Below are 57,289 nucleotides of genomic sequence, written 5' to 3' on the forward strand. Positions count from 1 at the left end.
GTGGACCGGCTCGCCCGGACCAGCGCCGCCCAGCCCTCGATGAGCAGCGCGAAGTCCTCCATGTCCTGCCGCGCCTCGTCGAGCAGCCGCCCGCGCCGGGGCACGAGGGTGTCGGCGAACGCGGCGTACTTGCCGCCCAGCTTCCGGTAGGAACGATCGAGGGCGTCGAGCCGAGCCACGTTCTCCGCCGTGTCCAACCGGGTGCTCTCCCGGACGAGTTCGGCGATCCGCGGCGCGCGCACCTCGTGGTGCTCGTCGAGCAGGTCCGGCCCGGCCGCCGTCATCTCGGCGTAGACGTGGTTGAGGTACAGCATCGACAGGAAGAACTTCACGAACCGGTTCTGGTACGCGACGAAGCCGGACTCGGTCCTGCGCTCGCCCGTGTAGAAGTTCACGATGTTGCGGTTGTGAACGACCCCGGGCAGCGTGGCGTCGTACACCAGATGCAGCAGGAAGTAGTCGCTGCCGATGGTGTCGGTCGCCGGGGGCAGCGGTACCCGCTCGTGCACTCCGTGGAAGCTGACGTTGCACATGTCGACCCGCATGGGGTCGACGAGGGTCAGGTCGGCGCGGTCGCCCGTGAACGGGTCGTGGCCCGCGCCCCGGAAGGACTCGTCGACCAGCTCCCGCTTCTGCTCCGCGGACCACTCCGACGGCGCCCACAGGCTGACGACGTCGTGGTAGACCTCGCGGTCCAGGTCGCGCATCTCACCGATGTCCACGGACAGTTCACCGATGAACGACGAACCCACGAGCACCACGGGCTTGTCCGCGTGCTCCGCCGCGAGGTCGCTCCCGGTGACGCCCGCGGCCGCGTCGGCCGCGCGCTTGCCGAGGGACATCAGCTCGTGGTGGACGGGGTAGACGGGCTTGCCGCCCAGGACCTGGTAGTCGCTGTCGGAGTCCCTGCGGTGCACCGACGCGCAGCCGAGTGCGGCGGCGATGAGGAACGCCCGGTTGGTGCAGGCGCCGTACGACACGGCGTCGGGCAGCATCAGGTCGAGCAGCAGGTCCTGCTTCACGGCACCCGCCGCGGCGATCACCTCCCGCAGGAAGTCGCGCTGCTCGTCCTCGCCGAGGTGATGGACCACGATCCCGGCGGCGGCGGGCGCCGTCCGGGCGGCGCGGGCGTGCTCGGCGAAGGTCGCGGGTCCTGAGGAGTCAAGGATCAGTACGTGCACCTCGACGTCGAAGGTGCGGGCCGCGTACTCCGCCTCCTGGAGCAGGGCCACGATCATCGCGGTGCACGCCCGGTTGGTGGGCAGGGTCAGGCAGATCTTGCGCATGGCGGTTCTCCGCTTCACCACTGGGCGTTGTCGGGGTGCCAGGAACGGAGGCCGAGGAGCTTCTCGCCGAGCTCGGTGAGTTCGGCCGTGCCGTAGCGCTCGGACTCGTGCTTCGTGGCGTCGCCGACGAGCGTCGCGTTCCAGTCCGGCGTGGACAGGTTCCGCCAGGACTCGACGCGCGACTTGCGCAGCGTGTGGCTCTCCTCGAGCGCCGGCATCATGGAGAGGTACTGCACGGAGCGGACACCGTTGTCAGAGGTGTTGGGGGCGACGCCGTGCGCCAGCATGCCGTTCCAGATCAGCAGGTCGCCCGCCTTCAACTCGGGCCGTACCACCGCGAATTCGGCCCGGTCGGTGTTCGGACGGATCGGGTCGCGGTCCGTGGGCTGGTCCAGCTTCCACCGGTCGAACTGCCGGAACAGCTCCGGTGAGCACTGGAAACCGCCGAGCTCCGGCTGGGTGTCGTGGAGCGCGATGATGCCCTGCACCCGCTGCGGCAGCACCCCGCGCGTGGAGTCGACGTCCCAGTGCAGCTCGATGTCGAAGCCCTCTTCCGTGGGTGCGATCAGCGCGCGGTCACGGTTCTTGACGTTCGGCGGGTTGAGGTTGAGCCGGTCGAGGGTCACCCACAGCTCTTCGCAGTCCCACACGTCGACGAACGCGTCGTAGACCCGCTGCGTCTGGCGGCTGTCCCAGATCAGCTGGTGGTGGTACGCCTCCACGAAGCCGTAGATGTAGAGGTCCCGCTCCAGGTCGGTGCTGAACTCCCGCTCCTCGTACCAGGTGTCGGGCCGGGACCGGTCGAGTCCCTGGAACTCCCAGGTGAAGTCGAGCAGACGGCTCGCGGCCTCGCTGGATATCGCCTCCGGGACCACCACGTAGCCGTAGGTCTGCCAGGAGGCGAACTGCTCCTCGGTGAGGACGCGCAGCGGGTGCGTCTTCTTGATCTCGTTCAGCGGGAACTGCGCCAGGTACGTCTCGCCGTCGGAGCTGAAGTACGGGCGGTCCGACGCGGCTCGGTGCAGGAATTCGTACGGGGTGGACATGCGGGGTCCTCCAGGGCTGCTGGGACGCGGTGAAGGGGCACTTGTGGGCACGGCGAAAGGGCAGGAGGGGGCTGCGGCCCGGCGGTTTCGCGCATGGGGGGAGGCCTCGCGGGAGAGGCGGCGACGAGAACGGCCGAGGCGCTGCCGTCGTCGCGGTCCGGGAGCGACACTGCCCGCCGGACCGGCGGGACCGGGGCGGCACGCGGCGCGGCGGACGCGGGCGTCCGGTCGCGGGGCGTCGCGAAACGACGTGCCCGGGTCGGTCCGAGGTCGGAGTGCGTGCGGGTTCGTTTCCCGCCGACCGCATGGGACGCGGTGTGCGGGGGGGGGGTGGGCGAGAGGGGTGACGGACGGTCGGTGCGGCTGCCGTGGCGTGGGGGTGGTCGGTCCGGGGCCACGGTGGTGGCATGGCGTGCGGATCGCGTCGGCGGATCGCGGGCCGAAGGGTGCTCGGTCGTGGTCCGCCCGGCCGCGCCCTCGGCGAGGTGCGTCCGGGGCGGGCGGCGCGGTGGGAGGAGGGGCAGCGGCGTGGCAGGGCTGCGGGGCACTGTCGTGCCGGTGGCGCGGGCGCCGTGGTGCTCGGTGTCGACAGAGCCGGTGGTGCTACCTCCTCGTACTCGACGCCGCTCCCGGGGCAAGAGGCCCGCGGTGGGCGCGCGATGCCGGTCGCCCCGCTGCGCGGTGGGGGCCCGCACCGGACTCCTGGGTCCGGCGCACACCCTCCCGGAGTGGACTAGACCAGCTTCGGTTTCCACCAAAGATGGACTAGACCAAGGGCGAAGTCAACCCCCGCCCGAACCGGGTGTGTTGCCGCGCCGGTGGCCAGGCGCGCCGCCCGGAAGTGTGCCCTTAAGGGCTGCCCACAAGGGCTTTGCGGGCATGGTGGGAAGGCCTTCCGGACGGCTGCGTGGGCGGCTGCGTCGGGGTCGCGTCGGCGACTGCGGGGAGGCTTGGGGCGGCCTGCCGCCGGGCCGCCCCGGGCTTCAGGAGGCGCCGGCGAGCACCTCGGCGACGGCGATGCCGGAGACCCGCGTGGCGCCGTACGTCGTCACGTGGACCGCGCCGACCTGTTCGCCCGCGGGAACCCCCATCTCCACCACCAGGGCGTCCGGGCGGCGGCGCACCAGGCCCTGGAGCGCCTGGGACATCCACGGGTGCCGGGCCGCGTCACGGACGACGACGATCAGGTCCCGGCCGTTCGCGGGGGCCAGGGCGAGACGGTCGAGGAGGTCGTCCTGTCCGGTCAGTTCGGACTCCGAGATCCGTACGGACGTCGTGCCCGGGCGCAGCGCGCGCAGCGGCTCGCCGACGCCCCACGGGGTGGCACCGTCGACGGCGAGGCTCATGGTGGGGGAGAGCTCGACGACGTGCGGGTCGGCCGCGAGCGGGAGCTCGGCGCCGTTGCCGCTGCGATGCACGCGCACGGCGCGGCGGGCCGCGACCAGGCCGATGTCGGTGGCGTCCGCCTCGGGGTCCGTCTGCCGGGCGAGGGCGGTCGACCAGGTGGCGAACTCGCCCACGCGCGCGGCCGCTTCGGTCAGGCGCTCCTCGGGCAGCGTGCCGTCGAGCACCGCGCGCACCAGGGCGTCGGCGAGGTCGACGGTGGTGGACTCCTCGGCGCTCTCGCCGCCGACGCAGACCGCGTCCACGCCCGCGGCGACCGCGCGGACGGTGGCGCCCGTGATGCCGTACGGGCCGGTCACGGCGCCCATCTCGATGCCGTCGGTGACGACGAGGCCGGTGAAGCCGAGCTGCTCGCGCAGCAGGCCGTTGATGATGGGGGCGCTGAGCGTGGCGGGCATCTCCTCGTCGTGGGCCGGGACGAGCATGTGTGCGGTCATGACGGCGCGGACGCCCGCGTCCATCGCGGCGGCGAACGGCGGCAGGGCGGTCCGGGCGATCTCGTCGGCGTCGGCCGTGAACCGCGGCAGGCCGTGGTGGGAGTCGACGTCGGTGTCGCCGTGGCCGGGGAAGTGCTTGGCACAGGCGGCGACGCCGACGGACTGCAGGCCGCGGATCCAGGCGGCGGTCTGCCGGGCCACCACGTCCGTGCTGGCCCCGAAGGAGCGGACGCCGATGACCGGGTTCATCGCGTTGGAGTTCACGTCGGCGCTGGGCGCGAAGTCCAACGACACGCCGATCGCCCGCAGTTGGCGGCCGATGTCGCGGGCGACCTGCTCGGTGAGCTCGGGGTCGTCGATGGCGCCGAGCGCGAGGTTGCCCGGCCAGGAGGCGCCGGTGCGGGCGCCGATGCGGGTGACGTCGCCGGCCTCCTCGTCGATGGCGACGATCAGGTCCGGGTTCTCGGCGCGCAGGGCCGCGGTGAGGGCGGCGACCTGCTCGGGGCTCTCGATGTTGCGGCCGAAGAGCACGACGGACGCGAGCCCGTCGGCGATCCGGCGGCGCACCCAGTCCGGGGCGGTGGTGCCCGCGAAGCCCGGTTGGAGCACGGAGTTGGCCAGCCGGGTGAGGCGCGGGTGGCTGTCGCTTGCCATGAGGGACCTCCGGAGGAGCGGGGTGCGGGATCGGCGGATCGGCGGATCGGTCGACCGCATCGAAAGCGGTGCGAACGAGGTGGATATTGGCCTATACCAATCAACCGCGTCAAGGAGCCGTTCCATGCCGGTGTGTGCTCAAATGTGCTGCACAGGCAGGGGGTTTGAGGTGATCGCGGAGCGTGGCCGTCCGGTGTTGACCCCCGCCTCCCGTGCCCCGCGCGTCATTCATTGGCCTAGACCTTTACGCGAGAGGGTGAGTTTACGTCGATTGCCTGTCTCTCGTGCATCGGACATCCGGATTGCCCGGGTCAGCCGAAGGATGTACCCGAATGTCGTTCAGCCTGTCGATCCCGCTCCGTCGGCCGCGGCGGAGCATGAAAGGAGATCCCGGACTGAAGGCGGTGCCACGATGCTGCACGACGGACTCACCTCCCCGCGCGACGGAGTCTCCTCCCCGCACGACTCCCCGCACGACTCCCCGCACGACTCTCCGCGCACCTCCCCGTACGACGGACGTCCCTCCCCGCACCACGGATCCCCGCACGGCGCGCTTCCCGCCCTGCTCGGTGAACTGGCCCGGCTCGCCGAGCTGCCCCTGGAGCGCGGCGAGACCCTGCCCGCCCGGGCTTACACCAGCGAGGACTTCCACGAGTTGGAGAAGGACCGCGTTTTCTGCAGCGATTGGATCTGCGTCGGCCATGTCTCACAGGTCGCCGCGCCGGGTGACTATCTGCGCACGGACGACCTCGGGCGGCCCCTGGTCATCACCCGCGACGAGAACGGCGACCTACACGCTCTGTCGAGGGTGTGCCGCCACCGCTTCATGGACGTCCTGCCGCCCGAGACGACCCCTGACCAGGGCTCGCTCAAACGCCTCACGTGTCCGTACCACACCTGGACGTACCGCCTGAACGGCGAGTTCGCGGGGCAGCTCGCGGGCGCGCCCCTGATGAACAAGGTCGAGTTCGACCGCGCCGCCTGCCGCCTTCCCCGGTACCGCCTGGAGGTCTGGCACGGCCTGTTGATGGTCAGCGCGGACCCGGACGCGGCCCCGCTCGCCCCGCAGCTGAGCGCGCTCGAAGCCACGGTGGCGCCGTACGGGATCGAGGACCTGGACGTCGGGTTCACGGCCCGCTGGGACGGCGTCCCCGCGAACTGGAAGGTTGCGTTCGAGAACGGTTCTGAGAACTACCACCACATGGGTGCGCACGCCGACACCCTGGAGCGGATCCTCCCCGGCAAGGACACCGTGGTCGACGAGTGCGAGGGGCGCGGGTTCAGCATGTACACCCCGTTCGCCCCCGACATGGAGATCCCGCAGGGACCGGACGGCATGGACCTGGTCGGCACCCTCATCCCCGGGCTCGGCATGCGCCAGCTCTCCGGCATGACGGTCGCGGGCGTCTTCCCGAACATGGTGATGGCCCTGATGCCCGACAGCGTGGCGTTCGCACGCTGGATCCCGAGGGGCCCGGGCGCCCATGACGCGGTCTTCACCGTCCTGGTCCCCGCGGAGGCCAAGCAGCGGCCCGGCTACGACGCCTATGTGGAGGCGTCCCGACAGCAGATCGAGGTCATCCAGGCGGAGGACGTGGTGGCGGTGCGCGGTGTGCAGCGCGGCCTGGCCACCGATCCGGCGCCGTCGGGGGGCCGCTTCTCACATCTGGAGCGTCCGCTGTGGCAGTTCCAGCGGTATCTGGCGGAGCGCCTGGCGGGGGTGGGTGCCGTGACGTCCTGAGCCGGAGGTGAGGTGCCGGCCGGGTGACCGTGGAGATCGTCATGGGGTGACCATGGGGATGGGTCCGGCGCCGCGGGGATCGGTCCGGGGCCCCGGGGATCGGTCCGGGCCCGCCGCGGAGATCAATATGAACGCAATCCCCGAGCCCTCGTACGCCACTTCACCGGTGCCTAGCATCGAGCCCTCCGCGCGAGGGCCGCGCCTGGAGGCCCGGGGAAGGACGACTCATGGGCAACTGGCTGACCGCACGACGACCACGCCGTGCACGCACGTCCCACCGGAGGGGGCACGCCGCCGTCCTCGCCGGTGGCATGGCCGTGGTCCTCGCGGCGGGCCTCGCGGGACCCGCGCCCGCCACCACGGCCGACCCCGGAGGTCCCCGCCCCACGGACTGCCCGGAGAGCGTGGGCACGAAGGCCGCCTGCTACACCGGCAGGGACGGCAACGGCGCGTACTACACCATCGCCGTCCCCCGAAACTGGAACGGCTCACTGGTCCTGCACGCCCACGGCGGCCCCGACCTCGGCGCCCGGTCCGACCCACAGCGCAGCGTGGACGACCTCGACCGCTGGTCGGTGATGGTGGCCGAGGGGTACGCCTGGGCGGGCTCGTCCTACCGCCGGGGCGGCTACGGCACGCGCATGGCGGCCGCGGGCACCGAGAACCTGCGCAAGCTGTTCGTGCGCGAGTTCAAGAAGCCGCGGAAGACCTACCTGCACGGCCAGTCCTGGGGAGGTGATGTCGCCGCCAAGGCCGTCGAGACCTACGGCTCGCGCGGCGGACGGCCCTACGACGGCGCGCTGCTCACCAACGGCGTCCTCGGCGGCGGCTCGCGCGGCTACGACTACCGCGTGGACCTGCGCGTCGTCTACCAGTACTACTGCCAGAACCACCCCCGGCCGTCCGAGCCCCAGTACCCGCTGTGGAGCGGCCTGCCGAAGGACTCCACGATGACCGGCGCCGACCTGGAGGCCCGGCTCCAGGAGTGCACCGGTCTGGGCGCGGCGCCCGCCGGCCGCACGGCCCGACAGGAGCGCAACCTCGACGACATCCTCGCCGTCACCCGGATCCCGGAACGCTCCCTGGCATCCCATCTGAAGTTCGCGACCTTCACCTTCCGCGACATCGTCGACAAGCGCCTCGGCGGCCGCAACCCCTTCAGCAACAAGGGCGTGCGCTACACCGGCTCCCACGACGACAAGGCCCTCAACGCCGGGGTGCGGCGGTTCTCGGCCGATCCCGACGCGGCCCGCGACCTCTCCTACGACAGCGACCTCACGGGCAAGGTCACGATCCCCGTGCTGACGCTGCACGCGATCGACGACCCGACGGCCTTCGTCGAGCACGAGGCGGCCTACCGCGCCTCGCTGCGCGGAGCGGGCCGGGACCGGCATCTGGTGCAGACGTTCACGCGGGAGGACGAGCACAGCGGGCTGAGCGCGGCCGAGTACGCCAACTCCCTTGCCGCACTGGACACCTGGGTGCGCAAGGGCAGGAAGCCCACCCCGGCGTCCGTGGCCGCGTCCTGCCCGGCCTTCGACGCGACGTACGGCACGGGCTGCTTCTACGATCCCCGCTTCGTGCCGCGGGAGTACGCGTCACGGGTGCGGGCGCGCCCCGGCGGTCACTCCTGGCCCGCGATGACGGCGGCGCGGGAGCGGAGTTGGGGGCGGATCCCGGGCGTGGGCATCGCTCCCTGACCGCGGGGCCGGTGACGACTGCGTGCCCGGTGGGGCGGGGGAGGCCGCGCCCCCGCCCCACCGGTTCCACGGGCCGCGCTTTGTCCTCCCGCGAGAAAAAGTTGCGTTCCCTGTCGCGCAAGGGGTTCCGGGTTCGATGAAAGCTGACTAGCGTCCCGCCCCAAGTCACCCGCACGCGCCCGGAGCCCCGGTGGCGCCGGATGCCCCCCCCGCGCACAGGTGGCCGGAACGCCAGGTCCCTTCGCCTCATCACCTGCCGGGAGCAGCAATGAGCGCACGGTCGTACCGAAGATTCCGTACTCGCTTGAGCTTATTGGCCGTCGGATCCCTCCTCGCCGGACTCACCGGGGCCACGGGAGTCACCGGAGCCGCCTGGGCGGCCCCCGCCCAGGCCCCGGCCGCCCCCGCCGCCGACGACGACCCGAGCCCCTTCGTCGAACTCCCGCCCCAGGAGCCAGGGGTCACCCAGCGCGTCTACGACATGCAGCAGCCCCTGAACAAGCTGTGCGAGCTCAAGCCCGGCCAGACCCCGAACGTCGACGAGTTGAAGCCGGTCGTCGACTGGAAGGAGGCCGCGGACTTCGGCGGCCTCGCCGACAACTTCGTCTCGCACACCATCGCCAACCTGAACGTCCCGCAGGACGGCACCTACACCTTCCGCCTCACCAGCGACGACGGCTCCCGGCTGCTGATCGACAACAAGCGGGTCATCGACCACGACGGCCAGCACGGGCCGAGCCCCAAGGACGGCACGGTCGAGCTGACGGCCGGGTACCACGCCCTGCTCATCGAGCACTTCGAGGCGGGCGGCGAACAGCAGGTCACGCTCTCCTGGAAGCCGCCGGGCGCCGGTGACTTCGCCGTCGTGCCGAACTCGGTCCTGAGCACCGACAAGGGCGTCGTGCGCGTCACGGCGCCGGGACGCAAGGAGTGCGCGGGCTCCACCGAGACGCCGGGCGACGGCCTGCCGCTGAACGGCGTCCACCCCGACTACCGGCTCACCGACCTCAGGCCGAAGGGCTTCGAGCCGCAGGTCTCCGCGATGGACTGGCTGCCCGACGGCCGCCTCGCCGTGGCCACGTGGGGCGGCACCGACAACACCAAGGGCGAGGTCTACCTCCTCGACCACGTCACCGGCAGCACCGGGCCCGAGAAGGTGACCACCAAGAAGGTCGCCGAGGGCCTCAAGGAGCCGATGGGCCTCAAGTACGTCGACGGCTCCCTCTACGTCTCCCAGAAACACGAGCTGACCCGGCTGAAGGACGACGACGGCGACGACGTCACGGACGCCTACGAGACCGTCGCCACCTGGCCGTTCGGCAAGAACTTCCACGAGTTCGCCTTCGGCCTGCTCTACCGGGACGGCTTCTTCTATCTGAACCTGTCCGTCGCCATCAACCTCGGCGGCGCCACGACCGATCCGCAGCCCGCGAAGAACCGCGGCACCACCATCAAGGTCAACCGCGCGACCGGCGAGGTCTCCTACGTGGCGGGCGGCCTGCGCACCCCCAACGGCATCGGCTGGGGACCCGACGGCGAGCTGTTCGCCACCGACAACCAGGGCGGCTGGCTGCCGTCGTCGAAGCTCCTGCACGTCAAGCAGGGCCGTTTCTTCAACCATCACATGAACCCCGACGGGCCGTTCGACGACAAGCCCGTCACACGGCCCGTGCTGTGGCTGCCGCAGAACGAGATCGGCAACTCGCCGAGCACCCCGATCCTCCTCAAGGAGGGCACCTTCGCGGGGCAGCTGCTGTTCGGCGACGTGACGTACGGCGGCGTGCAGCGGGCGTCCCTGGAGAAGGTCGGCGGCGAGTACCAGGGAGCGGTCTTCCGCTTCACACAGGGCCTGGAGGCCGGGGTCAACCGGATCAGCACGGGCCCCGACGGCGCCCTGTACGCGGGTGGTCTGGGCGCCGGGGGCAACTGGGGCCAGCCGGGCAAGCTCAAGCACGGCCTGCAGAAGCTGACGCCCCAGGGCGACGACGCCTTCGACATCAAGGCCATGCGGGCCACACGGACCGGCTTCGAGATGGAGTACACCAAGCCGGTGTCCCAGGCGACGGCCGAGAAGCTCGCCGCCCGCTACCAGGTCGCGCAGTGGCGCTACGTACCGACCGCTGCCTACGGCGGCCCCAAGGTGGACGAGGAGACCCTGCCGGTGCGCGCGGCGACGCTGTCGTCCGACCGCAAGAAGGTCACCCTGGAGATCCCGGGCCTGAAGTCCGACCGGGTCGTCCATGTGCGTTCGCCCCGCCCCTTCACCGCCGAGGGCGGCAAGAGCCTGTGGTCCACCGAGGCGTGGTACACCCTGAACCGCATCCCCGGCGTGAAGCCCGCCCCGCAGTCCCTGTACGAGGCGGAGGAGGCCCGGCTCGACGGCGGCGCCAGGACGAACAACAACCACGGCGCGTACTCCGGCAGCGGCTTCGTCGACGGCTACGGCACCAAGGGCGCCGCCACCACCTTCGACGTCCGGGCGAAGAAGGCGGGCACCTACGACGTCGGCCTGCGCTACGCCAACGGCCCGTATCCGGAGGCGGGGACGAAGACCTTGAGCGTCCACGTCAACGGCGAGAAGGTGCGGCAGGTGAAGCTCCACTCCACCGGCACCTGGGACAAGTGGTCCACGCGGACCGAGCGCCTGAAGCTGCGGGCGGGCGCCAACACCATCACGTACCGCCATGACGAGGGAGACACCGGCCACCTGAACCTCGATCTCCTGTCCGTCCACCCGCAGGGCGCCAGGACCACCCTCTTCGACGGCGCCGACCGCTCGCCCTGGCAGCACACCGACGGCCGCACCCCGCAGTGGCCGCTCGTCGGGGACCGCGCGATGGAGGTCTGCTGCGGCGACATCCGCACCAAGCAGGCGTTCCAGGACTTCAAGCTGCACGTCGAGTTCTGGCTGCCGAAGCTGCCGCCGGACGTGACCGGCCAGGACCGGGCGAACAGCGGCGTCTACCTCCAGGAGCGCTACGAGATCCAGATCCTCGACTCCTACGGCGACGACTCCCCGGCCGACGACGAGGCCGGAGCGATCTACAAGAAGAAGGCCCCCGACACCAACGCGGCGAAACCACCCGAGAGGTGGCAGACCTACGACATCACCTTCCGCGCCGCCCGCTTCGACGACAGCGGCAAGAAGACGGAGGACGCGCGCGTCACCCTGGTGTGGAACGGCGTGAAGGTCCACGACAACGTGGCGATCGACGGGCCGACGGGAGCGGGGGACCCCGAGGGCCCGACGGCCGGCGCCATCCGGTTGCAGGACCACGCGAACGCGGTGCGGTACCGGAACATCTCGGTACAGCCGCTGTAGGCCTCGCGGTCCACGCGAGCCCGGTGGCGCGTTCGGCCGTCACGGCCGAACGCGCCACCGGGCTAACCGGTGTGAGGACGCTCGCCGTCGAAGCTCCAGGCGTCGACGTCCCGGTAGCGGATGGGACCCGGACCGCGGCCGAAGTTGCTGGCGACCAGGTGGAGACGCTCCGCCTGCCAAGGACGGCCGGTGAAACCGCTCAGCCCCGCTGCGGCCTCGACCGCGCACGAAGGCGTGTCGCGGCGGGCCCGGGCCAGCGTCAGATGGGGCCGCAGCGGCCGCTCCGCGAAGCTGATGCCGCACTCCTTGACCACGGCACGCACGTCGGCGGCGAGCAGCCGCAACTCGTCGAGGTCGCCCCCGATGCCGCTCCACAGCACCCGCTCGTCGAAGTGCCCGCCCCCGCGCAGCGCCAGGGTGAGCGGGCGGCGGGCCGCCGCGAGGTCCGCAAGCGGCGGCCGCAGCACCGGAATCGCCGTGGGCGGGACCTCCCCGAGGAACGCCAGGGTGATGTGCCAGTCCTCGATGCGGTTCCAGCGCATCCGCGGGTGCGCGCGGTAGGCGGGACCGAGTTCCCTGGCCAGTTCCTGCTTCGCGTCGTCGGGCGGGGAGAGCGCGATGAACACACGCACGGTCTCGGGTTGAATCTCTGGGTTCACAGGGAGTTCGTACCGCACCTGGGTGACACGGCCGCTGTCGGCCCTGCCCCGACGCCTGAGCGAGCCGCGTCCCACCCCGCTCCGGTGCCGACGCGGGCGTAAGGTCCGGTGCCATGCAGCCCCCACTCCACCCGCCGTCATGACCGGCCGCCGCAGCGCAGGACTGCTCCTCCACCGCTGCCCGGGCCCGGCGCCCGAGGTGCTCGTCGGCCACATGGGCGGACCGTTCTGGGCGCGCCGTGACCGGGCGGCCTGGTCGATTCCCAAAGGTGAGTACGGCGACGACGAGGAGCCGTTGGCCGCGGCGGTGCGCGAGTTCGAGGAGGAGCTGGGCCTGCCCGCCCCCGCCGGGCCCTATCTGCCGCTCGGCGAGGTGCGGCAGGCGGGCGGCAAGACCGTGACCGTCTGGGCCGTCGAGGCCGACCTCGATCCGGAGGCGGTGGTCCCGGGCACGTTCCGGATGGAGTGGCCGCGCGGGTCGGGCCGCGTCCAGGAGTTCCCGGAGCTCGACCGGGTGGCGTGGCTGCCGCTTGACCGGGCGGAGGAGAAGCTCGTGGCGGGGCAGCGGGTGTTCTTGGAGAGGCTGGCCGCGCTGCTGATGGTGTGACCTGAGCACCGATGAATCTCGTGATCCGCAGCGGTCCTTGTCTCCAGTGGGCGTGCCGGTAGCCAGTCACGCCGCACATCACCGTCGAACGAGTAGCCGCGAAGCAACGAGTAGCCGCGAAGCGAGGAGTGCCGTGATCATCATTGCCGGGAAGTTGTGGGTGGACACTGCTGACCGTGACGTGTATCTGGCCGGATGCTCGAAGGTCGTCGAGCAGGCCCGTGCCACCGCCGGTTGCCTTGATTTCGCCCTGACGGCCGACCTGATCGAGCCGGACCGCATCAATGTGTACGAGCGCTGGGAGACGGACGAGGCTCTCGCCCGCTTCCGTGGCGCGGGTCCGGAACCCGAGCAGTCGGCTCGGATCCGTGACGCGGAGGTGAGCAAGTACCGGATCTCCGGCGTCGAGGCGCCGTAGGTCCTGGGTCTGTCCGTCACGATCGGCCTAGGCGGGGTCGCGCGTGTCCCCGGCGTGGGCGAGGGCGCTGGGCGTGCGGCGGCCGACGATCGCCGGGGCCTCCTGGACGAGCGCGTCGTCGGTGAGCGCCTCGACCATGAACAGGGCGAAGTCCACCCGGCGGGTCAGATCGCTGGCCAGTACCGGGTCGCCGACGTGTCGGCTCCACACGGGCAGGCCCTGACTCTCGCCCTCCTCCAGGGAGCTGCCGCGCACCACGGTCCAGCGGGTGTCGCTGGCGAACACCCGGCGGCACGCCTCCACCTGGTCGTCGATCTCGACGGCACGCACGAGCTTGCCGAGGAAGGTGGCGACCCGGACGCCCAGCGTGAACTTCCGGGAGTACCGGTCCTTGCCGTCGCGCGTGATGTGCCAGCCGCAGGAGAAGACCAGGCGCGCACCCGGCCGCGCGTGGTCGAGGACCGCCTGCGCCGTCCCCGACGCGTACTGCCGCACACCCCAGGGCACGAGGACCGTCAGGACCCCGTCGCACCCGGCGACCGCCCGCCGGATCACCTCCGGGTCGTTCGTGGGCCCGGGGACGACGGTGATGCGGCCCTCCAGCGCGGCCAGCTTCGGCACGCTGCGCTCCCGGCACACGCCGACCACCTCGTAGCCACGCTCCAGCGCGTGCCGGACCATGTACTGCCCGAGCTTCCCCGAAGCCCCGATGACGCAGATCTTCCGCACGTGATCCGTACCCATGGCCCAGCCCCTCGCCGGAATGCGTACCTTATGTTGTAAGGCAAGCTAGCCTTATGCTGTAAGGCAGTCAAGGGAAGCGATCGGGAGGTACGCATGCCTGAGCCGGGCAAGGGGCGGCGCGGGACTCGGGCGCGCCTGCCGCTGAGCCGCGAGCGCGTGATCCGTACGGCGGTGGCGATCGCGGACGAGAAGGGCTCGGCGGCGCTCACCATGCGGGCCATCGCCGCACCGCTGGGCGTCGAGGCGATGTCGCTCTACCACCACGTCGCGGGGCGGGAGGACGTCCTCGACGGCATGGTGGACGCGGTGTTCGGCGAGATCGACCTGCCCCCGGACGGCATGGACTGGAAGAGTGCCATGCGCCACCGCGCGGAGTCCGCCCGCACCGCGCTCCGGCGCCACCCCTGGGCCGTCGCCCTGATGGACTCCCGGTCCCGGCCCGGCCCCGCGACCCTGCGCCACCACGACGCCGTCATCGGCGCGTTGCGCGCCGGAGGGTTCTCCGTCGCCATGACGGCGCACGCCTTCTCCCTGATCGACAGCTACCTGTACGGCTTCGTGATCCAGGAGTTGAGCCTGCCGTTCAGCGGCTCGGCGGAACTGGGCGAGGTCGCGGGCGCCATCCTCGACGAGATGGCCGCCGACGCCTACCCTCACCTCACCGAGCTGGCCACCGAGCACGCCCTCAAGCCCGGATACGACTACGCCGACGAGTTCGCCTTCGGCCTCACCCTCATCCTGGACGCCCTGCACCCCGACGAGAGCGCGAGAACCTAGCTTCGCGAGCGCCGGCCTCCGGACCTTTCACCGGCTCTGGGAGGCGTACGGCGGGCGGCGATAGTCTGCGCCGCATGATCAACTCGTATGTGGATGCTGCGGATGTCGAGGTCGCGACAGCCGGGGCGAGCGCCGGTGCGGACGTGGTGCGCACCCTGTACGGCCGGCGGCTCTCCCGGATCGACAAGGGCGAGGGGGACTTCGCGACCGCCGCCGACGTGCAGGCGGAGCAGGCGATCCTCGACCTCATCCGCGCCGCGCGGCCCGAGGACGCGGTGCTCGGCGAGGAGGGCGGGCAGCACGGCGCCGCCGACGCCGCGCGCCGGTGGCTGGTGGACCCCCTGTGCGGCACGTTGAACTACGCCGTCGGCAACATGCTCGTCGCCGTCAATGTGGCGTTGCGCGACGGAGCGGCGGCCGTGGCCGACCCGTTCAGCGGCGAGGTGTTCTGCACCGACGGCACGTCGGCCTGGGTGCGGCAGGACGGTGTCGACACCCCGCTGGCGCCCACGCCCGCCACCCGGTTGGTGGACGTCAACCTGGACCCGCCGTTCCCGAGCGCCCCCGGGTTCCGGGCCGTCGACCTGCTGGCCCGCCCCGACTTCGGCGGGCGGTTCCGGCCGCGGGTCGTGTCCACGACGCTGGCACTGGCGTGGGTCGCGGCGGGCAAGCGGGCCGCGTACGTCACCGACGGCGGCGACCTGTCGGGGAGCGTGCACTTCGCGGCCGGTATCGCCCTGTGCCGGGCCGCGGGCTGCGTCGTCACCGGGGTCGACGGCGGTCCGGTCGGGCAAGGGGGCCGCGGCCTCGTGGCGGCGGCGGACGCCGAGACCCATGGGCTGCTGATGTCGATGATCCGCGGCTGAGGCGGACGCCGGACGTCTCGGCGCCGCCCGGCGATCGTCGCCTCGATGCCGGTGAGCGCGGCGGCGCTGCTTGCGAACGGGTGCTGACGCGATCGGGGTGGCTGTGCGGCTGCCGCACGCCGCCCGTCAAGGAGGGCCCGGGCCTGTCCTCGACGAGCGGCACGCGGGCCGATCTCAGCTACCGCCCGCTGCCGCTCGGACGGCCCGGCCTCACTTCAGATGCCGGTTGAAGAACTGGCCCGCGGCGTCCCCCGCGAACCGCGGGACGCCGGTGTGCCCGCCCATGTTGGCGTTGAGGGTCTTCTCCTTGGAACCGAAGGCGTCGAACAGGTCAAGGGCCGCCTGCCGGTCGTTGCCTTCGTCGTCCCACTGCAGCAGGACGTGCAGCGGAATGGTGACCCGGCGGGCCTCCTCGAACATGGCGCGGGGGATGAAACTTCCCGCGAACAGAACGGCGGCCGAGAGGCGCGGCTCGACCACCGCGAGGCGGGTCCCGATGGAGATCACTCCGCCCGAGTACCCGACCGGGCCGCCGATCTCGGGCAGCGAGAGGAGGGCGTCGAGGGCGGCCTGCCATTCGGGTACCGCCCGCTCGACCAGGGGGAGGATGAGCGCGTCGATGATCTCGTCGCCGACCGGCTCGCCGGCCCGCATCGCCCGGCGCAGGTCGGCGACGGCCTGTTCGGCGGCGGGCCAACGGGGCCGGTCGCCGCTTCCGGGAAGCTCGATGGTGGCCGTGGCGAAGCCGTCGGCCGCGCAGTGCAGGGCCCGGGCCGCCAGTCGGGGGTACACCGTGCGCAGCCCGAGCGGAGGAGGGCTGAGCAGGATCAGCGGCGCCGGTGCGGATGTGGACGCGGATCCCGGTGTCCACAGGATGCCGGGGATCTCGCCGAGGGTGAATTCGCGTTCGAGGACGCCGTCGTCGAGGCGCTGCTCGGAGGTGAAGTGCACGGTCGTGCCTTTCGGGAGGCTCAGAAACGGCGCTCCCGGACGACCTGTCGCCCGACCGTGACCCCGGAGGGGAGCACCCATGTCGATTCTGCGTTCACGGGTACCACCTCCTCGTTCTCTCGCACGGCCTCCCGGAAGGTAGCAGCGGTCGCCGTGGCCCGCCAACGGGTTTTCGGCGGCGACTGTACGGCGAGCCAGGACTCCCTGTGCCTGGCGACGGCCAGACGCAGGACCGGCTGGATCAGGGTGGTCCGATACGGAGGTGCGCGTCGTAGGCTCGTGCGCCATGGGTGAACCCTCGTGCGTCCTGGGGATGAGTCCGCGCGTCCTGGGCGGGCGCCGCACGCACCGCCTGGGCCTGATGGCCCTGGTCGTGTTGATCGTCGGCGCGCTGCTGGGCGCGGGCATGGCACCAAAAGCCCCGGACAGGGCGGACGGGCACGGTGATTCACCTCGCGTGACGCGCAAGGGAGAGGGAGCCGCGGTCCGGACAGCCGACGGCATCCCCCGCCTCACCGACGACCGCGGCCGCACTCTCACCCTCCGCGGCTGGAACGTCGAGGACAAGCAGCACACCGGTGATGACGCCCTCAGCGCCATCACCGAACGGCACTTCGCCGATCTGCGCGCCCGCGGCTTCAACTTCGCCCGCCTCCTTGTCTTCTGGGACGACCTGGAGCCGCGGCGCGGCCAGTACAGCGAGTCGTACCTGCGCAAGATCCGGCGGATCCTCGGCTGGGCGCACCGGCACGGGATCCACGTCGTCATCGACGCCCACCAGGACGTGTTCGGGCCCGCGTTCGGCCACCGCGGCATCCCGGAGTGGGCGACCCGCACCGACGGTCTGCCCTTCACCCCGCACCCCGACGACTGGTTCTCCGAGTACTTCGAGCCCGCCGTCCAGCGCGCCTTCACCCACCTCTACGAGGACGCGGACCTGCGGCGCGCCCAGGAACGCATGTGGCGCCTGCTGGCCGACCGCTTCGGCACGCACCCCGCGGTCCTCGGCTACGACTTGATCAACGAGCCGATGGGGGAGCTGCGTGCGGGCGAGGACCTGGCGAGTGCCGCCCGCCGCATCGAGGCCACGCACCTCACCCCGATGTACAACCGCCTCGCCGACGCGATCCGCACCCGGGACCGCTCGAACTGGCTGTTCGTCGAGCCGACCCCGATCGTCGGCGAAGGCGTGCCCACCGGCCTCGGCCGCGTCCACGACCAACGGGTGGTGTACGCCCCGCACTTCTACAACACCGCCATGGAGGCGGGCGCCGACTACGACCCCGCCGCGGGCTGGATCACGGCGTACGAGAACGCCGTCACCGCCTACCCCCGCGAGCAGTCGATCCCGGTCGTCGTGGGGGAGTGGGGCCCGCTCAACAGCGGCCTGCCGAACATGCGCCGCTTCCACGACGAAGCGCTCGCCTCCTTCACCCGCTACTCGTCGGGGTGGGCGGCCTACGTCTGGTGCTACGGCGGCGGCTACTGCGCCCTCGACCCCGAAGGACGCTTCCGTACGAACAAGGAGCGCACCGCCACGCCGTACGCCCCCGCGGTCGCGGGCACCGTGCGGGCCGAGGGCCACGACACGGAACGCGGCACGTACCGCCTCGCCTATCGGGCGGCCGAGCGGCCGGGCGTCAGTGTGCTGTCCCTGCCGCCGAGCACCACCGGCTGGCGGATCACGGTGTCGGGCCGCGAGGCGTGGGTCAGCGCGCGGAACGTGCCGCCCGGGCGGGCGCGGCAGGTGTGGGTGGGGGCGCCCGGCGGTACCGACGTGGTCGTGACGGTACGGCCGGGCTGAGAAGGGCGCGGCGGGAGCGGGCTCCCGGCGGTGACGCCTTCCCCCGCGCGGTGGCGCCCGCTCTCATTCTCCCGCGCGGTGGCGCCCGCTCTCAGTGGCGGTGGTGGTCGCGCCGGACGTGGATCGACCCCGGCAGGTTCAACGACGACGAACGCCGTCCGTCGGAGTTGATGGTGTGGTGCCCGCGCCTTCCGCCCACCGTGATCGACCACTTGCGGCCGTTGATGTGCACGCGGACGCCCGGCAGGACCCGGAACGACTTGCGGAACGTGATGGACATGGTCGACTCCTCGAACTCCCATGACCGGCCGGGGACTTGGCCCCGGGCCGGTGCATACCCCGTCCCGAACACCCTCGCGCACGCCCCCCGGCCCGAGTGACTCCCGGCCCATCCCGTAGCCAGGCCGTGACAATCAGTACTGTCCGTCGACGGGAATCCAGCCGGACCAGGTCTCGGGCTGGTAGAACTTGCCGTTGCCGCCGTCGTAGCGCATGACCCGCAGGCGCACTTTCCCGTTCTCGCTGTAGTCCTTGTTGCAGGTCGCCCAGGTGTCCGCGCCGAGCTTGTTGATGCAGACCGCGGCGGGCCGTCCGTAGTCGGTGTAGACCCCGATGGCCGCGGACATGCCGTCCTTCTCCGTGTCGCGGGCCCAGACGATGTCGCCGCTGTGCTGGAAGCAGCCCCGGGCGCCGTAGGCGGCGGTCGTTCCGAGGCACGCGGCGGACGCGGCGGCGGCCCGCGGTGCACCGGCCGCGGCCGGGGCGGCGGTGCCGGGCTCCGGGGTGACCCCGTCGAGGATCTCCACATCCGCCGGCATCTGCACTTCCTGGAGGCCGCCCGGCGACTCCTCGGCCAGTGCCGGCGCCGCGGTGACGACCGAGACGGCTAGCGCCGACGCGCCCGCGAGAACGCTCAACCTCACACGCCAGTTCGCACCCATGAACCGCTACCCCCGACCCCTGACCCCGGATCGGGGTCACTGCTTCAATTGTGAACGAGATGTGAGGTTAATGGATCTTCGTAGGCGGGGGAAGGGGATTCTGGTGTGCGAGAAGCCGCGCACTCGCGGCGGTCGGTCGGGACCGCGAGGTGACCTGCCGCCCCGCACTCACCGCGTGACGGGCGCCCCGGTGGCCGGCTCGCCCTCGATGGTCTCGGAGAACGACACGTCGAGAGCGCACTTCTCCGGGATCTCGGCCGCGGAGACCGCGCACTCCGTGACGTCCCGCCCCTCGGTCCTCGGCCCGCCCGCCTGGGCCTTGCCCGTCTCGACGCGGCCCTTGAAGTCGTCCGCGGCGGCGGGCTTCTCGGGGGCGGACGGGCTCGTGGGTCGACCGGTGTCCGCGGCGTCCGACGAGGACGAACAGGCCGCTGCGCCGGCCGTGGCGCACAGGACGAGTGCGGCCGAGGCCACGACGGTACGAACACGCATCAAGATCCCCCTACGCGGACGCTCAGGCATCCGGGTCGTCAGTTGATCCACCATGCCACACCTGTGCGCAATCCCGGTCTGTGAGACTGGTGTTGAGGCGCGTTCGCCGTGAGTCCGGCGTGTTTCCTGTGGCGGAGCGCACCAGATCAGTAATACCTGAAATGCCGACGCGCCCCTATACTTCCTGCATGGGATCGACGATCATCAGACGTGCCGTCGCGCAGGACGCGGAGCGCCTCACAGCGCTGGTCCAGGGGGCCGACGCCTACCGGGGGACGTACGCCTCCATCATCTCCGACTACCGCGTCACCGCCGACTACATCGCCCGGCACCAGGTCTTCGTGGCCGTCGACACGGACGGGCAGGTGCTCGGCTTCTACGCCCTGGTCCTTGATCCCGCGGAGCTGGACCTGATCTTCGTGGCGGACGCGGCCCAGGGGAGGGGGATCGGCCGCCTCCTGGTCGCCCACATGACCGAGCAGGCGGGGCACGCCGGACTGAGTGACGTCCGTGTGGTCTCGCACCCCCCGGCCGAGAAGTTCTACCGACGCCTGGGCGCCGAGCGGGTGGGCACGGTGGCCCCGTCGCCGCCGAAGGTCGCCTGGGAGCGCCCGGAGCTGCGGTTCGTCATCGGTCGACGAGACGCGGCGGCGGCTCCCGTGTGACCGAGCCCGCCGGGTGAACGTGCTGGTCGGGCGAGTTGTTAGGGTCCCGGCATGAAGCGGCTGAAGATCGAGATATCCGTCCCCGAGAGCCACGCGGAGGCCGTGATCGAGGCTCTCCACGCGGCGGGTGCGGGACGCGTCGGCGAGTACGCGCGGTGTTCCAGCGTGTGGAAGGTGACCGGCAACTGGCAGGCGCTGCCCGGCTCGCGGCCGTACGACGGCGATGTGGGCGTCGTCCAGCACAGCGAGGAGTGCCGGATCGAATCGGTCTGCGAGCTGGACCGGGCCGCCGCCGTCCAGCAGGCAGTCCGCGAGGCGCATCCGTACGAGGAAGCGGTCATCCACTTCCTGCCCCTCTACGAGCCGTAGGCCGCTCTAGGGCCTGTCCGATGGGTCGGTGATCCGCCCCAGGAGCGCGGGCAGCGCTGTCCCGATCGGTTCGCGTACGACCTCGTCGGCCTGGTCGTCGTACGGAGTCGGCTCGGCGTTGACGATGATCAGGCGGGCGCCGTGCTCGGCGGCGCGGCCCGCGAGAGCCGCGGCGGGCTGCACCTGGAGGGTGGTGCCGACCGCGATGAACACGTCGCAGGCCTCGGCGATGGCCACGGCCTGGCCGAGGACCGCCGGGTCCAGGCGCTCGCCGAACATCACCGTCGCGGACTTGAGGATGCCGCCGCACTCCAGACACGGCGGATCGCTCTCGCCCGCCTCGACACGAGCCAGCGCGTCCGTCATCGGGCCGCGCGCCCCGCACGCCGTGCACATCACCGTGCGGGCGGTGCCGTGCAGCTCCAGGACCTTGCGGTCGGGCATCCCGGCCAGCTGGTGAAGCCCGTCCACGTTCTGCGTGATGACGCGCACCGGCACCCCGGAGCGCTCCAGGGCGGTCACAGCGTGGTGCGCCACGTTGGGCTCCGCCTGGAGGGTCCGATTGGCGCGCCGCATCTGCCACGAACGCCGCCTGATCTCCGGGTCACCCATGTAGTACTCGTACGTCACGAGCTTCTCGGCCTCGGGGTCGCGCCGCCACAGGCCCTGAGGCCCGCGGTAGTCCGGGATGCCGGAGTCCGTGGAGATGCCGGCTCCGCTGAGAAGAGCGATGAGGGGCTTGCTCATGGCGTCGAGCCTAGGCCGGTGATCCCGGTCCGGGCCACGGGATTTGCGGGGACGGGGGTGTGTCCCGGTGTACGGCGACATCCTGCGCCTGATGCGGCCGCCCGATCCGGTGACCACGCGGCCAGGGCGGGTCAGTTCCTGAGGGCGGCCCGCGCCGCCGCGACGGCCTGCTCGGCGTAGCCCCGGCCGAACAGCACAGCGTGCACCAGGAGAGGGAAGAGCTGGTGCACGCCGACGCGCTCGCGCCAGCCGTCGGCGAGCGGTGCCGCCTGCTGATAGCCGTCCCGTACGTCGTCGAGGTGCGGGCAGCCGAACAGGTCGAGCATGGCGAGGTCGGTCTCCCGGTGGCCGCCGTGCGCGGCCGGGTCGATCAGCCAGGCCTGCCCGTCGGCGCCCCACAGGACGTTGCCGTGCCACAGGTCGCCGTGCAGCCGGGCGGGCGGCTCGGCGGGCCCGGCGAGTTCGGGCAGCCGCGCGCAGACCCGCTCGACCACGTCCGCCTCGGCGGGGCGCACCGTGCCGTCGTTGACGGCGCGCCGCAGGTAGGGGAGCACGCGGTGCTCGGCGTACCAGCGCGGCCAGTCGTCGCCGGTGACGTTCCGCATGGGGGCGAGTCCGATGTACGCGTCCTCGGTGCCGTCGGGCGGCGGCGCGCCGAACGCGGACGCGCCGCAGGCGTGCAGGGCCGCCAGGTCGCGGCCCAAGCGGATGGCCGCTCGGGCGGAGGGCGTGCCCGGCGGGACGCGGTCGGTCACCAGCCAGCGCCGGTCGTGCCCGCGCACGGACGGGATCCGCACCGTGCCGGACGCGGCAAGCCAGCGCAGCCCGGCCGCCTCGGCCCGCACCGCGCCCGGCGCGTCGGCACGCTTGACGACGACCGACTGCCCGCCGTCGAGGGTGACTTCGGTGAGCGCGCCGGAGAGCGGATGCTGTCCGGTCGCGGCGCGTCCGGTGAGGCGGGCGGCCGCGGCCGCCGGGCTCTCGGCCGGGTGGTCGGGCTCGGCTCGGGGTGTCACCTCGTCGGTTCCCTTCTGGTGCGGGCGAGTCGGGGGCGGAGTGGGCCGGGGGGCCGGGCCGTGGTTCCGGCGGGGTCCGGCCCCTCTGACCTACGCGGCCGGGTGAGGAGCTGTCAGTGGCTCCAGCATGGTCTCCAGTTCCTTGCGGGCGATCTGCTTGCGGAACTCTCCTTCGTAGGTGGGATCGCCGGAGTCATGCATCGTCTGGGTGATACGGACCGCGGACGCCTGGCGTTCCCACGTGTGGTGGAGACAGGTGTCGGAGTAGTCGTCGAGCAGGCTCGGGTCATTCTTCTGTACCTGCCGGACGATCGCGCGGGCGAGGACGTCGGCGTCGTGGAGGGCAAGGCTCATGCCTTCCGCGCTCATCGGGGAGATGAGGTGGGCGGCGTCCCCGAGCAGGTGGAGCCGACCGTGGCTCATGGGGCTGAACACCACTCCGCGCAGCGGCACGACCTGCTTGCTCGTGATCGGGCCCCGGTGTTCCACGGGCCCGCCGAAGCGCTTCTCCAGTTCGCTCCAGACCCGCTCGTCGGGCCACTGCTCGACGGTGTCGGACAGCGGGCACTGGAGGTAGAGACGGCTCGTGTTCGGCCCGCGCGTGATCTGCGCGGCGAAACCGCGCGTGTGCACGGCCAGCAGGGCCGGCGGGTCCGCAGGCACCTCCGCCAGCACCGTCAGCCAGGCGTAGCCGAACTCATGGCTGGAGCAGGTGAGGACGTCCTCGGGGACGGCCGTTCGGCTGACGCCGCGGTAACCGTCGGCACCGGCGACGAAGTCGCACGTGACCGTCCGCGTCGAGCCGTCCGGCTCCCGGTAGCGAACCAGCGGCTGCTCGGTGCCGATGTCCCGCAGCGACACGTCCTCGGCCCCGAAGCGCAGGTCGCCGCCGTCGCGCAGGAAGATCCTGATCAGATTGCGGACGAGGACCTGCTGCGGACAGAACACCCCGTCGCTGTCGTCCTCGTCGTCATCGCCCCTCTTCCACCACCGCTGTGCTCCGTCGACCAGCAGGGGCACACCCGCGTCGGAGTCACCCTGGCTGTGGCCCTCCACGGCCTCGCCCAGCCCCCACTCGTCCAGCACACCCACACCGCCGGCATCGAGGGCCCCGGCGCGCTGCCGCTGCTCCACGTGGGTACGACTGTGCTTTTCGAGTACGACGCACCCGATCCCCTTCCGCAGGAGAAAATTGCCCAGGGCGAGGCCGGCGACCCCGCCCCCTACGATCACAACGGTCGTGTCCTTGCCGGTTCCGGTCATGGTTGCTCGAACTCCTCGCAGAAAAGGGGGCCGCACGCACCAGCGCGTGGACGGCCGTGCCGCCCTGGTGGCGCGGCGCACTGCCACCACTCTGGAACCCGACGCCCGCGCCACCAACCGGCACATGGACACGCGATACCGAAAACCCGCCAACAGTGCGGTTCGACGTGCGGCGCCCCCTCGGCGGCGACCGCTACGGCACCGCGGAGCTGCCGCGCAGGTCCGTCCGGTAGCTGCCCGGGGTCTGGCCCACGACCTCGTTGAAGGCGTCGATGAAGCTGGACGGGTTCGACCACCCGCACGCCATCGCCGTATCGGTGACGGACATGCCCTCGGCCAGGTGGGCCAGCGCGTGGTGGATGCGCAAGATGGTGCGCCAGCGGTGGAAGCTCATGCCGAGCTCGCTGTGGAACAGCCGGCTCAGGGTCCGCTCGCTGGCTCCCGCGACGCGTCCGAGTTCGGCCAGGGTCGCGGGCCTGGCGGGGTCGGTGTGCAGGAGGCCGGTGACCGCACGGAGCCGGTCATCGGCCCCTTCGGGCAGGTGCAGGGACTGCTCCGGGGTGTCGGACAGCTCGTCGATGACCACGGTGAGGAGGCGCCGGTGGGCGCCGGAACGCTTCTCGGGCCGGTCGCCGGTCAGGGTCAGGACGGCCTCCCGCAGCAGCGGGCTGACGGCGAACACGCTGGGGTGGTCGAGGAGTTCGCCGCACAGCTCGAGCGGCACGGTCAGCAGCCGCGCGTCGGTGCGGCCGTAGAAGCGATGGGAGTGGGCGAAGCCGGGCGGTGTCCACGTCACGCGGTTGGCGGGGGCCACCCAGGTGCCGCGCTCCGTCGTGGTGGCCAGCGTCCCGGCTGCCGCGTAGACGAGTTGGCCCGCCGTGTGCGTGTGCGGGGCCATCGAGTAGCCGTGCGGCATCCACCCCGCTCCGCTGGGCATGTGCTGCGGAGCTGAGGACCCCGGCGAGGGTTGGCGGCTTTTCGGCATCAGGCGTCAGCGTAGCGGCGGTTGTGCGCGAGGGCGCGGAGTCACGACGCGGCCGGGATCCAGGCGCGGCGGGCTGCCCAGACGGTGCGCTCGGTGCGTACGGAGAGGTCGTCGCGGCGCAGGATGCTGTACGGGCTTGCGGTGTCGAGCAGTTCGTCGAGTGCGGCGAGGTCCTTGGGGCCGAGCGCCGGTGCGGCGGCGCCGCGGACGCGCTGGAGACTGCCGTGGGCGTAGCGGCCGATGGCTTCGCCGCGGTCGCCCGGGATGTCGACGGCGATGGTGCGCTCGTCCTCGACGGTGAACCCGGCGGCGGAGAGCATCGGCCCCCAGTCGGCGCCGCGGTGCGGGACGTGCTCGGCGTGGAAGCCGTCGGTCGCCCGGTGGCAGCGTTCTTCGAGGCCGGGCCGGTGCTCGGGGGCGTCGGCCGGCAGGAAGCGGGGGAAGCCGTCCAGCTCGACGACGGCGAACAGGCCACCCGGGGCGAGCAGGTCGTGGACGCGGGCCAGGGCCCGGTCGGGGCGGGCCATGTGGTGCATCGAGGCCGAGGCCCACACCAGGTCCGGCGTCCCGAGGTCGGGCCAGTCGGCGGCGTCGAGGTCGGCCTGCACGGTGCGCACGCGCTCCGCCACGCCACGGGCGCAGGCCTTCTCGCGCAGGTGCTGCAGATGCCCGGCCGCGGTGTCGACGGCGGTGACATGCGCCTCGGGGAAGCGCTCCAGGAGTGCGAAGGTGCCCGCCCCCGTGCCGCAGCCCAGATCCACGATCCGGCGCGGCGCGGCCCGCAGCGGCAGCCAGGCCGTGATGAACGCGATGTGCTCGGCGAGTACCTCGGCGTCCAGGTCGAGGATCTCCGCCTGGCCGTCGTCGTGCGCCGGGTGGTGGCCGCCTTCGCCGTGAGGGGGGTGCTGAGGGGTCCGGGTCATGGCGACACCGTAGGACGCTCATGCGTCCACGGCACGGCTTCTTGCCGTCTGCGCAAGGAAGTCGCCGCTCCTGCTGCCCGTCACGCAAGATCCCGCGTGGGCTCCGGCGCCGTCACTCGTCGGAGGTCCGAGTGGCGCCTTCGGCCTCGGCGGTGTCGCGCTGGTGGCCGCGGCGGGCGTCGCGGTCGAAGATGCCCATGATCTCGCACGGCCCGCCCTCGGCGCCGATCGCGTGCGGCATCATCGTGGGGAACTCGGCCGCCTGGTTGGTCTCGACGCGGAACCGGCGATTGCCGAGCAGGAGGACGGCGGTGCCGGACAGGACCACGAGCCATTCGCGGCCGGGGTGGGCGCGCATGCGGGCGGGGTTGTCGGGCGGAGGGTCGGTCATCCGCTGACGCATCACGCTCATGCCGGGGTCGCCCTTGATGGGCCAGCGCATCAGACCGTGGGCGGCGTCGATCATCGGGCTGACGACGACGTCGTCGGCGGCGTTCTCCACCAGCTGGTCCAGGGTGGTGTCCAGGGCGCGGGCGAGCGTGACGAGCTGGTCCAGGGCGAGGCGTCGGTGGCCGTTCTCGATGCGGCTGAGCGAGGACTGGCTGAGGTTGGCGCGGGTGGCCAGTTCCTCCAGGGACCAGCCCTGGGCGACCCGCAGGGCGCGGATCCGTTTGCGTACGAGGCCGTCCAGCTGACCGTCTTCTTGCGTCATGGGCAACAGCGTATGCCTTGGCCGCAATGCGGGCCTACCGTCGGCCGCAGATGGCCCGGATCGGCGGGCCACGCACGTTCACCCCCTCACTGCGGCGACCGGCCCTGCTCCGGCGCTGATCCCGCATGCCCTCGGAAGGAAGACATGAGCACGCACCAGCCTCCCCAGGCGGCGGCACCGGCGAGCGGCACAGGCACGCCCGACGCGCGTCAGCTGCGCACGATCCTGATCGCCGTCTCCGTCGCGCTGATGGCCGTCATCGCGTCGGTGTCCGGCCTGAACGTCGCCCAGACCCAGATGGCGGTGGAGTTCGGCGCGTCGCAGAACACCGTTCTGTGGATCATCAACATCTACACCCTGTCCCTGGCCGCGCTGCTGCTGCCGCTCGGCGCCATCGGTGACCGGGTGGGCCGCAAGCCCATGCTGATCACCGGACTGACCGTCTTCGGCGCCGCCAGTGTCGTCGCGGGGCTGGCTCCGTCGGCCGGGGTGATGATTGCCGCGCGTGTGGCCGCGGGCGTGAGCGCTGCGATGATCATGCCGATCACGCTGGCCGTCATCACGAGCACGTTCCCCGCGGAGCAGCGCGGCAAGGCGATCGGCGTGTGGACCGGCGTCGCCGGGGGCGGCGGTGTCCTGGGGATGTTCCTGTCCGCGCTCCTGGTCGATGTCGCCGACTGGCGGCGGCTGTTCGTCCTGCCCGTGGTCCTGGTCGTCGTCGCTCTGGTGATGACGCTGAAGTCCGTGCCCAACTCCCGCCAGGACGCGGCTCATTCCTTCGACACCACGGGCGCCTCGCTGTCCGCCGCCGCCGTGATCGGCCTGATCTTCGTTCTGCAGGAGGGCCCCGAGCGCGGCTGGACCGCCCCGGTGACGCTGACCAGCCTGGCCGTCGGTGCCCTGGCCGCTGCCGGATTCGTGGCCTGGGAGCTGCGCCGCCGTGAAGCAGCGCTGCTTGACGTACGGCTGTTCCGTGAGCGCGGCCTGGCCGGGGGCTCGATCACGCTCCTGGTGGTCTTCGGGGTCCAGGCGGGTATCGCCGTGGTCCTCTTCCCGTTCTTCCAGGCCGTCCTCGGCTGGTCCGGGCTGCTGTCCACCGTGGCGATGATGCCCATGGCCGTCATGATGATGCTGGCGTCCGGCCTGGCCCCCAGGGTGGCCGCACGTGTCGGCGCCCGCTCCACCATGGCCGTGGGCGTCGCCCTGGCCATGCTCGGCCTGGTCCTGATGGCCGTGTTCGTCTCCGTCGACGGCGGATACCTGTCCGTCCTGGCCGGCCTGCTCGCCATGGGCGTCGGCATGGGCCTTTCGATGACCCCCTCGACCGAGGCCATCACCAACTCCCTGCCCCGCGCCGAGCAGGGCGTCGCCTCCGCACTGAACGACGTCACCCGCGAGTTCGGCACCGCCCTCGGTGTGGCCCTGCTCGGCGCCCTGCTGTCGGCGGGCTACCGCGGCGCCATCGACGACAGGCTCGACGGCATCCCCGAGGAGGCCGCGGACACCGCACGCGAAGGCGTCGCCAACGCCGTCGAGACGGCACCCGGCAGCGGCGCGCACTCCCAGGACCTCGTCCACGCCGCGCAGCAGTCCTTCGTCGACGGCTGGCAGCAGGCCATGTGGGCGGGCGTCGCCGTCATGGGTGTGCTGCTCGTCCACATCGGGCTGCGCGGCCCGAAGGGCCCGGCCCCCGCGACGTCGGACGACCCGGAGACCGCGGCGGCCGACGTCGTCGGGTGACCATGCGTCAACTACCTTCCCTGGCGGCCCGGTTGTGGCAGGCGGCCACTCTCGGCGCCGCCGCCGACCGCAGCCGGCCACTCACCCCGTCGGAACCAGCGGAACGATCGGGGCTCCCGGAACGATCGGTGCTCCCGGAACGATCGGGGCTCCCCGCACGATCAGGGTTCCCGGCACCATCGGGACTCTCGCCCCCGTCTAAGCGGTCTGGGTGAAGTCCTGTGCGGTACGCGCCCCGTAAGGGGCGCGGGGAACTGCGCGGCCGGCCCCCACCGGCCCGCAGGTGACGCACCGCACTTCCAGCGGAGCGCCTAGCGGCTGTCCCCGGCTGTGGCCGCCACCCGCGCGGTCGGCACCACGACCGGGGCGCCGTCGGACGGCGCGAAGAGGATCTCCGTGTCGATGCCGTACAACTCCCGGACCAGGTCCGCGTCGATGGTCGCGCGGGGCGGTCCCGACGCCACGACGCGGCCGTCGCGCATCGCGACGACGGTGTCCGCGTAGCGGGCCGCGGCGGCGAGGTCGTGCACGACCATGACGACGGTGCGGCCGCCCGCGGCGATGTCGCGCACCAGGTCGAGGACCTCCACGGCGTGGCCGATGTCGAGCGCGCTGGTCGGCTCGTCGAGCAGGACCACCGGGGTCTCCTGGGCCAGGACCATGGCCAGCCAGCAGCGTTGGCGCTGGCCGCCGGAGAGCTCGTCGAGGCGGCGCTCGGCGAGCGGGGTGGTGCCGGTGGCGTCCAGGGCCTTGGTCACGGCGTGTTCGTCCTCGCGGGACCACTGCCGGAACAGGCCCTGGTGCGGGTGGCGGCCGTAGCGTACGAGGCCCGCGACCGTGACGGCCTCGGGTGCCTGCGGGGACTGGGGGAGCAGGGCGATGCGGTGCGCCGCCTCGCGCTGGCGCAGCCGCCACACATCCGCACCGTCGGCGAGCACCCGCCCCGCATCCGGTGCGTGCAGCCGGGCCATCGTCCGCAACAGGGTCGACTTGCCGCAGCCGTTGGGGCCGACCACGGCCACCACCTGTCCGGATCCGATCGTGAGGTCGACCTGGTCGACCACGGTGCGGCCGGCGTATCCGGCGGTGACTCGCTCGACGCGCAGTTCCACTGTGTGCCTCGCCCTTTCCGGGGGATGAGGCAACCCCTTGCCTCGCAACTGTAAGGTAAGGCTAACCTTAGTCTCTGCGCCGTGGGGTGGCGCGGCCGGATGGCCGCGCGCGCCTCGGCCCAGTCATGTCCCATTGAACACGGAGCCTTCGATGAACCTGCCCCGCAGATCCCTTCCCCTCGTGCCGCGCCGCGCGGCGCAGGCAGTCGCAGCCCTCGGGGCGGCCGCGCTGCTCCTGACCGGATGCGGTTCCGACTCCGGCTCGGACAAGAAGGACTCCAAGGGCGCCTCGGCGGGCGAGGCCTCCGGCACCCGCACGGTGAAGGACGCCACGGGCCGCACCGTCAAGGTCCCCGCGCACCCCAAGCGCATCGTCACCCTGACCCAGGAGGACCTGGACGCGGTGCTCGCCCTCGGCATCGAGCCGGTCGGCATCACCAACGGCCAGGGCCTCGACAAGCCCCCGGCGTACCTGGCCGACAAGGTCAAGGACGTCGACGTCGTCGGCAATCTGCTCCAGCCCGTGATGGACAAGGTCGTCGCCGCCAAGCCCGACCTCATCCTGGCCGGTGACATGCAGGACGAGCAGGTCCTCAAGCAGCTCCGCGAGATCACCCCGGCCACCCTGGTCACGATGGCGCCCACCGACGAGTGGAAGCTCTCCTTCCGTGGCATCGGCAACGCCGTGAACAAGCTGGACAAGGCCAACAAGGTCATCGCCGACCACGAGTCCGCCGCGAAGGCCGCGGGCGCGAAGCTCGGCGCCAACAAGGGTGCCGAGGTGTCCATCGTCCGCTGGAACCCGGACGGCCCCAGCTGGATGGAGAAGAAGCAGTTCGCCAGCGGCGTCGCCCTGGAGATGGGCCTGAAGCGGCCCAAGACGCAGAACAAGGACGGCAACGCCCACACTCCGTCGCTGAGCCTGGAGAAGATCGACCAGATCGACGGCGACTGGCTGTTCCTCTCGACCCTGACGTCCGACGGCGAGAAGGCCCTGAAGGACGTTCAGTCCAAGCCCGCGTACAAGGAGCTGGGCGCCGTCAAGAAGAAGCACGTCGTGACCGTGAACGGGTCGGTCTGGTCCACCCGCGGCGGGCCGCTGGCCAGCGGTGTCGTGCTCAAGGACATCACCAAGGCGCTGTCCAAGTCCTGACGCCGGGACCGGGACCGGCCACCGGCCGGTCCCGATCCGCGCGTCACCGGCCGGGGGTCTCCCCGGCGGCACGGGCGAAGTCCACGGCCGTCCATGCCATCGCCGTCGCTCCGTCGACGAGTGCCCGTTCCCCCGCCGGGGAGATCGCCGCCTGCGCGAACTCCGGCTCGTGCGGCCCGCAGACGCCGCCGCTGATGTCGAGCACGGGGTGGATGGACGGCACGACGTGGGACACGTTGCCCATGTCGGTGCAGGCGAACGGCGGGCGCTCCACCGGCTCGGGGCGCCCGAGCGCCCGTGCGTTGCGCGTCCAGAGCTCGATCAGCGCGGGGTCGCCCCGGAAGTCCAGATAGTCCGGCTCGGGTCGCTCCAGCGTGACCTCGCAGCCCGTCGCGAGCGCCCCGGCGCGGAAGCAGTCCTCCACGCGGGCGCGCAGCTCGGCGAGGTCCTCGGCGGCCAGCGCCCGCAGTTCGTACGAGGCCGTCGCGCGGGCCGGGACCGCGTTGGGGCTCGTGCCCGCCTCCGTGGTGATGCCGTGCACCCGCCACTGCGGCGGCAGATGCTGGCGCAGCAGGCCGAGCGCGACCTGCGCGACGGTCAGGGCGTCGGCGGCGTTGCGGCCCTCGTGCGGATTGAGGCTGGGGTGCGCGGCGCGACCGGTGTACGTGACCGACAGCGTGCCGAGCGCGAACGACCGGAAGTCGGACATCTCGAACGGGCACGGGTGCACCATCATCGCCGCGTCCACCCCGTCGAACGCCCCGGCGTCGATCATCAGGGCCTTGCCCGCCCCGCGCTCCTCCGCCGGCGTACCGAGCACCCGTATCCGCAGGCCGAGTTCGTCGGCGAACGGGGCGAGCGCGAGGGCCGCGCCGACCCCGGCGGCGGCGATCAGGTTGTGGCCGCAGGCGTGGCCGAGGCCTGGCAGGGCGTCGTACTCGCAGACGAGCGCCACCGTCCGCGGACCCGGGCCGAGCGTCGCGGAGAATGCGGTGTCCAGGCCGTACGCGGGGGAGTCGACCGTGAATCCGGCTGCCGCCAGGGCCTCGGCGCACCAGGCGGCGGCGCGGTGCTCGGTGAAGGCCGTCTCCGGGTGGCCGTGGATGCGGCGGCTCAGGGCGATCAGGTCGTCGCGGTGTCCTTCGACGCCTTGCCGCACGGCGGACTTGAGGTCGTCGGGAGCGGTGGTGGCGCCTTGCGTCGCTGCGGCTTCGCCGTGGGTGGGGTGCGGCATCGGTCCTCTTCGGGTGCGGAGGCGGACGGAACGGTTCGCGTCATCGCCCCCGAAAACATAGCTTAGGCTTACCTAACTTCGCGCTGGTGGTCCGGTGCGCTCGATCCCCGAGGAGTTGTACGCATGCATCCGCGTCCGGACGACGTGTTCCCGCTGCTGACGCCGCAGGCCGGCATCCACTACGCGCGGCAACTGGACCCCGGCGGCGCCGCGTTCCACACCGCGGACCTCATGGAGATCCACGGCGCCCTGGACGAGGACCGGCTCGAGCGCGCCGTGCGCCGGACCGTCGCGGAGGCCGACACGCTCCGCCTGCGCGTGACCGAGGCGGACGGCGAGCCGCAGCAGTGGGTGCGGGAGGCGGCGTACGCGGCGCACCTGCCCGTGCACCGGCTCGACCTGCGCGCCGAGGACGGGCCCGAGGAAGTCGCCGACGCCTGGATCCGCGCCGACCTGGCCCGCCCCGCCGACGCGGGGGACGCGGCGGACGCCGGGGACGGCCACGGCCTGATGACCCAGGCCCTCATCCGGATCGCCGACGACCGCACCTGGTGGTACCAGCGCGTGCACCACATCGCCGTCGACGCCTACGCCCTCCAGCTCGTCGGCCGCCGCGTCGCCGAGCTGTACACCGCGTACACGGCCGACCCCGAAGCGCCCGCGCCCGCCTGCCGTTTCGCGCCCCTGCGGGAACTCGTCGAGGACGAGGCCCAGTACCTGGCGAGCGACCGCCTCGCCACCGACCGGGCCTTCTGGGCAGAGCGCATGGCGAACGCCCCCGCCCCCGTGACCCTCTCCGGCCGCCCCGCGACCGGCGCCACCGGCGAACTCCGCAAGGCGACGGCCGAACTGCCGGGCCTCGACCGGATCTCCGCCGCCGCCACCGCGGCCAAGGCCACCTGGGCGGAGCTGGTCGTGGCCGCCGCGGCCGCCCACCTGCACCGGATCACCGGCGCCCCCGAGGTCGTGCTCGGCCTGCCCGTCACCAACCGCCGCGGCCCCGCCGCCCTGCGCACCCCCGCCATGACGGTCAACGTCCTGCCGCTGCGCCTCGCCGTGCGCCCCCAGGACAGCGCCGCCGAACTGCTGCGCCGCGTCGTCCTGGAGATCCGCGCCGTGCGCCGCCACCAGCGCTACCCGCAGGCGGACCTGCGCCGGGACCTCGGCCTCGGCTCCGCCGCCACGCCCCTCACCGGCCCCATGGTCAACATCAAGCCGTTCAACGGCGACACCCTCGACTTCGCGGGCCTGCCCGGCACCGTGCGCAACCTCGCCGCAGGCCCCGTGGAGGACCTCGCGATCGGCGCGTGGCCCAGCCGCGACGGCGGCCTCGCCCTCAGCCTCGACGCCGCCGCCGACCGCTACGACACGGACGAACTCGCCCGCCACCAGGCCGCGTTCCAGCACCTCCTGCGCGCCCTCACCGACCAGCTCCTCGCCGACCCGCACCGCCCCCTCGCCGGCCTCGACCTGATGCCCGCCGACGACGTCCGCCGCGTGACGTCGGGCCGGACCGAGGAGCCCGCCACGACGACCGTGCCCGCCGCGTTCGCCGCGCAGGCCACCCGCACCCCCGACGCCGTCGCCGTGCGCTGCGGCGACCGGGCCCTGACCTTCGCCGAACTGGACGCCGCCGCCAACCGGCTCTCCCACGAACTGGCCGCCCGCGGCGTCACCGCCGAGACGCCCGTCGCCCTCGCCCTGCCGCGCGGCACCGACATGGTCGTCGCCCTGCTCGCCGTCCTCAAGGCGGGCGGCGTCTGCCAGCCCCTGGACCTCGGCCACCCCGCAGCCCGCACCCGCGCCGTCCTCGAGGACGCCCGGCCCGCGTGCGTCCTCGGCACGACCGGCACCCTCGCCGCACTGCCGCCGCACACCGTGCCCGAACTCGCCCTGGACGACGCCGAAGTGCGGGCCGCGCTCGCGGAGAGACCCGCCCTCGTCCCCGCGGCCGCGCCCGCCCCGGACAGCGCCGCCTACGTCATCCACACCTCAGGATCCACCGGCCGCCCCAAGGGCGTCGTCGTCACCCACGCCTCCCTGGCCAACCTCCTCGCGGGCCACGGCACCGACCACATCGCCCCGGCCGTCGCCCGCACCGGCCGCGGCCGCCTGCGCGTCGCGCACAGCGCCTCGTTCGCCTTCGACGCGTCCTGGGACCCCGTCCTGTGGATGGTCCACGGCCACGAACTGCACCTGCTCGACGACGTGACGTACCGCGACCCTGCGGCCCTCACCGCCTACGTCGACGCCCACCGCGTCGACTACCTCGACGTCACGCCCTCCTACGCGGAGGCGCTGATCGCCGACGGCCTGCTCGACGAGGGCAGGCACCACCCCGCCGTCCTCGTCGTCGGCGGCGAGACCGTCCCTGAGCCGCTGTGGCGACGCCTGTCCGCCGTCCCCGGCATGCATCCGCTCAACCTGTACGGGCCGACGGAGACCACCGTCGACGCCTACTACTGGACCGGAGCCGATGCCGACGGGCGGCCCGTGCGCGCAAGCCGCGCCTACGTCCTCGACTCCAGCCTGCGCCCCGCCCCCGACGGCGTGGCCGGTGAACTGTACGTCGCGGGCGCCTGCCTGGCCCGCGGCTACCTCGGACGGCCCGACCTGACGGCCGAGCGCTTCGTGGCGGACCCCTTCGGCGCGCCGGGCGGCCGCATGTACCGCACCGGGGACCTGGTGCGGCGGCGGGCCGACGGCACCCTGGAGTTCCTGGGGCGCACCGACGACCAGGTGAAGATCCGCGGTTTCCGGATCGAACTCGGTGAGATCCAGAGCGTCCTGGCCGCGCACCCCGACGTGGCGCAGGCCGCCGTCATCGCCCGGGACGGTGTCACGGGCAAGCGGCTGCTCGCGTACGCGGTGCCGCGCGCCGGTACGGGGGCGGACCCCCTGGTCGGCGTGGAATCCGTCGCCGGAGTGGATCCCGTCGCCGGTGCGGACTCCGCCACCGGAGGGGACCCCGTCGCCGGTGCGGACTCCGCCACCCGCGTCGACCCCGCCGCCCTGCGCGACCACCTGGCCGCCGTCCTCCCCGAGCACATGGTCCCCACGACCGTGACCCTCCTCGACGCGCTGCCGCGCACCGCCAACGACAAGCTCGACCACCGCGCCCTGCCCGAGCCGGAGACCCCCGCGGCGGGTACGGCCGACGCTCCGGCGGGCGCCGCCGATCCGCACACCGAGGTCATCCGGGTGCTCTTCGCGGACCTCCTCGGCATCGGCGACCCGGTCGCCCCAGACGCCGGGTTCCTCGACCTCGGCGGCCACTCGCTGCTCGCGGCCCGGCTCGCCGCCCGCATCAGGGAGACCTTCCACGCCGACGTCTCCCTCGCCGACGTCTTCCGCACCCCCACGCCCGCCGGGCTCGCGGCGCTCGTCCGGGCCCAGGAAGCCGAGAGCGCCGCGGGCGTTCCGGACCCGGACCCGGACACGGTCATCGCGCTTCCCCGCACCGGCGACCTGCCCCTGTCGCCCGCCCAGCAGCGGCTCTGGTTCCTGCACCGCCTCGAGGGTCCGAGCGCCACGTACAACATCCCGCTCGCCCTCAGCCTCGAAGGGCCCGTCGACCGGGACGCCCTCACGCTGGCCCTGCACGACCTGAGCGCGCGGCACGAGACGCTGCGGACCGTGTACCCGGTCGCGGACGGCGCCGCCGACGACCTGCCCTGCCAGCGGATCCTCGACCCGGACGACCCCGCGGCCCGACCGGTCCTGCACCTCGCCGCACCCGGCGACGACCTCGGCGGCGCCGTCCGCCACTGCTTCGACCTCGCCGCCGAACCCCCGCTGCGCGCGACGCTGTTCACCACGGGACCCGACCGGCACACGCTCCTGCTGCTCCTGCACCACATCGCCGGTGACGGCGCCTCCACCACGCCCCTCGCCCGGGACCTCGCCACGGCCTACGCGGCCCGGCTCGCGGGCGACGCCCCGCGGTTCGACCCGCTGCCCCTGCAGTACGCCGACCACGCAGCCCACCAGCAGCGCCTCCTCGGCCCCGCCCAGGCGCCGACGGCCCTCGCCGAACGGCACCTGGCGTACTGGAAGCAGGCCCTCGCCGGACTGCCCGACCAGCTGGAGCTGCCCGCCGACCGGCCCCGCCCGGCCGTCGCCTCGCACCGGGGCGACACCGTGCCCTTCCACCTCGACGAGGCCGCGCACACCGCCCTGACCCGGCTCGCCCGCGCCACCGGCGCCAGCGTGTTCATGACCGTGCAGGCCGGACTCGCCGCCTTGCTCACCCGGCACGGTTGCGGCACCGACATCCCCCTCGGCACGCCCGTCGCGGGCCGCGCCGACGACGCCACCGCCGACCTCGTCGGGTTCTTCACCAACACCGTCGTGCTGCGCACCGACACGTCGGGCGACCCGACGTTCCGCGACCTGCTGGAGCGGGTGCGCACCACCACCCTCGGCGCCCACGAACACGACGCGCTGCCCTTCGACCACCTCGTCGACGCGCTCAACCCGGCCCGCTCGCTGGCCCGCCACCCCCTCTTCCAGACCATGCTCGCCTGGCAGTCCGTCCCCGACACGGCCTTCGCGCTCGCCCCCGGCCTCAGCGCCCGCATGACCGCCGTGCCGTCCGGCACCGCCAAGTTCGACCTCACCCTCAACGCCGGGGAACGGCCCGGCGGCGGCATCGGCGGGTTCCTGGAATTCCGCACCGACCTCTTCGACCGCGCCACCGCCCAGGCGCTCGCCGACCGCCTCGCCCGGCTGCTCACCGCCGCCGCCGACGCCCCCGACACCCCGCTCGCCCTCCTTCCGCTGCTCAGCCCCGAGGAGCTGCGCCGCGCCCTGGTCGACGGCAACGCCCAGGCCCTGCCCGGCGGCCACGCCGAGCCCGCCACCCTCGCCGAGCGCTACGAGGAAGCCGCCCGCAGCCACCCCCACCGCATCGCCGTCAGCCACGACGGACAGCAGCTCACCTACGCCGAGCTCTCCGCCCGCGCCCACCGCCTGGCCCGGCTGCTCGCCGCCCGCTCCATCGGCCCCGGCTCGATCGTGGCCCTGGCCCTGCCCCGCTCGGCCGAACTCGTCACCGGGCTCCTCGCGGTGTCCCTGTCCGGCGCCGCGTACCTGCCGCTCGACCCGGACTACCCGGCGGAGCGCCTCGCGTACATGCTCGCCGACGCCCGGCCCGCCGCCGTCGTCACCGACACGGCCACCGTGCCCCGGCTGCCCGCCCACGACCTGCCGGTCCTCACCGTCGACGGCGACACCACCACCTCGTACGCGGACACACCGCTGCGCGACGAGGACCGCACCAGGCCCCTCGCCCCCGAGGACCCGGCGTACGTCATCTACACGTCAGGATCCACCGGCCGCCCCAAGGGTGTCGTGGTCTCGCACCACAACGTCACCCGGCTCCTGACCGCCACCGACCACTGGTTCGGCTTCGGCCCCGACGACGCCTGGACGCTGTTCCACTCCTACGCCTTCGACTTCTCCGTGTGGGAGCTGTGGGGCGCCCTCCTGTACGGCGGCAAGGTCGTCGTCGTACCGCACCTCACCAGCCGCGACCCGGGCGCCTTCCTGCGCCTGCTCGCCGAGGAACGCGTCACCGTCCTCAACCAGACACCGTCCGCCTTCTACCAGCTGGCCGCCGCCGACCGCGACGCGCCCGGCACCGGACTCGCCCTGCGCTACGTCGTGTTCGGCGGCGAGGCGCTGGAGCTCGGACGGCTCGCCGACTGGTACGACCGGCACGCCGAGGACGCGCCGACGCTGGTCAACATGTACGGCATCACCGAGACCACCGTGCACGTCACCCACTTCCCGCTCGACCGCGCCACGGCCGCCGCCGCGACCTCGTCCACCATCGGCGTCAACATCCCCGACCTGCGCGTGTACGTCCTGGACGACCGCCTCCAGCCGGTGCCGCCCGGCGTCACCGGGGAGATGTACGTCGCGGGCGAAGGCGTGGCCCTCGGCTACCTGGGACGGCCCGACCTGACGGCCACCCGGTTCGTGGCCGACCCCTACGCGCACCTCTTCGGCGCGCGCGGCAGCCGCATGTACCGCTCCGGCGACCTCGCCCGGCGCCGCGCCGACGGCACCCTGGAGTACTTCGGGCGCGCCGACCACCAGGTGAAGATCCGCGGCTTCCGCATCGAACTCGGGGAGATCGAGGCGGCCCTCGCCGCCCACCCGGACGTCGCGGACGCGGCCGTCGTCGTCCGCGAGGACACCCCCGGCGACAAGCGCCTCGTCGGCTACGCCGTGCCCGCCCCGGGAGCCTCCGGCACGGCGGTCGAGCTGCGCGAACACTGCGCCCGGCACCTGCCCGTCCACATGGTCCCCTCGGCCGTCGTGCTCCTGGACCGGCTGCCGCTGACCGGCAACGGCAAGCTCGACCGCAAGGCCCTGCCCGCGCCCGGCGCGCCCGCGGCCACCGGCGGCGGCCGGGCCCCGCGCACCCCGCGCGAGGAACAGCTCTGCGTGATCTTCGCCGACGTGCTCGGCCTCGAACGGGTCGGCGCCGAGGACAACTTCTTCGACCTCGGCGGGCACTCGCTGCTCGCCGTGCGCCTCGCCGCCCGCGTCCAGGCGGCGTTCGGCACCGACGTCTCCATCGGCACCGTGTTCCAGTCGCCCACCGTCGCCGCACTCGACGCCGTGCTCGACGCCGACCGCGAGGACGACCCCCTGGACGTCCTGCTGCCGCTGCGCCCGGCCGGGGACCGCGCCCCGCTGTACTGCGTGCACCCCGCGGGCGGGCTCAGCTGGTGCTACGCGGGCCTCATCCGGCACCTGCCGCCGGACGTGCCCGTCTACGGCCTCCAGGCCCAGGGCGTCGGCCCCGCGACGGCCGCCGAACCGCTGCCCGCCACCCTGGAGGAACTCGCCGCGCACTACGCGTCGCGCGTCCGCGAGGTCCAGCCCCACGGCCCCTACCGGCTCCTCGGCTGGTCCACCGGCGGCATCATCGCGCACGCGGTCGCGGCCCACCTCCAGGCCGCGGGCGAGGAGGTGCAGCTCCTCGCGATCCTCGACGCCTACCCGGCCGAGGGCTTCCGCGACCTGCCCGAGTCCGACCACGCCGAAGCCCTCGAATCGCTCCTGACGATGGGCGGTTACGGTCCCGACAGCCTGGAGGGCAAGGCACTGACGACGGCCAACGTCGTCGACGTGCTCCACCGCGAGAACAGCCCCCTCGCCGCGCTCTCCACCGCCACCATCGAAGCCCTCGCCGACACCTACCTCAACACCAACGACCTGGTACGGCGCTACGACCACCGCCGGTTCGACGGGGACGTCCTGTTCTTCCGGGCCACCGTCGACACCATCGACGACGCCCTGACGCCCGACACCTGGACGCCCTACGTGAGCGGACGCATCGACAACACCGATGTCGCCTGCTCCCACAAGGACATGACCCTGCCCGAGCCGATCGCGCACATCGCCCGCGTGGTCGCCGACCGCCTCACCGAGCTGGAGAAGTGACCCCCATGACCGGCGACGCCCCCGCCAACCCCTTCGACGCGGACGGCCCCACGAGCGCCTTCGTCGTCCTCGTCAACGAACGGCACCAGCACTCCCTGTGGCCGCTGTTCGCGAGCGTTCCCGACGGCTGGACGGTCGTGTACGGCCCCTGCCCGCGCGCCACCGCGCTGGAGTGGGTCACCGCGCGTGACGCCGGGGTGCTCGCCCGGTGAAGGACACCTCCACCGACCCGGTGCGGAACTCCGCGGCACCCCCGGCGAAGGACCGCTCCGTCCGCGCACGCCTGCTCTCGCCGAGAGCCGCCGTCGTGATCGTCTACGTGGCCGCGATGTGCATGAACGGCCTGGACTCCACGATCGTCAACCCGGCCCTCTTCACCATCGCCGAGGACTTCGGCCGTCCCGTCTCCGCCGCCAACGCCGTCGAGACGGCCTTCCTCGTCGCCCTCGCCCTGACCCTGCCCGTCGCCGGCTGGCTCGGCGACCGCTGCGGCACCAAGCGCGTGTTCCTCGGCTCGCTCGCGGTCTTCACCGCCGCCTCCGCGCTGTGCGGCCTCGCTCAGGACCTGCCGACGCTCATCGCGGCCCGCGCGGTGCAGGGCCTCGCGGGCGGCCTGCTCACCCCGGTCGGCATGACCCTGCTGTTCCGGACCTACGCCCCGCACGAACGCGGCAAGCTGGCCAAGGCGCTCATCGTCCCCACCGCCCTCATGCCCGCGCTCGGCCCGCCGCTCGGGGGCCTGCTCACCGAACACGCCTCCTGGCACTGGCTGTTCTTCGTGAACGTGCCCGTCGGCCTCGCCGCGCTCCTCATCGGCGTCCTCGGCCTGCGCGAGCACGTCGAGGGCACCGAAGGCCCCTTCGACCGCACCGGCTTCTGGCTGGCGACGCCCGGCCTCGGCCTGCTGACATACGCCCTCGGGTACGGCCCCGCGCACGGCTGGAGCAGCCCGCCCGTGGCCGCCGCCGGAGTCCTCGGCGCGGCTCTCGTCGTCGCCGCGGTCCGCCACCTGAGGCGTACCCCCGAACCCTTGCTGCGGCTCGGCCTGTTCACCGACCGGAGCTACGGGACGGCCTCGGTGCTCGCCGTCCTCACCGCCGCGGGACTCATGGGCCTGCTCTTCGTCTTCCCGCTGCTCTACCAGGCGGCCCTGGGTGCCTCCGCGCTCGACGCCGGGCTCAGCGTGTTCCCCGAGGCACTCGGCCTGATGCTGGCCTCCCAACTCGTGGACCGGCTCCTGCCGCGCCTCGGCCCCCGCCGCCTCACCGTGCCCGCGCTGCTCCTCGCCACCGTCGTCTTCGCCCTCCTCGGCGTGCCCGGCGTCGCCGACGACGCATGGGCGGTACGGCTCCTGATGTTCCTGGTCGGCCTCGTCCTCGGCACCGCCGTACTCACCGTGCAGCTCGCCGGGTTCGAGTCGATCGCCCCGCCCGACATGGGCCAGGCCATGGGCCTCTTCCAGATCGTGCGGACCCTCGGCGGAGCCGTCGGCATCGCGCTGTGCGCCGCCGTGATCGGAGGCGGTGGCCACGGCGGCACCCCGGACGCCGGGCCGTTCCGGGCGGCGGTGTGGGGGACGGCGGCGCTGGTCGCGGTGGGCGCGCTGGTGGCCCTGCGCCTCCCGGCGGAGGCGCCGCAGCCGCCGCCGTACGAGGACGCGGCGGACGAGGCTGTCACCGCGGCTCAGTGAGAAGCCGTCCTTGAACCTCGCTCTGATCCTCCGTCACGGGCAGGCACTCGGCGAGCAGGTCGACGACGTCGCGCCAGGCTCGCCGCGCGTGCTGTGGGTGGTGGCCGACGCCGGGGACGGTGGGGTGGTCGACCGGCGGGTGGTGGAAGGCGTGCAGGGCGCCGCCGTAGACCGTGAGGCGCCAGTCGACGCCCGCGGCCTGCATCTCGGCGGTGAACGCGTTCCGCTGCGCGGGCGACATGATCGGGTCTTCCGACCCGACCCCGGCCCACACCGGGCAGCGAATGCGCGCCGCCTCGCCCGGTCGGCCCGTGATCGTCGCGTTGACCGTCCCGATCGCGCGCAGGTTGACGCCGTCGCGCCCGAGCTCCAGCGCGATGGCGCCCCCGGTGCCGTAGCCGACGGCGACGATCCGGTCGGGGTCGGTCCGCGGTTCGGCGCGCAGCACGTCGAGCGCCGCGTGGCCGATGCCCCGCATCCGGTCGGGATCGGAGAGCAGCGGCACGCAACGGGCCAGCATCTCCTCGGGGTCGCTCACATAGCGCCCGCCGTGGAGGTCGAAGGCCAGCGCCACATATCCCAGCTCGGCGAGAGCATCGGCCCGGCGGCGCTCGACGTCGCTGAGTCCCATGCCCTCCGGCCCGAGCAGCACCGCGGGCCGGCGGTCGGTACCGGCCGGGAGCGCGAGGTGCCCGACCATCGTCAGACCGTCGGCCGGGTACGCGACCGTACGCGTCGTCATCGTCGTCATGAGACTGGACTGTAGTGATCGTCGAGCCCGGTCCGGCCGTTGTTCTGCCGCCGGCAGAGCAGCGGTTGTGACGGCGCGTCAGCGGTGGTGCCGGACCCGGGCGATCTCCTCCGAGGTGATCATCTCGGGACACCGTGATCCGTACTGTCGAGCGGTGTGATCGCCCGTTCGTGAGTTCTTCTGTTCCCCTGCCGGATGTGACGCGATGCTCGCAAGGACGGCGGACGACCGGCGCCGTCCGAGCGAGCACCGGGTGGGGGATGTGGCATGACGCGGGAAGAGGAACAGCGGCGCGCGGGCCTGGACGGTCAGGCCGTACTGCTGGTGGCCGGTCTTGCCGATCTGGCGGTGAGCACGGTGGGTTCGGCGCTGGGCGCGGTGCGGGGGGCGCTGCGCCGCTCCGACACCGCGGAGCTGGCGGCACAGGCCGAGCACGACCTCCTGGCGCGGGGGCGCCTCGCGCTGGACCGGTACGCGGCCCCGCCCCCGGCCCACCTGGAGATCCTCGCCCGGCGCGCCCTCGCCCGACAGGCCGCCGATGACGAGTGACCGGTCGGGGGCGGACGCGCTCAAGGCCCGCGTCGACGACACCTTGCACCGCTTCGTCGCCGAGGAGGCGGACCGGTTCGCGGAGATCGATCCACTTCTGGGGCCGGTGGCCGGGCAGGTGGAGGCTGCGGTGGCGGACGGCAAGCGGCTGCGGTCGGCGTTCTGCTACTGGGGCTGGCGCGCGGTGGGGCAGCCGGACAGCGACGCGCTCGTACGGGCCGCGGCCTCCATGGAACTCGTGCACGCGGCGGCGGTCGTGCACGACGACCTCATCGACGACAGCCCACTGCGGCACGGGCGGCCCACCGTCCACAGGGCCCTGCGCGCCGCCGTGCGCGGGCGCCCGCGCGCCGACGCCGCGGCCCGGTCTCTGGCGATGCTGGTGGGAGACCTGCTGATGGCGCTTGCCGGGCAGCTCTTCGCCACCAGCGGGCTGCCCGCCGCGTATCTGTCCCGGGCCCGCCCGCTGTGGGCGGTGATGGCCCGTGAGCTGGTCGCGGGCGAGTGCCTGGAGATCCTCCGTACCGGAACCGACCCGGACACCACGGCCTCGCTGAAGGTGATCCGCTACAAGACCGCCAAGTACACCGTCGAGCAGCCCTTGCTCATCGGCGGCGCCCTGGCCGGGGCGGGGACGCGGCTGCGCGAGGGCTACCGGGCGTACGGACTGCCGCTGGGGGAGGCGTTCCAGCTGCGGGACGATCTGCTCGGCCTGTTCGGGGACCCGGACGTGACGGGCAAGGCCAACGCCGACGACGTGCACGGCCACCGGCCCACGGCCCTGCTGGCGGAGACCTGGCGCCTCGCCGGCGACGACGAGCGGGAGCGGCTCCGCTCCCTGTTCGGCCGGCGCGACCGGGGCGGGGAAGGCCTTCGGGCGGTGCGCGAGCTCATGCTCGGGCTCGGGGCGCCCGCCCGCATCGAAGACATGATCAGTGCCCGCGTGGCGGAAGCACTCGACGCCCTGCACGAGTTGGACGTGCCCTCGCACGCCACCGCCGCCCTGACCGCCCTGGCCGGTTCGGCGGCGCTCCGCCGCTCCTGAACCGCCCTCTCTGCGACTGCCCTGACGCCGCCTCCCCATGGAAGCCGAGGAACCTGCCATGACCCGCACCGAGGCATCGATGAACACCCTGCGACAGGCCGGTGACGAACTCGCCGACGCCACCGTCGCCGCACTCTTCGAACGCGGTGAGGTGGGCACCTTCAACACCCTGATGCGCTACGTCTCCACTGCCGGCGCCCCCCTGCCGGACGGGCTCCCCGACGTCGCACGCGAATACCTCGAGGCCACCCGGGTCCCTCCGACGTGGGTGGACTGGGGGGAGATGGAGAAGGCGCGCCTGTTCTTCATCGACAACAACGTGCACATCGCCACCGCGCTGTCCTTCGCCGCCATGCCCGCCTGCTACGTCGTCCCGCACGTGGCGAAGCTCCTCTCGGCCACGCACGGACTGAAGTATCCCTCCAAACGGATGGCGGAGACCGGGCAGTTCACCGTCTACCTGATGCGGCCCGACGCCTTCGAGAGCGGCAGCCGCTTCATCCCGGCCGCCCAGAAGGTCCGCCTCCTGCACGCGTCCATCCGCCACCACCTCGTACGCGAGAACCGGTGGGACACCGACGCGCTCGGCACGCCGATCTGCCAGGAGGACATGATCGGCGGGCAGATGTTCTTCTCGATGCTCGTCCTGGACAGCCTGCACCGCCTGGGCATCCACATGTCGACCGAGGGCGCGGAGGCGTACTACTACGCCTGGCGCGTGGTCGGTGCGATGCTCGGCGTCGACCAGGACGCCGTCCCCAAGTCCCTCGACGAGGCCCGCCAGTTCCTCGACCTGTACATGGTCCGGCACATGGGGCCTTCCGACGAGGGCGCGCACCTGACCCGGCAGCTCATCGACCTCTACGAGGACGTGGTGCCCGGCACCCTCCTCGACCCGATCGTCTCCGCCCTCATCCGGTACCTCGTCGGGGACACCTGCGCCGACTGGCTCGCGGTGCCCCGCACCCCTTGGGACACCCTCGTCAAGGCCGTGCCCCACCTCCTGGGCGTCCTGGAGACCATCGAGGACCACTCCCCGCTCGGCGCCTGGGCACTGGACCGGCTGGGCCATCTCACCAGTGTCTTCGAACTGTCCTCGCTCACGCGCGGACGCGTCATGCACTACGCCATTCCCGAGCATCTCAAGACGGACTTCGGCGTGTCCCACGCGGTGCCCCGCACCCACCGGTGGACCCCGCCCGCTGCAACGGTGTGAGCCGTGCCGATCCGCCCGTCCCGGACCACTGCGCCCCCCGGAGGGTTCCGGCACGGGGCCGGGCGGTGCGGGGCCGTCCGGCGTTCCTAGACTCGGCCCATGGAGATCACCAACGCCACCGCCCTCGCCCGTGACCTCGCCCCCACCGGAGTGCTCCGCGCCTCCATCAACCTGGGCAACCCCGTGCTCGCCCAGGGCACCCCGGACGCACCGCGCGGGGTCACCGTCGAACTCGCCCGTGAGCTGGGCCGCCGCATCGGCCTGCCCGTGGAGTTCCGCTGCTTCGACGCGGCCCGCAAGTCCTACGAGGCCATGGCCACCGGTCAGGCCGACCTGTGCTTTCTCGCCGTCGACCCGGCCCGCGAGGCGGAGGTCGCGTTCACGGCCCCGTACGTGCACATCGAGGGGATGTACGCCGTCCCGGCCGATTCCACGCTGCGGACGCCGGACGACGTGGACCACGAGGGCGTCCGCATCGGGGTGAAGCAGGGCTCCGCCTACGACCTGTTCCTGACGCGCACGCTGCGCCACGCCACGGTGGTCCGGGGCGCCGAGGGAGTCGACGTCTTCCACACCGAGAAGCTGGAGGCCGCGGCGGGCATCCGGCAGCCGCTGACCGCGCACGTCGCCGGACAACCCCAACTGCGTCTGGTCGAGCCCGCGTTCATGACCATCCGGCAGGCCGTCGGGACGACCAGGGAACGGCGTCCGGAGACGGTGCGGTTCCTGAGCGGGACCGTGGCCGAGCTGACGGCGTCCGGGTTCGTCGCCGAGGCGCTGGGCCGGTCCGGGCAGGATCCGGCGCTGGCCGCCCCTGTGGCCTGACCGACCCGCCGCCTGCTCAGCGCTCCGACAGGAGAGCCGCCAGGCCCGACGCCAGACCGCCCCGCCAGCACGCGTAGTCGTGGCCGCCGTTGAACTCCTCGTACGACACGTCGTAGCCCTGCTCCGTCAGGACGTCGCGGAGCCTGCGGTTCTCCTCGATCAGCATCCACTCCTGGAGGCCGACTTCGAGGCGCAGACGGACCGGTCTGCGCGTGGTGGACGCGTACTCCCGGGTCAGCCACTCGGTGCCCCGCTCGTCGTCGGGCCACCAGAACGACCCCGACTGGGACAGCGCGAGGCCGAACCGGTCAGGGCGGTGGTGCGCCGCGAACGCCGCGGTGAGGCCGCCCGCGCTCTGCCCGGCCACGACCGTGCGCTCCGGCCGTGTGTCCGCGCCGTACCGCTCGGCCGCCCACGGCAGCAGTTCGTCCGCCAGCCAGTCGACGAACGGCCCGCTGCACGACAGGTCCTCCATGCGGCGGCCCATGGTGTCGACGAGCAGCGCGACGGTCGGCGGCAGCGCGCCGTCGGCGTGCAGGTTGTCGAGGACGTCGCCGACGCCCAGGACGGGGCCCCACATCTCGCCGTCCAGGAGCACCGCCACGGCGTACGGGCCGCCCTGCGGGGTGTGCCCGGGCGGCAGGTGCACGGTGATCCGCCGCCCCCGTACGTCGGCGTCGACGCTCCGTCCCCGGGGCACGCCGGGCCTGCGACCGGTGTGCGGTTCCGCGGGGGCGTCCTGGAGAGAGAGGACGGAGGCGGGGGAGCGGCCGTCGCGGGACGGCAGCACGGGGGCGGGGTTCAAGGGGTCGGGAACCGCCGCGTCCAGGACGGCCGTCCAGGACGCCCGGTCGGTGCGCAGGACGTCGGCGCGTGCGCCGCGGTGCGGCAGGAACTGGTACGAGGCGCGGTGGTCGGCGCGCAGCCGGTGGCTGATCGCCCACACCGAGGTGCCCTCCACCCGGTCCATCAGATGCGCGGTCAGATCGCCGGCGTGCCGGGCCCGGTCGGTGACGGTGTGCAGCAGTGCGAGGACGTCTGACACGGGTGCGTCGGTGTCGTCGCGCCACACGAACGTGACCAGGCGGTGCGCGTGGTCACCCTCGGGGTCGGGCTCGACGAGCGGGGTGCCGAGCGCCTCGGCGCGGAGCCAGAACTCCGCTTCCGCGCCGACGACCTGGGCGCGGACGGCCTGGCGCAGGGAACGCAGGAGGGGGCTGCGGGTGTCGGTCACGTGGGGGTACCTCTCATGGGTGGAGCGGGGCGGGAAGGCGGGGCGTGGCCGCCGGGGGCCGTGGTGTCGGGCGCGGTGCCGTCTCAGACCCGGGTCGCCGCGGAGCGGCCGAGGAGGACCCAGAGGAGGAACGGTCCGCCCAGGACGGTCGTCACGATGCCCACAGGCAGTTCGGAGCCGGAGAACGCGATCCGCCCGAGCGTGTCGGCGGCGACCACGAGGACGGCCCCGGTGAGCATCGAGCCGATCAACGGCACCCGCAGCGGCCCGGCGAGCCGCGACGCGATCACCGGCGAGGCCAGCGCCACGAAGCCGACGGGACCGCAGACGCCGACGGCCAGACCGGCCAGCGCCACCGCGAGCAGCAGACAGACGACGCGGGTACGGGCGGGGGCCGAACCCAGGGACGCGGCGGTGTCGTCGTCGAACCGCAGCACCGCCAGATGCCGGGCGACGGCAAGCGCCACCGGGATCAGCACCGCGAGGCCGATGAGCACCGGCACGGCGACGGAGTAGCCGCGGCCGTTCAGACTCCCGGAGGTCCACACGTACAGCGAACTCGCCGAGTTGAGGGAGCGCCGGGACAGCACGACCTGGGTCACGGCGGAGGCGAGCGCCGACATCGCGAGGCCCACGACGAGGACCCGGTAGCCGCGCTGACCCACGCCACCGGACACGGCGGTCACCACGATCACGGCGACGAGCGCGCCGAGCGGCCCCGCCCACCAGGCGCCGAACGAGCCGGACGCGCTGAGGGTGGCGGAGAGCAGCACGGCCGCGGTGGCGCCGTCGTTGACGCCGAGGAGTTCGGGGGTGGCGAGGCGATTGCGGGCCAGGGTCTGGGTGAGGCAGCCCGCGAGGCCGAGGGCCGCGCCCGCGACGAGCCCGGCGACGATCCGGCCGAGCCGGAACTTCTGCACGAGCAGCACGTCGAAGCGGTCGCCCTGGCCGAGGACGGCGTGGAAGGTGCGGGAGATGCCCATGTCGCTCTGCCCGGCGTACGCGGAGAGGACGACGGCGCAGACGAGCGCGGCGGCGAGGCCGAGGGCGGCGACGGCGGGGCGACGCGCCACGAGGAACGACATCGGGCCGGTGCGCAGGGCCATGAGGCCGTCGGTGCGTTCGGGGCGGAGGGGGCGGGTGGGCCGTGCGGGCTTGCGCGGGCCGTCGGTTCGGCCCGCACCGCCCGAGCGCACGGCACGGAAGGCCAACGCACGCAGCGGCTTCCGGATTCGCCGCGCGCCGCCACGCGTCTCCTCCGCCGCCGGGTCCGTCATCCCCATCGTCGCGAGCTGCTTGGAACGCACGATGCCGATGAGCACGGGCGCGCCGATGAGCGCGACGATGACGGACACGGGCGCCTCGAAGGGCCGGGACACCACGCGGGCGGCGATGTCGGCGGTGGTGAGGACACCGGCGCCGACGAGCCCCGCGAGGACCAGGCGCACCGCGAGCCGGGGTCCGGCCAGGGAGCGGGCGACGAACCCGGCGAGCAGGCCGAGGAAGGAGATGGGGCCCGCGAGCGCCACGGCCGCGGCGGTGAGCAGCGTCACGGCGACGGCGACGACGGTACGGGTGACCGAAGGGCGGTGGCCGAGGCCGCGGGCCAGGTCGTCGCCGAGGGCCAGCGCCGAGAGGGGCCGGACGACCAGTGCGGTGACGAGCAGTCCGACGCCGAGGACCGGGGCGAGGCGGGCGAGTTCGCCGTACCCCTCGACACCGGCGAGCGAGCCGAGCACCCAGAACCGGAAACGGTCGTACGTCTCGGCGGAGTTGACGACGATGACGCTGGTGAGCCCGCCGAAGGTGGCGCCGAGCGCCGACCCGGCGAGCACGAGCCGCATCGGGGAGCCGCCGCCGCGCCCGGCGATGAGCAGCACCAGGGCGCTGGCGACCACGGCGCCGACGAACGCGCAGACCAGGTAGGCGTATCCGGAGTCGAACCCGAGGAGCGCGATACCGGCGACGACGCCGAGGGAGGCGCCCGCGTTCACCCCGAGCAGTCCCGTCTCGGCGAGGGGGTTGCGGGTGACGGCCTGCAGGAGGCACCCGGCCACGCCGAGCGCGGTGCCGACGAGGACGGCGGTGAGGGTGCGGGGCAGCCGCAGGTCGCCGATGACGAGGGCGAGCCGCGAGTCGTCGCGGGCGCCGCCGCGGTTCAGGAGGTAGTCCAGGGCGCCGCTCACGCCGACCTCACCGGCCCCGATGGACAGCGAGAGGGCGCACAGCATCAGGAGGAGGACGGCGAGGCCCGCGAGCCAGAGGCGGATCCGGCGCTGCGTGCGGTCCGGACGTGTGCGGTCCGGCGAGGACGGTCGGTCGGCGGCCGGGCGCGCCTTCTCGTGCTTCTCGTGCGCGGCGTCCGGCCCCGTCTCCCGTACGACCCCCTCCACCGCCGACCGCGCGTCCCCGGCGGTGGCCGAAACCTGACCTTGTGCGGGTGTATCGGCCAACTGCCCCGGTGAGGGGTCCTCTTCGGCTGCGGGATGTGACGTACCCGTGTGCTGCGACTGCATGAAGTGAGGTTAGCCTAACCAAACAAGCCACCCGAGGCGGGGCAGCGTCCCGCGCTCGACTCATCTAAGGTTAGGCTTACCTAAGAACAGCGGGGGGAGTTGATCATGCCTGTACCCATATCCGGCGACCGCACGGAACTGGCCGACCGGACCGCCCTGGTCACCGGGGCCGGACAGGGAATCGGCGCGGCCGTGGCCCGGCTGCTTGCCGCCGAGGGCGCCCACGTCCTGGCCACCGACCGCACCGTGGACGGCCTGGAAGAGCTGGCCGCCGATCCGGTGGGCGACCCGCCCCCGGGCGCCGCCACCGCCGCGGGCACCATCACCGCGCAGGTCATGGACGTCACGGACGCCGCGGCCGTCGAAGCCGCCGTGAACGCCGTCGAACGCGACCGCGGCCCGCTCGACATCCTGGTCAACGTGGCCGGAATCCTTCGCCCGGGTCCGGCCGTCCGGCTCAGCGACGAGGACTGGGCGGACACCTTCGCCGTGAACACCACCGGCGTCTTCCACACCTCCCGCGCCGTCGGCGCCCGCATGGCCGCGCGCGGCAGCGGCAGTATCGTCACCGTCGGCTCCAACGCGGCCGGAGTGCCCCGTACCGGCATGGCCGCCTACGCCGCCTCCAAGGCCGCCGCGGCCATGTACACCAAGTGCCTGGGCCTCGAACTCGCCCGCAGCGGCGTGCGCTGCAACATCGTCGCCCCCGGATCCACCGACACCGCGATGCAACGCGCCCTGTGGACCGACGACGCGGCCCCGCAGCGGGTGGTCGACGGCGACCCCGCGACCTTCCGCACCGGCATCCCGCTGGGCCGCATCGCCGCGCCCCGCGACATCGCGGAGGCGGTCCTCTTCCTCGCCTCCGACCGGGCGCGGCACATCACGATGCAAGAGCTCTACGTCGACGGCGGCGCCACCCTGCGCTGACGCGCCGCCGCCCCCTCGCATCCGCACGTCCGCCGCCATCGGCAGGACACAGGTATTTCTCACCCACCCCCCGCACCCGCGGCCGTACCTCCCACCGGAGGCACGGGCCCGGGAGAAACGGAGCCCTCCGTGTCGACGGCACCCGATGTCGCCACACACGTCCCCGCCCTGGCCGACCCGGCCCACCCCGCCGTAGGAGCCGCCACCGCGCTCCTCGCCGACTACCGGCCGGGCGCCCGCTTCCTCGGTACTCCCACCCGCACCCTGCTCGGGCAGGGCGCGCACAGTGAAGTGCCGCACGACGAGAGACCGTTGGCGGCGCGGGTCGCCCAGACGCTCGGGCAGGCCCGCGCGGACGGGGCCGAGTCGCCCGTCGTCGTCGGGGCGGTGCCGTTCGACCAGAGCGCCCCGGCCGCCCTCGCGGTGCCCGCGGCCCTGCGCACCGCGCCGCCGCTGGCCGCCGACCCGCTGATCGCGCTGCCCGCCGAGGCACCCGCCCGCGCGGACTGGCGCATCCGCCAGGTACCGGCCCCCGAGGTGTACGGCGCGTCCGTGGCCGCCGCCGTCGACCGCATGTGGCGCGGCGAGTTCAGCAAGGTCGTCCTCGCCCGCACCCTCGAACTCGACTGCGCCGAGCCCCTCGACGTCCCCGCCATGCTCCAGCGCCTGGCCCGGCGCGACGCCGGCGGCTACACCTTCGCGCTGCCGACAGGACCGGCCCGCACGCTCATCGGTGCGAGCCCCGAGCTGCTGGTGTCCCGGCGCGGGCGGCGCGTCATCGCCAACCCCCTCGCCGGCTCCATACCGCGCAGCGACGACCTCGCCGAGGACGTGCGCCGCGCGGCCGCGCTCCTGCAGTCGGCCAAGGACCTGCACGAGCACGCCGTCGTCGTCGACGCCGTCCACCAGGCCCTCGCGCCCTTCTGCGCGGACATGACCGTGCCCGCGAAGCCCACCCTGATCCGTACCGCCGCCATGTGGCACCTGTCGACGACCGTCACCGGCACCCTCGCGGGCCCGGGCGCCTCCGCCCTCGAACTGGCCTGCGCGCTGCACCCGACGCCCGCCGTCTGCGGCACGCCCACCGACACGGCCCGCGAGGTCATCCGCGACAGCGAGCCCTTCGACCGCGGCTTCTTCACCGGCATGGTCGGCTGGGGCGACGCGGCGGGCGACGGCGAATGGGTCGTCACCATCCGCTGCGCGGAGGCCGAGCGCGACTCCCTGCGGCTCTTCGCGGGCGCGGGCGTCGTCGCCGCGTCCGAGCCGGAGGCCGAGACGGCCGAGACCGCCGCCAAGTTCCGCACCTTCCTCGCCGCCGTGGGGGCCGAGCTGTGACCGTCGCGTCCGACGCCGCACGGGAGGCCCAGGCGCCCACCTGGCCGCGGGAGTTCGCCGAGCGCTACCGCGCCGCGGGCTGGTGGCGCGGCGAGACCTTCGGGGGCGTGCTGCGGGCACGGGCCGCCGCGCACCCCGACCGGATCGCCGTCGTCGATCCCGCCACCGACCGCCGCTGGACCTACGGCGAGCTCGACACCCGCGCCGACCGGCTCGCCGCCGGACTGCTCGCCCGCGGCATCACGGCGGGCGACCGTGTGGTGGTGCAGCTGCCCAACATCGCCGAGTTCTTCGAAGTGATCTTCGCGCTGTTCCGCGTCGGTGCGCTGCCGGTGTTCGCGCTGCCCGCGCACCGTGAGACGGAGATCGCCTACTTCTGCCGCTTCACCGAGGCCGCCGCCTACGTCATCGCCGCCGAACACGGCGGCTACGACTACCGGACGCTCGCCGCGAAGGTCCGCGCCGAGGTGCCCACGCTGCGGCACGTGTGGGTGGCCCAGGGCGAGGCGGGCGAGTTCGAGGCCCTCGCCGACGTGCCCGTCGAACCCGCCGAGCCGCTGGACCCGGCCGGGCCCGCCCCGCACGACCTCGCCTTCCTTCAGCTGTCGGGCGGCTCCACCGGCGTGCCCAAGCTCATCCCGCGCACCCACGACGACTACATCTACTCGCTGTGGGGCTCCAACGAGCTGTGCGGCGTCGATGAGCACAGCGTCTACCTGTGTGCGCTGCCCGCCGCCCACAACTTCCCGCTGTCCTCACCGGGAACCCTCGGCGCGCTCTACGCCGGTGCCCGCGTGGTGCTCTGCCCACAGCCCGCGCCCGAGACCGCCTTCCCGCTGATCGAGCGCGAGGGCGTCACCCTCACCGGCCTCGTGCCCCCGCTCGCGCTGGTGTGGACGGAGGCCGCCGCGACCACGAACCACGACCTCACCAGCCTCGACGTCCTGCTCGTGGGCGGCGCCAAGTTCAGCGAGGAGGCGGCCCGGCGGGTGCGCCCCGCGCTCGGCTGCACCCTCCAGCAGGTCTTCGGCATGGCCGAGGGGCTCGTCAACTACACGCGCCTGGACGACCCCGAGGAGACCATCGTCACCACGCAGGGCCGCCCCATCTCCCCGGACGACGAGATCAGGGTCGTCGACGACGAGGACAACGACCTGCCCGTCGGCGCCACCGGCCATCTGCTGACCCGCGGGCCCTACACCATCCGCGGCTACTGGAACGCGCCCGAGCACAACGCGCGTTCCTTCACCGCCGACGGCTTCTACCGCACCGGCGACATCGTCCGGCTCACCGACACGGGCCACCTGGTCGTCGAGGGCCGCGCCAAGGACCAGATCAACCGGGGCGGCGAGAAGATCGCCGCCGAGGAGATCGAGAACCACCTCCTCGCCCACCCCGCCGTCCACGACGCCAACGTCGTCGGCGAACCCGACCCGTACCTCGGCGAACGCACCTGCGCCTACGTGATCCTGAAGGCGGGCGCCGAGCCCCTCAAGCCCGTTGCCGTCAAACGCTTCGTGCGCGAGCGCGGCCTCGCGGCGTACAAGGTGCCCGACCGCGTGGAGTTCGTGGACGCGTTCCCGCAGACCGGAGTCGGGAAGATCTCCAAGAAGGACCTCAGGGCGGGTGCCGCGGACACCGGCCCCACCGACCCCGCCGGGCCTCGCCCCGGCACCCTCTGACCAGCCGAAACGGAAAACCCAGCATCATGGCCCTGCCCGCCATCACCCCCTACCCCCTGCCGACCGCCGCCGAGCTGCCGGCCAACCGCGTCGACTGGAAGGTCGACCCGGCCCGCGCCGTGCTCCTCGTGCACGACCTGCAGAACTACTTCCTGTCCGCGTACGACACCGAGGCCGCGCCCGTGCCCGGCCTCCTGGCCAACGTACGCGGCCTCAAGGAGCGCGCGGCCGCCCTCGGCGTGCCCGTGCTCTACACCGCCCAGCCCGGCGGGCAGACCCCCGAGCAGCGCGGCCTCCAGCAGGACTTCTGGGGCTCGGGACTCCCGGACGACCCGCACGCCGCCGCCATCGCCGCCGCCGTCGCGCCCGCACCCGGGGACAAGGTCCTCACGAAGTGGAAGTACAGCGGGTTCGTCCGCACCGACCTGGAGGACCAGCTGCGCGCCCTTGGCCGCGACCAGCTGGTCATCACGGGGATCTACGCCCACATCGGCGTCCTGATGACGGCCTGCGACGCGTGGATGCGGGACATCCAGGCGTTCGTCGTCGCCGACGCCGTCGCGGACTTCTCCGCCGACGACCACGCGATGGCGCTGCGCTGGGCCGCCGGGCGCTGCGCCGTGGTGACCACCACCGACTCCGTCCTCGAAGGGATCTGACCGCCGTGACCCCGACCCTGACCCTGGATCAGCTCCGCCGGGACATCGCCGACGTACTCGGCGAGGAGCCCGCCGACATCCCCCTCGACGAGAACCTCGTCGACTACGGCCTCGACTCGGTGCGCCTGATGACCCTGGTCGGCCGCTGGCGCGAGACGTACGGCGTGGACGCGGCGCTCACCGACCTGGCCGAGCGGCCCGCCATCGAGGAGTGGGCAACGCTGCTCAAACTCCCCGCCTGACGCCGGGACCGGCCCCGGATGCGGCGGCCGGCGCGCGGCGGAGCCGCCAAGTGCCCGCCGCCGCACGGCGGTTGTTAGCGTGCGTGCATGAAGGCGTTTCCTGAGAATGTGCGCGACGAAACCCTCTCGCGGGGTCTCGCGGCCTACGGCATCACCCCCACCGCTGTGACCTACGCGCCCGTCGGCTTCGGCGACTACCACTGGTACGTCACCGGCGACGACGGGCGCGACTGGTTCGTCACCGTCTCCGACCTGGAGCACAAGGCGCACTGCGGGGCGGACGCCGCGACGGCGCTCACCGGTCTGCGCCGGGCCATGGACACGGCGCTGACGCTGCGCACACGCGAGGACCTGCGGTTCGTCGTCGCGCCCGTCGCGGCCGCAGACGGCGGCTCGGTCGTCCCGCTGGACACGCGGTACGCCCTCACGGTCTTCCCCCAAGTCACCGGTCGCGCCGGTGACTTCGGCGACCCGCTGGGCGACACGGACCGCGACCGCGTACTCGCCCTGCTCGCCCGGCTGCACGACCGGACGCCGCCGGACACCACCCCCGCCACCACCCTGGAGCCCGCCGGACTGACCGGCGTCCACGCGGCCCTTGACGACCTCACCGGCACCTGGTCCGGCGGCCCCTACGCCAAACCGGCCCGCCGCCTGCTCGCCGCCCACGCCGCACCCCTGCGCGCCGCCCTGGCCCACTTCGACGCCCTCGCCGACTGCGTGCGCCGCAGCGGCGCCCCCCTCGTCGTCACCCACGGCGAGCCGCACCCCGGCAACCTCATCCAGGGCGACGGCGGTTACCGGCTCGTGGACTGGGACACGGTCGGACTCGCCCTGCCCGAACGGGACTTGTCGCTCCTCGCGGACGAACCGGCGGCGCTCGCCCACTACACCGGGCTGACCGGCCGGGCCCCCGACAGGGCCGCGCTCGCGCTCTACCGGCTGCGGTGGAGCCTGCTGGACGTGGCCGAGTTCACCGAGTGGTTCCGGGGTCCGCACGAGGGGACCGACGACGCACAGGTGGCCTGGGACGGCTTCGCGGGGACGCTGGAGCAGCTGGCCGATCGGAGCCGCGACGCGGTGATCGATTCGAACTGAACAGACAACAATGATGAATTGCCATAAACTGGGGCAAGGGTGGGCGTCACTGGATGTAGTGGCGACGTCTATATGAGGAGGCACCGATGCTTGCTCAGCACACACCGCTTCTTGTCGCTCCGACGGACACCACGGCGCTAGGCACGGCCATGGTGGAGCCTGAGGCGGTCCTGAGCGACGCGCCGACGTACGCGCCCGAGGCTGCGGGATTCCTGCTCCTCCTCGCGCTCGTATCGCCGAAGGAGCCGAAGGAGCCGAAGGGCAAGTGAGTCCTGATCGGTCGCAGACGGCGTACGCCGCGTCCGCGGCTGACCTGGCTGTCCGTGCCCTCGATGCCCTCCGTGGCATCGGGGGCACCGCCATGGTCGCCGAGCACGTCGAGCGGGCGGACGACCCCAAGGCGGCCCTGGCCGCCATCCGGGTCGTCGGCGCCGACGCCTTCGCCCCCTACCTCCTGGCCGACGCGGTCTTCCACCCCCAGGACGCGGCCGCCGTCACCCAGTCCTTCGCCCTCTTCCCACCCCCGGTGACCACTCCCGACCCGCCGCCCGCGGGAGCCGCCGAGCCCTGGCTCGTCGCCTGGCGCGACTGGGCCATGGCCACGCTGCTCGCCCGCCTCACCGACGCGGAGCCGGGCGGCGCCCTCGCGCCACGGCCCACCGGCGCCCCCGTGCTCACGGAGGCGGACCAGCCGCAGGGCGGCGGCGACACGGACGGCCAGGATCCGGGAGCCGACGCCCCCGACGACAGCGGCCGCACCGACACCGACTGGCAGCGCTGGTCCGTCCGCATGGGCCAGCTCTCCCCGCTCGCCCTGCCCGGACTCGAAGGCCCCGTGCACACCGCGGCCCGCGCCGCCCCGCTCGCCCTCGCGCGCGGCGCCACCCGCGCCGTGCTGCGCCGCGACTTCCCCACCGCCGCGCGCATCACGCGCTGGCTCGCCCTGCTCGCCGCCGAGGGCACCCGCGTCCCGCTCGACCCCGTGCCCCTGCTCGAACACCTGCGTCTGCACGGCGGCGGCCCGCGGCTCGCGCTCGACGTCGCCATCGCCCGACGGCTGCTCGCACTGGAGACCGCATGACGGCGTCCGTGACGCGGACCGCGCACCAGGTGAGCGCGCGGGCCCTGACCTGGCTGCACACCCACCGCGAACTCGGCGCCCTGCCCGCCGACACCACCGCCGACCTCGGCGACCCCGACAGCGTCTACAAACCCCTCGGCGAGAGCGCACTCGCCGCCTCGCTCGTGCTGCGCGAGTCCGCCGCCGGTGGCACCGAGCTGCGCCTGGCCCGCGAGCTGATGGACTTCTGCTGGCGGCAGTTCGGCGACGGCGACATGCTGTACGAACGGCTCCTGCGGTACTCGATGATGACCGACCCGCTGGAGACGTACGCCCCCTTCGCCCGCTGCGGCATCCGCCACGAACCCCTGGAACGGCTGCTCGCCCACACCAGCGCACTGCGCTCGGTGCGCGGCGCCGAGGTCCTGCCCAACCGCAGGCTCGCCGTCGCCAACGCCGCCCGCGTCGCGGGCCTCGACCGGGGCGCGCACGCCTACGACTGGTCGGCCCTGGCCCGCGCCACCTGGCTCGGCGCCACCCCCGAGCCCTGGCTCATCGACTGGATGACCGGCTACTGCGTCACCCACACCGTCTTCCACCTCACCGACTGGGGCGGCCACCCCGCGGGCCTGCCCGACGACCTCACCGCGTACGTGGCCACCTGGCTGCCCGTCTGGATCGACATCTGGGCCGAGATCGAGCAGTGGGACCTGGTCGCCGAGCTGATGATCGTCGGCTGCTGCCTGCCCGAGCCGTACTGCGCGCCCGCCGACTGGGAGCGGCTCGCCCGCGTCCAGCACGCCGACGGCCTGGTGCCCCGCGACGGCGACCCGGTCGCCGACGACCCCGGCCGCCGCTTCGAGGACCACCAGCACACCGCCGTCGTCGCCGCCATCGCCGGCACCCTCGCGGTCTCCCGCACCCTGGGCGGGGCGGCGGAGCAGCGGTGAGCCCGGGGGAGCCCGCCTGGTCGGTGAACCTGCTCGCCGCCCTGCGCGCCGCCGCGCCCGGCGCGAGCGCGGTGGCGCTCGCCGTCCGTCGCGGCCCCGACCACGCCGTCCTCGCCACCGGCTCCACCGCGCTGCGCGGCGGCGCGGCGGCCGCCCCCGACACCCGCTTCGAGATCGGCTCCCTCACCAAGACGTTCACCGCCCTGCTCCTGGCCGAGATGGTCGCCCGCGGCGAGGTCGCCTACGACGACCCCATCACCCGCTTCCTGCCCCGCGCC

General features: G+C 73.1%; 49 protein-coding genes (2 of these 49 cut by a window edge). 29 read left to right on the forward strand and 20 right to left on the reverse strand.

Annotated features, from left to right (window positions below):
* The 3 genes from OO63_RS02520 to OO63_RS02530 all read right to left on the reverse strand — a co-directional run.
* On the reverse strand, positions 1-1,286 hold the 5' portion of the coding sequence (locus OO63_RS02520) for a DUF6271 family protein (protein WP_030356852.1). 25 nt of this gene lie to the left of the window's left edge; the window shows 1,286 of its 1,311 coding nt (coding positions 1-1,286); its start codon is at positions 1,284-1,286; the stop codon falls past the left edge of the window.
* 14 nt (positions 1,287-1,300) lie between these two features.
* Positions 1,301-2,332, reverse strand: coding sequence for a YbiU family protein (locus OO63_RS02525; protein ID WP_030356851.1), 1,032 nt, complete (start codon positions 2,330-2,332; stop codon positions 1,301-1,303).
* 983 nt (positions 2,333-3,315) lie between these two features.
* The gene (locus OO63_RS02530) at positions 3,316-4,827 is read right to left on the reverse strand and encodes a glycoside hydrolase family 3 protein (RefSeq protein WP_030356850.1); all 1,512 of its coding nucleotides are present in this window, start codon (positions 4,825-4,827) and stop codon (positions 3,316-3,318) included.
* Positions 4,828-5,239: 412 nt separating this feature from the next.
* Between OO63_RS02530 and OO63_RS02535 the strand changes: the two genes are divergently transcribed.
* The 3 genes from OO63_RS02535 (at position 5,240) to OO63_RS02545 (ending at position 11,590) form a co-directional block, all read left to right on the forward strand.
* Positions 5,240-6,568, forward strand: coding sequence for an aromatic ring-hydroxylating oxygenase subunit alpha (locus tag OO63_RS02535; RefSeq protein ID WP_030356849.1), 1,329 nt, complete (start codon positions 5,240-5,242; stop codon positions 6,566-6,568).
* Positions 6,569-6,795: 227 nt separating this feature from the next.
* On the forward strand, positions 6,796-8,268 hold the full coding sequence (locus OO63_RS02540) for a hypothetical protein (protein WP_051810456.1): 1,473 nt from the start codon (positions 6,796-6,798) through the stop codon (positions 8,266-8,268).
* 268 nt (positions 8,269-8,536) lie between these two features.
* The gene (locus tag OO63_RS02545; protein WP_030356847.1) at positions 8,537-11,590 is read left to right on the forward strand and encodes a 3-keto-alpha-glucoside-1,2-lyase-like domain-containing protein; all 3,054 of its coding nucleotides are present in this window, start codon (positions 8,537-8,539) and stop codon (positions 11,588-11,590) included.
* 62 nt (positions 11,591-11,652) lie between these two features.
* On the opposite strand, the gene thpR is transcribed toward OO63_RS02545, so the two are convergent.
* Entirely contained in the window at positions 11,653-12,249 is a 597-nt protein-coding gene (thpR, locus tag OO63_RS02550) for an RNA 2',3'-cyclic phosphodiesterase (RefSeq protein ID WP_030356846.1), read from the reverse strand.
* Positions 12,250-12,388: 139 nt separating this feature from the next.
* Here thpR and OO63_RS02555 point away from each other — a divergent pair, with 139 nt between their 5' ends.
* Positions 12,389-12,856, forward strand: a complete 468-nt coding sequence (locus OO63_RS02555; RefSeq protein WP_030356845.1) for an NUDIX hydrolase — start codon at positions 12,389-12,391, stop codon at positions 12,854-12,856.
* A 133-nt stretch (positions 12,857-12,989) separates the two neighbouring features.
* Complete coding sequence (locus OO63_RS02560; RefSeq protein ID WP_030356844.1) at positions 12,990-13,274, forward strand: putative quinol monooxygenase; 285 nt, start codon at positions 12,990-12,992, stop codon at positions 13,272-13,274.
* Between the two features lie 27 nt (positions 13,275-13,301).
* Here the strand turns inward: OO63_RS02560 and OO63_RS02565 are convergent, their stop codons facing one another.
* On the reverse strand, positions 13,302-14,018 hold the full coding sequence (locus OO63_RS02565; protein ID WP_030356843.1) for an NAD(P)-dependent oxidoreductase: 717 nt from the start codon (positions 14,016-14,018) through the stop codon (positions 13,302-13,304).
* 93 nt (positions 14,019-14,111) lie between these two features.
* Between OO63_RS02565 and OO63_RS02570 the strand changes: the two genes are divergently transcribed.
* On the forward strand, positions 14,112-14,795 hold the full coding sequence (locus OO63_RS02570; RefSeq protein ID WP_030356842.1) for a TetR/AcrR family transcriptional regulator: 684 nt from the start codon (positions 14,112-14,114) through the stop codon (positions 14,793-14,795).
* A gap of 74 nt (positions 14,796-14,869) precedes the next feature.
* On the forward strand, positions 14,870-15,661 hold the full coding sequence (locus OO63_RS02575; protein WP_030356841.1) for an inositol monophosphatase family protein: 792 nt from the start codon (positions 14,870-14,872) through the stop codon (positions 15,659-15,661).
* Between the two features lie 210 nt (positions 15,662-15,871).
* Here OO63_RS02575 and OO63_RS02580 read toward each other — a convergent pair whose 3' ends face one another.
* Positions 15,872-16,612, reverse strand: coding sequence for a dienelactone hydrolase family protein (locus OO63_RS02580; RefSeq protein ID WP_030356840.1), 741 nt, complete (start codon positions 16,610-16,612; stop codon positions 15,872-15,874).
* 286 nt (positions 16,613-16,898) lie between these two features.
* Here OO63_RS02580 and OO63_RS02585 point away from each other — a divergent pair, with 286 nt between their 5' ends.
* Entirely contained in the window at positions 16,899-18,416 is a 1,518-nt protein-coding gene (locus tag OO63_RS02585) for a glycoside hydrolase family 5 protein (protein WP_397622170.1), read from the forward strand.
* Between the two features lie 91 nt (positions 18,417-18,507).
* Here OO63_RS02585 and OO63_RS02590 read toward each other — a convergent pair whose 3' ends face one another.
* The 3 genes from OO63_RS02590 to OO63_RS02600 all read right to left on the reverse strand — a co-directional run bounded on the left by OO63_RS02590 (position 18,508) and on the right by OO63_RS02600 (position 19,849).
* Positions 18,508-18,696 carry a DUF4236 domain-containing protein gene (locus OO63_RS02590; protein ID WP_033263707.1) on the reverse strand — a complete coding sequence of 63 codons (189 nt, stop codon included), beginning with the start codon at positions 18,694-18,696 and terminating at the stop codon, positions 18,508-18,510.
* Positions 18,697-18,829: 133 nt separating this feature from the next.
* The gene (locus tag OO63_RS02595) at positions 18,830-19,357 is read right to left on the reverse strand and encodes a hypothetical protein (protein WP_030356838.1); all 528 of its coding nucleotides are present in this window, start codon (positions 19,355-19,357) and stop codon (positions 18,830-18,832) included.
* A 168-nt stretch (positions 19,358-19,525) separates the two neighbouring features.
* Complete coding sequence (locus OO63_RS02600; protein WP_030356837.1) at positions 19,526-19,849, reverse strand: hypothetical protein; 324 nt, start codon at positions 19,847-19,849, stop codon at positions 19,526-19,528.
* Between the two features lie 188 nt (positions 19,850-20,037).
* Between OO63_RS02600 and OO63_RS02605 the strand changes: the two genes are divergently transcribed.
* Positions 20,038-20,514, forward strand: a complete 477-nt coding sequence (locus OO63_RS02605; RefSeq protein WP_030356836.1) for a GNAT family N-acetyltransferase — start codon at positions 20,038-20,040, stop codon at positions 20,512-20,514.
* A 51-nt stretch (positions 20,515-20,565) separates the two neighbouring features.
* Positions 20,566-20,883 (forward strand): YqfO family protein, encoded by a 318-nt coding sequence (locus tag OO63_RS02610; protein WP_030356835.1) that lies wholly within the window; start codon positions 20,566-20,568, stop codon positions 20,881-20,883.
* A gap of 6 nt (positions 20,884-20,889) precedes the next feature.
* Here the strand turns inward: OO63_RS02610 and OO63_RS02615 are convergent, their stop codons facing one another.
* From OO63_RS02615 to OO63_RS02640, 6 genes are all read right to left on the reverse strand, one after another.
* On the reverse strand, positions 20,890-21,630 hold the full coding sequence (locus OO63_RS02615) for a Sir2 family NAD-dependent protein deacetylase (protein WP_030356834.1): 741 nt from the start codon (positions 21,628-21,630) through the stop codon (positions 20,890-20,892).
* Between the two features lie 131 nt (positions 21,631-21,761).
* Positions 21,762-22,646 carry a fructosamine kinase family protein gene (locus OO63_RS02620; RefSeq protein ID WP_030356833.1) on the reverse strand — a complete coding sequence of 295 codons (885 nt, stop codon included), beginning with the start codon at positions 22,644-22,646 and terminating at the stop codon, positions 21,762-21,764.
* Between the two features lie 90 nt (positions 22,647-22,736).
* The gene (locus OO63_RS02625; protein WP_030356832.1) at positions 22,737-23,909 is read right to left on the reverse strand and encodes a 4-hydroxybenzoate 3-monooxygenase; all 1,173 of its coding nucleotides are present in this window, start codon (positions 23,907-23,909) and stop codon (positions 22,737-22,739) included.
* Between the two features lie 193 nt (positions 23,910-24,102).
* A complete protein-coding gene (locus OO63_RS02630; protein ID WP_234311049.1) occupies positions 24,103-24,825 on the reverse strand; it encodes an AraC family transcriptional regulator in 723 nt (240 codons plus the stop codon).
* A gap of 110 nt (positions 24,826-24,935) precedes the next feature.
* Positions 24,936-25,817 (reverse strand): class I SAM-dependent methyltransferase, encoded by an 882-nt coding sequence (locus tag OO63_RS02635; protein ID WP_030356830.1) that lies wholly within the window; start codon positions 25,815-25,817, stop codon positions 24,936-24,938.
* Between the two features lie 112 nt (positions 25,818-25,929).
* The gene (locus OO63_RS02640) at positions 25,930-26,529 is read right to left on the reverse strand and encodes an XRE family transcriptional regulator (protein ID WP_030356829.1); all 600 of its coding nucleotides are present in this window, start codon (positions 26,527-26,529) and stop codon (positions 25,930-25,932) included.
* 144 nt (positions 26,530-26,673) lie between these two features.
* On the opposite strand from OO63_RS02640, the gene OO63_RS02645 reads away from it, so the two are divergent.
* Positions 26,674-28,269, forward strand: coding sequence for an MFS transporter (locus OO63_RS02645; protein WP_030356828.1), 1,596 nt, complete (start codon positions 26,674-26,676; stop codon positions 28,267-28,269).
* Between the two features lie 311 nt (positions 28,270-28,580).
* On the opposite strand, the gene OO63_RS02650 is transcribed toward OO63_RS02645, so the two are convergent.
* Entirely contained in the window at positions 28,581-29,381 is an 801-nt protein-coding gene (locus tag OO63_RS02650) for an ABC transporter ATP-binding protein (RefSeq protein WP_030356827.1), read from the reverse strand.
* 151 nt (positions 29,382-29,532) lie between these two features.
* Between OO63_RS02650 and OO63_RS02655 the strand changes: the two genes are divergently transcribed.
* Positions 29,533-30,534, forward strand: a complete 1,002-nt coding sequence (locus OO63_RS02655) for an ABC transporter substrate-binding protein (protein WP_030356826.1) — start codon at positions 29,533-29,535, stop codon at positions 30,532-30,534.
* A 43-nt stretch (positions 30,535-30,577) separates the two neighbouring features.
* Here OO63_RS02655 and OO63_RS02660 read toward each other — a convergent pair whose 3' ends face one another.
* A complete protein-coding gene (locus OO63_RS02660) occupies positions 30,578-31,768 on the reverse strand; it encodes a M20 family metallopeptidase (protein WP_030356825.1) in 1,191 nt (396 codons plus the stop codon).
* 123 nt (positions 31,769-31,891) lie between these two features.
* Here OO63_RS02660 and OO63_RS02665 point away from each other — a divergent pair, with 123 nt between their 5' ends.
* The 3 genes from OO63_RS02665 (at position 31,892) to OO63_RS02675 (ending at position 40,916) form a co-directional block, all read left to right on the forward strand.
* Positions 31,892-39,226 carry an amino acid adenylation domain-containing protein gene (locus OO63_RS02665; RefSeq protein WP_030356824.1) on the forward strand — a complete coding sequence of 2,445 codons (7,335 nt, stop codon included), beginning with the start codon at positions 31,892-31,894 and terminating at the stop codon, positions 39,224-39,226.
* Positions 39,227-39,231: 5 nt separating this feature from the next.
* Positions 39,232-39,438 (forward strand): MbtH family protein, encoded by a 207-nt coding sequence (locus OO63_RS02670; protein WP_030356823.1) that lies wholly within the window; start codon positions 39,232-39,234, stop codon positions 39,436-39,438.
* A gap of 71 nt (positions 39,439-39,509) precedes the next feature.
* Positions 39,510-40,916 carry a DHA2 family efflux MFS transporter permease subunit gene (locus OO63_RS02675; protein ID WP_030356822.1) on the forward strand — a complete coding sequence of 469 codons (1,407 nt, stop codon included), beginning with the start codon at positions 39,510-39,512 and terminating at the stop codon, positions 40,914-40,916.
* On the opposite strand, the gene OO63_RS02680 is transcribed toward OO63_RS02675, so the two are convergent.
* Positions 40,900-41,667 carry a dienelactone hydrolase family protein gene (locus tag OO63_RS02680; RefSeq protein ID WP_051810457.1) on the reverse strand — a complete coding sequence of 256 codons (768 nt, stop codon included), beginning with the start codon at positions 41,665-41,667 and terminating at the stop codon, positions 40,900-40,902. The two genes, OO63_RS02675 and OO63_RS02680, sit on opposite strands and share 17 nt — an antisense overlap.
* A 267-nt stretch (positions 41,668-41,934) precedes the next feature.
* On the opposite strand from OO63_RS02680, the gene OO63_RS02685 reads away from it, so the two are divergent.
* The 4 genes from OO63_RS02685 to OO63_RS02700 all read left to right on the forward strand — a co-directional run bounded on the left by OO63_RS02685 (position 41,935) and on the right by OO63_RS02700 (position 45,302).
* Positions 41,935-42,216 carry a hypothetical protein gene (locus tag OO63_RS02685; protein WP_030356820.1) on the forward strand — a complete coding sequence of 94 codons (282 nt, stop codon included), beginning with the start codon at positions 41,935-41,937 and terminating at the stop codon, positions 42,214-42,216.
* Positions 42,206-43,261, forward strand: coding sequence for a polyprenyl synthetase family protein (locus tag OO63_RS02690; protein ID WP_030356819.1), 1,056 nt, complete (start codon positions 42,206-42,208; stop codon positions 43,259-43,261). The genes OO63_RS02685 and OO63_RS02690 overlap by 11 nt, the downstream gene beginning before the upstream one ends.
* A 58-nt stretch (positions 43,262-43,319) precedes the next feature.
* Complete coding sequence (locus tag OO63_RS02695) at positions 43,320-44,477, forward strand: oxygenase MpaB family protein (protein ID WP_030356818.1); 1,158 nt, start codon at positions 43,320-43,322, stop codon at positions 44,475-44,477.
* Between the two features lie 99 nt (positions 44,478-44,576).
* On the forward strand, positions 44,577-45,302 hold the full coding sequence (locus OO63_RS02700) for a transporter substrate-binding domain-containing protein (RefSeq protein WP_030356817.1): 726 nt from the start codon (positions 44,577-44,579) through the stop codon (positions 45,300-45,302).
* 16 nt (positions 45,303-45,318) lie between these two features.
* Here the strand turns inward: OO63_RS02700 and fes are convergent, their stop codons facing one another.
* Together fes and fhuB are read right to left on the reverse strand one after the other, a co-directional pair.
* The gene (fes, locus tag OO63_RS02705) at positions 45,319-46,536 is read right to left on the reverse strand and encodes an enterochelin esterase (RefSeq protein ID WP_030356816.1); all 1,218 of its coding nucleotides are present in this window, start codon (positions 46,534-46,536) and stop codon (positions 45,319-45,321) included.
* An 83-nt stretch (positions 46,537-46,619) separates the two neighbouring features.
* The gene (gene fhuB / locus OO63_RS02710) at positions 46,620-49,052 is read right to left on the reverse strand and encodes a Fe(3+)-hydroxamate ABC transporter permease FhuB (protein WP_030356815.1); all 2,433 of its coding nucleotides are present in this window, start codon (positions 49,050-49,052) and stop codon (positions 46,620-46,622) included.
* 105 nt (positions 49,053-49,157) lie between these two features.
* Between fhuB and dhbA the strand changes: the two genes are divergently transcribed.
* The 10 genes from dhbA to OO63_RS02760 all read left to right on the forward strand — a co-directional run.
* Positions 49,158-49,982 carry a 2,3-dihydro-2,3-dihydroxybenzoate dehydrogenase gene (gene dhbA / locus OO63_RS02715; protein WP_030356814.1) on the forward strand — a complete coding sequence of 275 codons (825 nt, stop codon included), beginning with the start codon at positions 49,158-49,160 and terminating at the stop codon, positions 49,980-49,982.
* A 129-nt stretch (positions 49,983-50,111) separates the two neighbouring features.
* Positions 50,112-51,320, forward strand: coding sequence for an isochorismate synthase DhbC (dhbC, locus tag OO63_RS02720; RefSeq protein ID WP_030356813.1), 1,209 nt, complete (start codon positions 50,112-50,114; stop codon positions 51,318-51,320).
* Positions 51,317-53,002 (forward strand): (2,3-dihydroxybenzoyl)adenylate synthase, encoded by a 1,686-nt coding sequence (locus OO63_RS02725; RefSeq protein ID WP_030356812.1) that lies wholly within the window; start codon positions 51,317-51,319, stop codon positions 53,000-53,002. Before dhbC ends, OO63_RS02725 begins: the two co-directional genes overlap by 4 nt.
* Positions 53,003-53,028: 26 nt before the next feature.
* Positions 53,029-53,661 carry an isochorismatase family protein gene (locus OO63_RS02730; RefSeq protein WP_030356811.1) on the forward strand — a complete coding sequence of 211 codons (633 nt, stop codon included), beginning with the start codon at positions 53,029-53,031 and terminating at the stop codon, positions 53,659-53,661.
* A complete protein-coding gene (locus tag OO63_RS02735) occupies positions 53,658-53,903 on the forward strand; it encodes a phosphopantetheine-binding protein (RefSeq protein WP_030356810.1) in 246 nt (81 codons plus the stop codon). The genes OO63_RS02730 and OO63_RS02735 overlap by 4 nt, the downstream gene beginning before the upstream one ends.
* Positions 53,904-53,990: 87 nt before the next feature.
* Positions 53,991-55,001 (forward strand): phosphotransferase, encoded by a 1,011-nt coding sequence (locus OO63_RS02740; protein ID WP_030356809.1) that lies wholly within the window; start codon positions 53,991-53,993, stop codon positions 54,999-55,001.
* A gap of 86 nt (positions 55,002-55,087) precedes the next feature.
* A complete protein-coding gene (locus OO63_RS02745) occupies positions 55,088-55,270 on the forward strand; it encodes a hypothetical protein (protein ID WP_030356808.1) in 183 nt (60 codons plus the stop codon).
* Positions 55,267-56,082, forward strand: coding sequence for a hypothetical protein (locus OO63_RS02750; protein ID WP_051810458.1), 816 nt, complete (start codon positions 55,267-55,269; stop codon positions 56,080-56,082). The genes OO63_RS02745 and OO63_RS02750 overlap by 4 nt, the downstream gene beginning before the upstream one ends.
* Positions 56,079-57,011: a DUF6895 family protein gene (locus OO63_RS02755; protein ID WP_030356806.1), complete on the forward strand. Its 933-nt coding sequence runs from the start codon at positions 56,079-56,081 to the stop codon at positions 57,009-57,011. The genes OO63_RS02750 and OO63_RS02755 overlap by 4 nt, the downstream gene beginning before the upstream one ends.
* Positions 57,008-57,289, forward strand: the beginning of a protein-coding gene (locus tag OO63_RS02760) for a serine hydrolase domain-containing protein (protein WP_199819443.1). The gene runs 804 nt beyond the window's last position; the window shows 282 of its 1,086 coding nt (coding positions 1-282); its start codon is at positions 57,008-57,010; its stop codon lies off the right edge, out of view. The genes OO63_RS02755 and OO63_RS02760 overlap by 4 nt, the downstream gene beginning before the upstream one ends.

The organism is Streptomyces alboflavus (genome assembly GCF_000716675.1).
Taxonomy (GTDB): Bacteria; Actinomycetota; Actinomycetes; order Streptomycetales; family Streptomycetaceae; genus Streptomyces; species Streptomyces alboflavus.

Excerpts from the sequence above, each read along its gene's own strand:
- OO63_RS02525 (WP_030356851.1), bottom strand. The coding sequence starts at position 2,332 with ATGTCCACCCCGTACGAATTCCTGCACCGAGCCGCGTCGGACCGCCCG.
- OO63_RS02530 (WP_030356850.1), bottom strand. The coding sequence starts at position 4,827 with ATGGCAAGCGACAGCCACCCGCGCCTCACCCGGCTGGCCAACTCCGTG.
- OO63_RS02535 (WP_030356849.1), top strand. The coding sequence starts at position 5,240 with ATGCTGCACGACGGACTCACCTCCCCGCGCGACGGAGTCTCCTCCCCG.
- OO63_RS02540 (WP_051810456.1), top strand. The coding sequence starts at position 6,796 with ATGGGCAACTGGCTGACCGCACGACGACCACGCCGTGCACGCACGTCC.
- OO63_RS02545 (WP_030356847.1), top strand. The coding sequence starts at position 8,537 with ATGAGCGCACGGTCGTACCGAAGATTCCGTACTCGCTTGAGCTTATTG.
- OO63_RS02555 (WP_030356845.1), top strand. The coding sequence starts at position 12,389 with ATGACCGGCCGCCGCAGCGCAGGACTGCTCCTCCACCGCTGCCCGGGC.
- OO63_RS02565 (WP_030356843.1), bottom strand. The coding sequence starts at position 14,018 with ATGGGTACGGATCACGTGCGGAAGATCTGCGTCATCGGGGCTTCGGGG.
- OO63_RS02570 (WP_030356842.1), top strand. The coding sequence starts at position 14,112 with ATGCCTGAGCCGGGCAAGGGGCGGCGCGGGACTCGGGCGCGCCTGCCG.
- OO63_RS02575 (WP_030356841.1), top strand. The coding sequence starts at position 14,870 with ATGATCAACTCGTATGTGGATGCTGCGGATGTCGAGGTCGCGACAGCC.
- OO63_RS02585 (WP_397622170.1), top strand. The coding sequence starts at position 16,899 with ATGGGTGAACCCTCGTGCGTCCTGGGGATGAGTCCGCGCGTCCTGGGC.
- OO63_RS02590 (WP_033263707.1), bottom strand. The coding sequence starts at position 18,696 with ATGTCCATCACGTTCCGCAAGTCGTTCCGGGTCCTGCCGGGCGTCCGC.
- OO63_RS02595 (WP_030356838.1), bottom strand. The coding sequence starts at position 19,357 with ATGGGTGCGAACTGGCGTGTGAGGTTGAGCGTTCTCGCGGGCGCGTCG.
- OO63_RS02600 (WP_030356837.1), bottom strand. The coding sequence starts at position 19,849 with ATGCGTGTTCGTACCGTCGTGGCCTCGGCCGCACTCGTCCTGTGCGCC.
- OO63_RS02605 (WP_030356836.1), top strand. The coding sequence starts at position 20,038 with ATGGGATCGACGATCATCAGACGTGCCGTCGCGCAGGACGCGGAGCGC.
- OO63_RS02610 (WP_030356835.1), top strand. The coding sequence starts at position 20,566 with ATGAAGCGGCTGAAGATCGAGATATCCGTCCCCGAGAGCCACGCGGAG.
- OO63_RS02615 (WP_030356834.1), bottom strand. The coding sequence starts at position 21,630 with ATGAGCAAGCCCCTCATCGCTCTTCTCAGCGGAGCCGGCATCTCCACG.
- OO63_RS02625 (WP_030356832.1), bottom strand. The coding sequence starts at position 23,909 with ATGACCGGAACCGGCAAGGACACGACCGTTGTGATCGTAGGGGGCGGG.
- OO63_RS02630 (WP_234311049.1), bottom strand. The coding sequence starts at position 24,825 with ATGCCGCACGGCTACTCGATGGCCCCGCACACGCACACGGCGGGCCAA.
- OO63_RS02635 (WP_030356830.1), bottom strand. The coding sequence starts at position 25,817 with ATGACCCGGACCCCTCAGCACCCCCCTCACGGCGAAGGCGGCCACCAC.
- OO63_RS02640 (WP_030356829.1), bottom strand. The coding sequence starts at position 26,529 with ATGACGCAAGAAGACGGTCAGCTGGACGGCCTCGTACGCAAACGGATC.
- OO63_RS02645 (WP_030356828.1), top strand. The coding sequence starts at position 26,674 with ATGAGCACGCACCAGCCTCCCCAGGCGGCGGCACCGGCGAGCGGCACA.
- OO63_RS02655 (WP_030356826.1), top strand. The coding sequence starts at position 29,533 with ATGAACCTGCCCCGCAGATCCCTTCCCCTCGTGCCGCGCCGCGCGGCG.
- OO63_RS02660 (WP_030356825.1), bottom strand. The coding sequence starts at position 31,768 with ATGCCGCACCCCACCCACGGCGAAGCCGCAGCGACGCAAGGCGCCACC.
- OO63_RS02665 (WP_030356824.1), top strand. The coding sequence starts at position 31,892 with ATGCATCCGCGTCCGGACGACGTGTTCCCGCTGCTGACGCCGCAGGCC.
- OO63_RS02670 (WP_030356823.1), top strand. The coding sequence starts at position 39,232 with ATGACCGGCGACGCCCCCGCCAACCCCTTCGACGCGGACGGCCCCACG.
- OO63_RS02680 (WP_051810457.1), bottom strand. The coding sequence starts at position 41,667 with ATGACGACGATGACGACGCGTACGGTCGCGTACCCGGCCGACGGTCTG.
- OO63_RS02685 (WP_030356820.1), top strand. The coding sequence starts at position 41,935 with ATGACGCGGGAAGAGGAACAGCGGCGCGCGGGCCTGGACGGTCAGGCC.
- OO63_RS02690 (WP_030356819.1), top strand. The coding sequence starts at position 42,206 with ATGACGAGTGACCGGTCGGGGGCGGACGCGCTCAAGGCCCGCGTCGAC.
- OO63_RS02695 (WP_030356818.1), top strand. The coding sequence starts at position 43,320 with ATGACCCGCACCGAGGCATCGATGAACACCCTGCGACAGGCCGGTGAC.
- OO63_RS02700 (WP_030356817.1), top strand. The coding sequence starts at position 44,577 with ATGGAGATCACCAACGCCACCGCCCTCGCCCGTGACCTCGCCCCCACC.
- fhuB (WP_030356815.1), bottom strand. The coding sequence starts at position 49,052 with ATGCAGTCGCAGCACACGGGTACGTCACATCCCGCAGCCGAAGAGGAC.
- dhbA (WP_030356814.1), top strand. The coding sequence starts at position 49,158 with ATGCCTGTACCCATATCCGGCGACCGCACGGAACTGGCCGACCGGACC.
- OO63_RS02730 (WP_030356811.1), top strand. The coding sequence starts at position 53,029 with ATGGCCCTGCCCGCCATCACCCCCTACCCCCTGCCGACCGCCGCCGAG.
- OO63_RS02740 (WP_030356809.1), top strand. The coding sequence starts at position 53,991 with ATGAAGGCGTTTCCTGAGAATGTGCGCGACGAAACCCTCTCGCGGGGT.
- OO63_RS02745 (WP_030356808.1), top strand. The coding sequence starts at position 55,088 with ATGCTTGCTCAGCACACACCGCTTCTTGTCGCTCCGACGGACACCACG.
- OO63_RS02755 (WP_030356806.1), top strand. The coding sequence starts at position 56,079 with ATGACGGCGTCCGTGACGCGGACCGCGCACCAGGTGAGCGCGCGGGCC.